This is a genomic window from Chryseobacterium sp. MMS23-Vi53 (genome assembly GCF_047651245.1).
Classification (GTDB): Bacteria; Bacteroidota; Bacteroidia; order Flavobacteriales; family Weeksellaceae; genus Chryseobacterium.
Genome location: NZ_CP180265.1, coordinates 57,672 through 114,569, shown reverse-complemented (window position 1 = coordinate 114,569; position 56,898 = coordinate 57,672). Strand labels below are relative to the sequence as shown.

Sequence of the window (56,898 nt, the reverse complement as noted above, 5' to 3'; positions counted from 1 at the left end):
TTTTCGTGAAATCACATTAATTTTTTCGTTCCATTCATTGTATAAATCTTCCAATTTATTGAACTGATCGATCTGATTTTCGGTAAGATCCGGAAAGTATTTTAGTAGTAACGTTGTAGACATGTGAAATATTATAAAAAGCAAAAATAAGTTTTTATTTCTACTTCTGAAAGGCTGGAAGTCGAGAGATGGAAGTTGGAGTTTATATATTTTGAGAATATTTTTTTGATGGTAATACTTCTTCCAGCCTCTATCTTCCATCTTCAAACCAAAACAGTTCACAGAAAAATTTTTCAAAAATTAGTTTTTATCCTATATTTGTTAAAATTGAAAAATAATTAAATTAATAATGAATAAACTTTCGGATAGAGTAAATAGACTGGGTTACTCACAGACTTTTGTAATGTCGAATAAGGCTAGAGAAATGAAAGCCAACGGAATAGATGTCATCAGCCTTACTTTGGGCGAACCAGATTTCGATGTTCCTGACAATATAAAACAGGCGGCTTTCGATGCCATTAATCAAAACTACAGTCATTACTCTCCTGTTCCGGGATTTTTAGAGCTTCGCGAAGCTATTTCTCATAAATTAAAGCGAGACAACAATTTAGAATACAAACCTTCGCAAATCTGTGTTTCCAATGGAGCTAAACAATCAATTATCAATGTTTTGGCAGCATTAATAAATGACGGAGATGAAGTTATTCTTCCCAACCCTTATTGGGTAAGTTACGATGAAATGGTAAAAATGATGGGCGGAAATTCTGTGATGCTTCCAACATCTTATGTAACTGATTTTAAAATCACTGCAGAGCAATTAGAAGAAGCCATTACAGATAAAACAAAAGCTATTTTATTCAGCTCACCGTGCAATCCTTCAGGTGGGTATTATACATATGATGAGTTGAAATCTTTAGCTAAAGTTATTGCTAAATATCCTCATGTAACGGTAATTTCAGACGAGATCTACGAATATATTAACTACGAAACAAAAACAACTTCCATCGCACAATTTCCAGAAGTTTACGAACAAACTGCCGTAATCAACGGAATGTCAAAAGCTTTTGCCATGACAGGTTGGAGAATCGGATATTCTGCATGTCCGGAATGGTTGGCAAAAGCTTGTGAAAAAGTTCAGGGACAAATGACAAGCGGTGCAAACACAGTTGCTCAAAGAGCTTCAATTGTTGCTTTGCAGACAGACCCTTCTGATTACAAATACATGATCGACGCTTTTAAAGTAAGAAGAGATTTGGTTTTTGATTTAATGAAAGAAATTCCAGGATTTAAGGTTTTGTTGCCAAAAGCAGCATTTTATTTCTTCCCGGATATTTCTCATTATATTGGAAAAACTTTGGATGGTGTTGAAATTAAAGATTCTGATGATTTCGCAATGTTCTTATTAGAAAATGCCCACGTAGGATGCGTTGGTGGTGTTTCTTTCGGAAGTCCGGAATGTATAAGATTCTCTTATGCAGCTTCGGAAGAGGATTTGAGAGAAGCAATGAGAAGAATTAAAGAATTATTGGATAAATTCAACTAGATAATATTTAATATTTTTAAACAAAAAAGAATCAAAGAAATGCACTATTTAAATACAATTAAAATGCTATTTTTTGATTCTTTTTTTAGTTAAAATAAAAATTAATAACAAATTCAAAAAAAATAACACTTCACAATGAATTTTTTTAAGAGAATTACAATTGCGACAAGTATTGCAGCAGCAAGTTTCTGTGGAAATGCTTACGGACAGGATTTCCAGTGGAAAGAGGCACAATCTAACGGATACACTTATAAATATGTAACCAACGACCCGACTTCAGCGAGATATTATACTTTGAAAAACGGACTGACAGTTATTTTAAGTCCGACAAAAAAAGATCCTAGGATCCAGACTTTTATTGCTACCAAAGCGGGAAGTAAAACCGATCCTGCAGATCATACAGGTTTAGCGCATTATCTTGAGCATATGCTTTTTAAAGGAACTGATAAGTTTGGTTCTAAAGATTGGGCAAAAGAAAAACCTCTTTTGGATCAGATTGATGCTCTTTACGAAAAATATAATTCTACAAAAGACGAAACAAAGCGAAAAGAAATTTATAAGGAAATCGATAAAGTTTCCGGTGAAGCTGCAAAATTTGCCATCGCCAACGAATACGACAAAATGATGTCGGGGATGGGCGCAGACGGAACCAACGCTTTCACTTCTTATGAGCAAACGGTTTACACAGAAGATATTCCTGCGAACGTTACGGATAAGTTTTTGGCTGTTCAGGCAGAACGCTTCAGACAGCCGATTTTAAGACTTTTCCATACGGAATTGGAAGCGGTTTATGAAGAAAAAAACAGAGGCCTTGATAATGACGGAAGGAAAGTTTACGAGGCTATGTTTGCGGCAATGTTCCCGAATAACAATTACGGAAAACAGACAACGATCGGTACAATTGAACATTTGAAAAACCCTTCATTAAAAGCGATTAGAGAATATTTCAACAATTACTATGTTCCAAACAACATGGGAATTATCATGTCGGGAGATTTTAATCCTGATGAAATGATTGCTAAAATCGACAAGGATTTTTCTTACATGAAATCTAAGCCGATTCCTACATATAATCCAGGGCAGGAAAGTCCGATCACAGCTCCGATTACGAGAGAAGTTTATGGACCGAATCCTGAAAATATTATGATCGGATTCAGATTTCCGGGAGCTACGACGAAAGACGCAAGAATGCTGAATTTCATCGGAAGTATGCTGACCAACGGACAAGCCGGATTAATCGATCTTGACCTTGTTAAAAAGCAAAAATTGTTGAGTGCATATGCTTTCCCATATGTTTTAAAGGATTATTCCGTGCTTCTATTGCAGGGAAATCCGACGGAAGGACAATCATTGGATGAAGTGAAAACGTTGTTGCTTCAGGAAATTGATAAATTGAGAAAAGGTGAATTTTCGGAAGATTTAATTCAGTCAATTGTAAATAATGAAAAGAAAAATGTAATTCAGAAATACGAAAAATATTCATCGAGAGCAGAATCTTTGATGGATGAATTTACGTCTGAAGTAGATCATAAAACGCAGTTGGAATACATCGATGAAATTTCGAAACTGACGAAAAAAGACATCATGGATTTTGTTTCAAGATATCTTAAAGACAACAATTATGTGGCGGTTTATAAGAGAAAAGGTGAGGATAAAAATATCGTAAAAGTTGACAAACCAACGATTACTCCGGTTTCTGTTAATAGAGATGACCAGTCGCCTTTCCTGAAAAAAATCACGGAAATGCCGGAAAATCCAATCTCTCCGCTTTGGCTGAATTTTGATAAAGATATTGCTAAAAGTAAAGTTGGAAACGTAGATGTTCTTTCCGTAAAAAATACAGACAACGATCTTTTCAGATTATATTATTACTTTGATTCCGGAAAATGGAATAATAAAATTCTTCCTTTGGCAGCAGAGTATTTGGAATATTTAGGAACAAAAAATAAGTCTTCAGAAGACATTAGCAAAGAGTTTTACAAGTTGGCATCGAGCTTTAATGTAAGTGCAGGAAACGAGGAAACGTATGTAACTCTTGAAGGTTTAAATGAAAATTTTGATAAAACAGCCTCTTTATTTGAAGATTTAATTAAAAATTGTGTTGCAGATCAAAAAGCATTAGATTCTTATAAAGCAAGATTGAAAAAGGCCAGAGCCAATGCAAAACAAAATAAAGGCGCAATTATGTCCGGATTAAGAAGCTATGCTCAATATGGCCCTCAAAATCCTTTTAATAATGTTTTGACAGACGCAGAACTAGATGCTTTAAAAGCAGAAGATTTGGTGAATGTACTTCACGACTTATTTAATTTTAAGCATAAAATCCTTCATTACGGACCAAAATCTGCAAACGAAGTTTCTTCTTCTTTGACGTTGATTCATAAGCTACCAAGTTCATTGAAAGATATGCCGAAATCTAAAACTTTCACGCAGGTTGCAACGGATAAAAACAAGGTTTTGTTCGCGCATTACGACATGGTACAAGCGGAGATTTTCTGGGTAAGAAACAGCGATCCGTACAATGCAAGCATTACACCGACGGTGAACTTATTCAACAACTATTTCGGAGGAGGAATGGGGTCTATCGTGTTCCAGACAATCAGAGAATCAAAGGCTCTTGCCTACTCTACTTACTCTTATTTCTCGCTTCCGGGCAAAAAAGAAGATAAGGATATGATTACAGCATACGTTGGAACTCAGGCAGACAAATTCAATGAGTCTACAACGGCGATGAACGAACTTTTAACGACACTTCCAAAGTCTGATCAATTATTTGAAACAGCAAAAAGCGGATTGAAAAAATCGATTGCTGCAGAAAGAATTACTCAAGATGGAATTATCTTTACGTATTTGAGAGCTCAAAAGCTTGGAAATAATTTGGATATCAGAAAGAATGTTTACGAACAGGCTCCGAAACTTTCTTTTGCAGATATCAACAGCTTCCACGATAAGGAAATGAAGGGTAAAAATTATACTTACTGTCTCGTTGCTTCTCAAGATAAAGTAAATGAAGCCGATATGAAGAAACTCGGTGAAGTGAAAAAATTGAACTTAACTGAGATATTTGGTTATTAAAATAAAGAAAGGCAGCTAGTTTAAGTAGCTGCTTTTTTTATTAAAATATTATTTAACAATTCCATTTAATGACAAAGGAAATATAGTATCAAATTTTGAAACATTTTTATTTGTAATTAGAAAAAACTGTTTAGCAATAGCTCCATTATCATTATACTTATTAGGATCATATTTAGTTTTTATGAAAATAGTATCGTTTTTGAAATAAAGTCCCATTTTTACTTTGCTTTCGGTACAATCGCAACCATCTCTTACTCCATATACTTTTAAAGTGTCATGTCTTGTGTTGACATATTTAAAAGTATATTCATACAATGGAGTTTTATTTTTATCCAAAGTTCCAAAATCATGTATCATTGTTTCTTTACTCCCATTAAAAACCACTTTTTCAGAAGTTTTGTAAGTTAATAAGCATAAAATTATTAGGGTTAAAAAAGCAATAATGATATATAAATACTTTTTATTCATTGCTAACTTTTCTTTTTTTATATAAACTTCTAAGCCTATCATTGCATTGGTATATAACCCATTTTTTTTAGAAAAATTGAACCCATTATTCCATTTAGTTATATCATTATCATATCTTGTATATGTCAAACGCTCAGTATAGTTTGTTAATCTTATCGAAGGTCCAACATTTAAATCGTTAAATTTATTGGGAAGCCATTTTACAGAAACTAATATTCCTTCTTTAGGAAAAGGAATATGATACTTTTCTACATCAATTTTCACATTGCCTCTTTTATTATTTTTAGGAGTATAAATTATTTGCTGAATATTTAATTTTTCTCCAGGCTTATTTGTTAATGTATCAATTTTATAAAAATTAATTTCTAAGTCAGTTAACCTATACTCTTTCTCTGTTTTATGTAAAAACAAAGTCACATTACTTACCCTTCCTTTTTGTCCTAAATTATTATTAAATCTCAGCCCAATTTCAAAGGAAGATTTGGAAGTACCTGTTTTAAGCCTAAAATTAATTTCCTTTTTCAAAGCAAAAGAATAATCTACTTTTTCATAATCTTTATCGTTAATAACAACTGTTTCTATGTTCGCAATTTTTTCTTTTACAGAGTCCTTTTTTAGCATTTGAGCTTTTGTACAAACAATAAAAAAAATAAAAACAAAGGATAATATACTATTTTTCATTGATTCTTATTTTAAAAAGGCTTTCTCAAAAAAGAAAGCCTTAATTATAATTTTTAATTTAACTTATGCAAATCCGCTTCCACAACCTAGTGGTCTTGGATCTTCTTCCCATGTAATTAATCCCCATAACATACTATGAGTAACAACATGGAAATAGCACCCTCCTGATTCATAAATATACCCTCCTTCCTTGGCTTGTACTTGAGTGTTAGTTAAAGAAGCACTTGCAAAAAGTGCAAAAGCTGACATAATCATTAGCTTTTTCATCATTTAATAAATTTTATTTTCATATCCCTACTTATTTTGTTCAAATCTTCAACAGAGAAGTTTTAAACTTTCCTTTCGGAGGTAGGTTTTCGGTTTTTCCTACCTTCATATTGCGCAATATTTCTTTACAAAGACTTTATAAAAAGTCTCTTTAATTTTATAAATATTAAAATGGCAATTCTGAAGAATAGAAGAACCATCTGTGTTTTTTAGAGATTCAAATATAAAATCATTTTTTTCATTAAACTATAAATAATTCTAAATTTTTCATTTTATTTTTTTATGTTAAATAAAAAATTTCCTAGAAAAATTCAAAAAAATCCCTAGAACAAAAATAAAGCCAACGAAAACACTGTAGAGATTAAAAAAACAAGCTCAATATTAATGCTTAAAAATTTCAGCAATTCTTAAAAATTTGTTATCAAAATAAACTAAAAGTCCTGAATTCAGGGCTTTTTTATTTGAACATATTCCAAAAACAATTATAGATTTTATTTATCAACATCAACTTGTTCGATAGACGGAATATTTCTATATTTGCATCAGAAAATTTAAATATAAAAACGAGAAAATTATGTCTTTAGTAGGAAAAAAATTCCCGAATGTAACAGTAGATGCAATGTCTGAAATGGGTGATGATCTTAGAATCAACATCTTCGAAGAAGCTACAACCAACCAACAAAAAGTTCTTTTGTTTTGGTATCCAAAAGATTTCACTTTCGTTTGCCCGACTGAGCTTCACGCTTTCCAGGAGGCTTTAGGTGAATTCGAAAAAAGAAACACAAAAGTAATCGGTGCTTCTTGCGATACAAACGAAGTACACTTCGCTTGGTTGAACGTTTCAAAAGACAACGGAGGAATCGAAGGAGTTACTTACCCACTTTTAGCGGATACTCACAGACAATTGGCTAATATCTTAGGAATTGTAGATCAGGATTTCGAATACAATGAAGAAGGTGAAGAGGTTTTCACTGGTTCAAACGTTACTTACAGAGCAACTTACCTTATCGACGAAACTGGAAAAATTTTCCACGAGTCTGTAAACGATATGCCTCTTGGTAGAAACGTAAAAGAATATTTAAGATTAATCGACGCTTATACTCACGTTCAGAAGCACGGTGAAGTTTGTCCTGCAAACTGGGAAGAAGGAAAAGATGCAATGAAAGCTGACAGAACTTCTACTGCTGAATATTTAGCGAAAAACTAACTTTTTAATCTAACAATGTATCAATCTAGCATTGTAACAATAATGTAGCAGAAAATGATATTGGTAAAACTGTTGCATTGTTATATTGGTACATTGTTAAATTTTATTCTAAAATTTAAATTATGTATACAGAATTAACAGAAGATACGCTACAAAATATTGTAAGCGAAAATGAAAAAGTGGTTGTACAATACGGTGCTACCTGGTGCGGAAACTGCAGAATTATGAAGCCTAAATTCAAGAAATTGGCATCTGAGAACGACAGTATTCCTTTCCTTTATGTAGACGCAGAAAAATTACCGGAAAGTAGAAAATTGGCTAAAGTTGACAACTTACCTACGTTCGCAATCTTTAAAAATGGAGAATTGGTAAATCAGGTTCAATCTAATCAGGCGGAAAGTTTAATTAACTTATTTAACGAATTGTAGTTATGAAGTTACCCATAATCAGGCAGTTTTATCAAAATCAAACTCCTGAAAACCTTGAAAAAACGTTAGAGGTTTTAGAAAGCTTTACCGAGTTCAGAGGAACTACAGAAGAGGATATGAATGTTGCAGGAGAATTAATTACAAATATCTGCGGAGCTCTTGAAGTTCACGCCAATGTACAAAACGGAATGAGTGAAAAGGATGCCTTGAACTTGTTTGCTCAAAAGGTTTTAGGATCGATTGATAAATAAATTTAAACACTAATTTCCACGAATATTTTTTCACTAATCTACACCAATATTTTATTTAAAAAATTGTGTCATTTGTGATAAAATTAGTGCCATTCGTGTTTAAATACCAAAAATAAAATCCCGATGAAAACATCAGGATTTTTTGGGTTTATAAAAATGAATTATAAAATCGCAATCAAACAACTCATCACTTATAATTTATAATTCATAACTCATCACTAAAATTAGCTTCTTCTGCTCATCAAAATTCTTAGGATATACCAGAACAACAACATAATAGAAGCAAATAATTGTAAAGAAGCTCCCACATATTGATCTGTTGTGTAAGAATCTTTTAGCTTGCTTGTTTGGTACAAAATCGTTGCAGAAGCCAAAATTACCATTCCTACAGAGAACCAAAGTCCAAGATCGAATCCGAAAATTGCTCCGGCAACAATCAGTCCAAGAGAAATAAATCCTCCGATGATAATGATATTTCTAAGGAATGAAAAATCTCTTTTCGAAGTAAATGCAACCGCAGAAATCCCTGCAAACATCGCGATTGTAAGCATTGCAGCTTGGTAGATTACAGCAGCTCCAGCTTGTAAAACAGCGATATAAATCAATGGTAAGAAAATAGCAGCTTCCAGCACAATATAAAACGCCAAACCAAAATACTGCGTCGATTTACTTTGGGAAAGAGACCATTTTGTAGCCAAAATTGAAGCCAGCCAAAACACTCCGATTATCAATAGCCAAGTGTATTTTTGTCCGAACATCAATCCGATTATTTCAGCAGGAACGACATTCAACAAAATCGTTTCAACACCGATAAATGCAAGAATAGATAATGCAACATGCAAATACGTTTTCTTGTAAAAACTAGCCTTCTCCACGTCTTTAGCGTGTGCGACTAAAACATCTGTCATCATAGTTATTTTTATTTAATTTAAAATAATTTATTTCGTAACCTTATAAGGTCTTATTCCTAAAATTTTTCCGTCAGTTTCAAAAACCGCCGTAATTATTACTTTTGGTTCAACAGCCTTATCATCAGAATATTTATATTGAATCATCGGAAAATGATCGCCTTCAATTGTTGGTTTGTAGGCTGTTTTGATGATTTTGAAAGTTTTATTGGTATCAATATCTTCTGACAACTTTTTATACACAACGTCGGTAACCTTTGCTTTAGCTTCTTCTGATAGCAATGCCTCCATTGCAGCGCGATCCGAAATCTTTAGAGCAGCTATAAATTTTAGGAATTTCCCATTATAAAGGTCGATTTCTTCTTTGCTTAAACTTAAAGAAGCCTTTGTATTTTCGATCGGATTATTCTTACTTTCAGCCTTTGGATTCGCCTTTTTCTGTGAAAGAAAAAATTGAACTGATAAAACCGAAAGGATTAAAAATATTTTTTTCATTATACCTTAATTATTTTGAATAAACAATAACGAAATAACTTCTCTCCTATTGTTTATTGCTCACCAAATCATTTGCTGTAATCTGGCTTTACACCTAAAATTTTTCCGTCATTTTCAAAAAGCACGGTAATAACATCTCTCGGCGGAGTTAATTTATCATCAACATATTTGTATTGAATTGCAGGATACGTTTCATTTTCAAACAACATTTGATTTCCAGATTTATAAATCTCCATTTTTCGTTCAAAACTGATTCCTCCCGAAAGAATCTGGAGCATATTATCATCGACAATATCCTTTACTTTATCCGAAATCAAGTTATCAATTGCTTGCTTATCTTTAACCTTCAAAGCCGCAACAAATTTTACAAACTGTTGGTTGTAAAAATTAATTTTATCTTTACTTAATTCGCCCGTTAATTCAATTTTCTTGCTTTCAACAATTTTTATTTTGCTTTCCTGAGAAAGTCCCAATTGAAAGACTAAAACTGAAAGTATTAGAAATAATTTTTTCATACTAATTCAATGATTGGTTGATAGCAAGATACGAAGAATTATATTACCGATAAAAATTTCATCGTGTCCACATTATCTGCGTAAGTATCTAACCCTGGGTTCTGTGCTTCTCCTAATTCGATTGAATTTAAGCCTAATTCTGTTTTTGCTACAACACATTGAATATTTTCTTCATTTCCAGCAATAAAGTTTTTCACTTCATCCAAAGAAGAATATCTGCTGAAATTGATGACAGAAAGCGGACTGAAAAGTTTATCATCTTCTTTCAGCATCACAAAATTATTATCCCAGAATTTTTCCTGATTCAAAAGATAAACCGCTCTGTTGTAATCATAATTATTCGCATATTTATTATGATTGATAATATCTTGGAAACCAATGAAACTTTCAAACAATCTGTCAATTACAAAATCCTTCGGAATCAATAATCTTGTTACATTCCTACAACCTAATCCAAAATATTGGAAAATATCTTTCGCTAAAAGCTGTAATTCTGCTTCCGTTTCATCACCTTTCAAAACAGCAATTGATGTTCTGTTTTTTCTGATGATGTTTAAACGGTCTTTAAAATAATATTCAAGATATCTTGCTGTATTATTGCTTCCTGTTGCGATTACAGCATCGAAATTCTCTAATTTTTCAACAAATTCAAACTGAACATTTCCTTCGGAAAATTCATTCCACTTTTTTAATAAAAACGGAATCATATACTTATCTTTTGAGGATAATTTAATCACCGGAATATGATTGCTCAAAACCACTGAAATTACATCATGCAGTCCAACCAAAGGTATATTTCCGGCAAGAATCAGTCCTACTCTTTTAGTGATTTTGGAGATCGAATATTCTTTCAACCAATCATTTATATTGTCTTCAGTCAACAAATCTGCCCATTGTTGCAAAGCAAATTTCTGATTTTCAATTGTAAACCACGGATTTTCAATTTCAGATTTTTTCAACAAAAATTCAAAATCAGAATCATTTTCGTTATAATCCTCATGATTTTTTGCTAAAAACGCTTTTATATATTCACTTAATTTCGTAAGTCCTAAAACTTTATTTTCAATACTCATAATTACTGTAAAATTGGGGAATATTTTGTAATTTTGTGCAAATTTAAAAAAAATTAGCGATGGCTATTAAAATAACTGATGAATGCATTAATTGCGGGGCGTGCGAACCAGAATGTCCGAATAATGCAATTTATGAAGGAGCAGTAGATTGGAAAGCTTCAGAAGGTACTGAACTTAAAGGCACCGTAACGATGCCATCTGGATTGACAATTGATGCCGATTCGCCGCAGGAGCCCGTAAGTGATGATGTCTATTTCATCGTTACAGACAAATGCACGGAATGTAAAGGTTTCCATGAAGAACCACAATGTGCCGCAGTTTGCCCTGTCGACTGCTGTGTTCCGGATGAGGATCATGTAGAATCTGAAGAAACGCTGCTTAATAAAAAAGCATTCTTACACGGAGAATAAAAACTGCCGTCTCATACATCATGAGGCGGTTTTTTATATACAAAAAGCCAGAAATTTTTAATAAGAAACTATAAATGAAGCTGTAAGAAGAAAATTTTTACAGAAAATCCAAAAAATAAATAATATGAGCAAAAAGCACAACTTTAGCGCAGGACCATGTATCTTACCTCAGGAAGTATTCGAAAAATCGGCACAGGCGATTTTGGATTTCAACGGAATCGGACTTTCCCTTTTGGAAATTTCGCACAGAAGCAAGGATTTCGTAGCGGTAATGGACGAGGCACGTGCGATTGTAAAAAGACTGATGAATCTTGGTGATGATTATGAAGTTTTGTATCTGGGAGGTGGCGCCAGTCTGCAATTTGCGATGGTACCTTACAACCTGATGAAAGTTGGCGGAAAAGCTGCTTATCTCGATACAGGAACTTGGGCTGCAGGAGCTATAAAAGAAGCTAAAAAAGTAGGAACTGTGGACGTTGTAGGTTCTTCGAAAGAAGAAAACTACTCTTTTATTCCAAAAGATTATACGGTAGGTTCAGAATACGATTATTTCCACTGTACTTCCAATAATACGATCTATGGAACTCAGATGAAGTCTTTCCCTGAAGTAGATACTTTGATGGTTTGCGACATGAGTTCTGATATTTTCTCAAGACAGCTTGATTTCTCTAAATTTGATTTAATCTACGCCGGAGCTCAGAAAAACATGGGACCTGCAGGTGTAACTTTAGTGGTTATTAAAAAAGAAATTTTAGGCAAGACAGGAAGAGAAAATATGTTCTCGATCTTGGATTATTCTCAGCATATTTCAAAAGAATCGATGTATAACACGCCACCGGTGTTCCCTGTTTACGCATCTTTACTGACTTTACAGCATCTGGAAAACAACGGAGGAATTGCTGCTGCTGAAGCTAGAAACGAGGCAAAAGCAAAACTTTTATACGATGAAATCGACAGCAACCCTTTATTTGAAACTTTTTGTGTAAAAGAAGACCGTTCATTAATGAATGTTTCTTTCAAAATTACAGACGAAAGCAAAAAAGAAGCTTTCGACAACGCATGGAAAGCTGCGGGAATCAGCGGATTAAACGGACATAGAAGCTTAGGAGGTTACAGAGCAAGTTTGTACAATGCTTTACCAATTGAAAGTGTGCAGGTTTTGGTAGATGTTATGAAATCTATTAAATAATTTAAATATTTAACATTCAAGCAATTAAAGTTTATTTAATATTAGTTTAAATTTTCTTAATTTGCGCAACTATTTAAATTTTTAAATAATTCACTCTTTAAATATTTAAATTAAATATAAAACCATGAAAGTTTTAGCTAACGACGGTATTTCAAAAGCAGGAGAACAGGCATTGAAAGATGCAGGGATTGAAGTTTTGGACAACAGGGTTGCACAAGACCACGTGATCAATTTCATCAACGACAACAACGTAGACGTTCTTTTGGTAAGAAGTGCTACAAAAGTGAGGCAGAATCTTATTGATGCTTGTCCGAATCTGAAAATCATAGGAAGAGGAGGCATCGGAATGGATAATATTGATGTTGAATACGCGATTGAAAAAGGAAAATACGTTATCAATACCCCCACTGCATCATCAAGATCGGTTGCGGAATTGGTTTTCGGACATTTCTTTTCCCTGGCAAGATTCCTTCATGAGTCCAACAGATTGATGCCGTTGGAAGGGGAAACTCATTTCAATGCGATGAAAAAATCGTTCAATAATGCATATGAGCTTTCAGGAAAAACGTTAGGAGTTATTGGTTTTGGAAGTATCGGTCAGGAAGTGGTAAAAATGGGAATTTCTCTGGGAATGAAGGTTAAAGTTTTAACAAGGAAACCTAGAACAGAAGTTCTTACATTAAGTTTTTTCGACGGACAGTCGGTGAGCTTTGAAATCACCTCAACGAATGATATGGATGCTTTCCTTAAAGATGCCGACTTTATAAGTATCAATACTCCGCAAACAAACGAATATATTATAGACGCGCCTCAGTTTGAAAAAATGAAAGACGGTGTCTATATTGTAAATACTGCAAGAGGCGGCGTGATCAATGAAGTTTCCCTAATAGACTTTATTGAATCCAAAAAAGTAGCCGGAGCCGCACTTGATGTTTTTGAAAAAGAACCAAATCCGGAAGTTCTTTTGCTGATGAATCCTGCACTATCACTTTCTCCGCATGTTGGAGGAAATACTGTAGATGCTCAGGAAAAAATCGGGATTGAGCTTGCCGAACAAATAATTAAGATAAAAGAAACCCTAAAATAAATATGCCTGTTTTTAAACCTTTCCGTGGAATAAGACCTCATAAAGACTATGAGAGCACCTTCCCTACTCACCCTTTGGATAACTTCACCCAGGAAGAGATAGCGGAGAAAGCTCAAGTTGAAAATACTTACATTAATATGATAAAACCTTATGTTGTAAGTAAATCTAAAGATATTGATAGGAATTTAAGGAAAATCCGATCGACTTTTGAAGAACTGGTGGATGAGAAAAAACTTGTTCAGGATAGTTCTGCATATTATCTTTATGAGCAAATTTACCCTAATAAACAGGTTTTCAGAGGGCTTTTGGGATTAGCAAGCATCGAAGATTTCTGGAGCGGGAAAATTAAGAGACACGAAAGTACTATTCCTCAGAAAAAAGAAAAACTGGCGCATTATCTTGAGAAGGTAAACCTTCAGGCTGAACCTGTTTTATTAACGTATCCAGCAAATTCAAAGATTGAATTATTGATGAATCATGAAGAGAAAAACGTTCCGATTTTCAATCATGTGGATACAAAAGGAATCAGACATAAAATCTGGAGAATCGATAACCGTCTGAAACTGCAGCAATTTAAAGAAGTAATCGACCAGATCGACTCTTTCTACATCGCAGACGGACACCACAGAATCGGCTCTACCGCTCTGAATGCTAAACATCACAAAGACAAAAACAAAAGACATAATGGTACGGAAGCCTACAATTTTGTCTACAGTTTTATTGTTTCAAACCAATCGATTAAAATTCACGATTACAATAGAATTGTAACTGATATTAATGATTTATCGAATGAAGAATTCTTAAAAGAACTGGAAAAATATTTCCTGATTCATGAAAAAGGTGAAACAGCATATTATCCTTCCCAGAAATTCCACATTTCGATGTATATGGATGGTAAATTCTACTCTCTTCACGTGAAGCATGATCTTCGTTCCCCACAAATGTCTTTAGACAATTTGGATCACCATCTTTTAGACAAATATATTTTTAAAGATATTTTGAAAATCGAAGATCCGGACAGCTCGGAGAAAATTTCTTATGTAAAAGGAACTTCCAACATCGAAGGAATAAATCTTTTAAAAGAAAAAGTAGACGCTGGCGAAGGAAAGGTAGGATTTGGAATTTATCCTGTAAGTTTCAATGACATGATTAAAATTTCGGATCTAAAACTAAGTATGCCCCCAAAATGTACATTCATTGAGCCAAAATTGGTTACAGCATTGCTAATGTACGACATGAAACAGTAATAAATCACCAATTTTTCCTTACTTTTAGCAACGGAAAAAGAAAGGTAAATAAAAAATGAAAAAAGTCTTCATTATAATTCCACTCTTTTTGGGTGGATTTTTATTTTCTCAAAAAAAACCTCAGAAAAAGCCCTTCAGCAGACCGGCTATTCCTGTAAAGCTTAACTATCACGACGAATTTAAAAAGATCTCCGACGAGATCATGACGAATGGTAAAGCTTATGATAATCTCGGTGAACTTACGAAAGGCATCGGATCGCGTTTCAGTGCGACTCCAGGTTATACAAAGGCTGTAGAATGGGCAGAAAAAAAGTTCAAGGAAATCGGGATTGATATGATCTGGAGACAGGAAGCCAAAGCTCCGGTTTGGGTTCGCGGACGAGAATCTCTGCAAATAAAAACAGCAAATGGAGACTGGAAAAACATCAAAATGCTTTCTTTCGGAAACTCTGAAGGAACGGGCGGAAAAGATCTTGTGGGAGAAATTGTTTTAATTAATTCCACGAATGAACTTAATGCCATGTCAATCGGTCAGTTAAAAGACAAAATAGTTTTCGTAAACGTTCCGATGGATCCGAAAATTATTAATACAAGTGATTCATATCTATTAACTGCAAAATCCAAATTAATTTCTGCTTCTGTTATTGCTAAAACAGGAGCAAAAGCATTAATTATAAGATCATTAACAACAGCTAATGACGATACTCCACACGCCAAAATGATTTACTACGAGCCGGATGACAAGGTGAAAATTCCTGCCCTATCAATTGGTGTAAGATCTGCGGATGAACTGGAAAAAACTTTAAAAAAGCAAAAAGTCACAGCAAAAATCAACATGACTGCCGAATCAAAAGGTGACACAACCAATCCTAATATTATTGCTGAAATTCAGGGTAAAAAAGATTCTAAAGTGATTGTTTTGGGCGCTCAGTTAGACTCATGGGATTTTGGTGAAGGTGCGATTGATGACGGAACTGGAGTTGTCCAATGCATCGAAGTTTTAAGAACATTGAAAGCGCTCGGTTATGAAAATAATCACACGATTCGAGTGGTTTTATATGCTAATAGTGAAAACGGCGGACAAGGTCGTGAAATGTATGCAGCTTACGTAAAAAAGAAAGAAGAAAAACACGTTTTTGCTTTAGGAACAGATGCAGGAGGATATTCTCCGAGAGGGTTTTCTCTTGATATGTCGCCCCAAAGAAGAAGGCTGGTTTATCCGTGGAAAGAATATTTTCTTCCTTATGGCCTTTATGATTTTGATCAGACAGAAGCCATTCAGGATATTTCTCCTTTGAAAAAACTGGATATTCCTTTGGCAGAGCTTGTTGTAGACACCCAAAGATATTTCGATTATCATCATTCAGAGCAAGATACTTTCGATAAGGTGAACAAAAGAGAGCTTCTTCTGGGAGCGGTTGCAATGACACAAATGATTTTCATGGTTGATAAAAATTGGTAAAATGAAAAAGATAGTAGGAACATCATTATTACTTCTAAGCATGGCTGTTTTTGGTCAGACAAAAGAAGACTCTATACAATTTGCAAAAATTTCTACGGAAATATTAAATAACGGTAAAGGTTACACCGAATTAAGAGATTTAACTAAAAACATCGGCCACCGATTAAGCGGTTCAGAATCTTACGAAAAAGCGGTAAAATGGGCGGAACAAAAACTTCGTGATGCAGGAGCAGACAAAGTCTGGTTACAGGAAGTGATGATTCCGGTTTGGGAAAGAGGAAAAGAATCTTTACAGATCCAGACTTCCAACGGAAAATGGAAAAGCCTGAAAATGCTTTCATTAGGAAATTCTGAAGGAACTGGCGGAAAAGACGTTTCAGGAGAAATCATTATGGTGAAATCGATGGAAGAATACGAAAAACTTTCGCGGGATCAGGTAAAGGGCAAAATTGTTTTCTTTAATTATCCTTTCAGTCAGTCTTATATTGAAACTTTCAGAGGATACAGTGATGCTGCAAAATACAGAACCACAGCAGCTTCATTAACAGCCAGAAAAGGCGGAAAATTTGCCATCATTCGTTCACTTTCTTCGGCTTTTGATAACGTTCCGCATACGGGAGCAATGCGTTATGAGAACGACACCAAACTTCCAGCCGTTGCCATAGGAAACACAACAGCCGATGAATTGGAAGCTCTTTTAAAATCACAAAAAGTTACTGCAAAATTAAACTCCAACTGCGGAATGAAAGGTGAAAAACTTTCACATTCTGTCATCGGAGAAATCACGGGTAAAAGAGATAAAAGCGTCATCGTTGTTGGCGGACATTTGGATTCTTGGGATGTTGGCGAAGGCGCACATGACGACGGAACCGGAATTGTACAAAGCATCGAGGTTTTAAGAACTTTCAAAAAGCTTGGAATTCAAAATAATCATACAATTCGTGTGGTTTGTTTTGCGAATGAAGAAAATGGTGTAAAAGGTGGCGTTCAATACGGAAAAGTAGCTAAAGACAACAACGAAAAGCATCTTTTTGCCATCGAAACCGATGCGGGAGGTTTTACTCCGAGAGGAATTTCTCTGGAAATGGATAACGAGAAGAGAAAGCAAATTCAAAGTTGGGCGAATCTGTTTATTCCTTACGGTGTTTATGATTTTAAAAACACGTATTCGGGGACAGATCTTTATCCGCTTCACGATATGGGTGTTCCGACTGCAGAATTGGTTCCCGATTCTCAGCGATATTTTGATATTCACCACACGGAAGAAGATACTTTTGAAAAGGTGAATCGCCGAGAATTACTGCTTGGAGCGAGTACACTTACGCAGATTATTTATATGATTGATAAGAACTGGTAAATATATAAACCGCCTTTTTAGGGGCGGTTTTTTGTTTTGTTTCTTTCTCTCCATTCTTCTAAACTAATCAAAGATTTCGTTTTAGGATTATAAAATTTAATCTCCCAATCTTTCGGATAAACAAAGAAATTATATTTTGTTTTAAACTTAAACTTTTTTTAGGAGCTTAATCCCGCTTTCCGCTATATCTTTTTCATTACGGCTTCCGCTTTGCTCCAGCCGCAACAAAAAAGGATGCCACTACAATCGGGGCTATGGATGTCGTCTAATTAAGCATTAGAAAATATTTACAGTATTTGTCATTCCGTAGGAATCTAGACTCGAATCTTTCCATTTTATTTTATAATACTTTGCTTAGATTCCTACGGAATGACAAACTTTGAAAAAATATCTGATGTATTAAAAATACTATCAATAGGCTCTAGATGATCGTTTTCAAATTTCATGGTTCGTCATTTCCTGCACTAAAGGTAAAAATTACCCATCGATATTCATGAACATTGTTCCAAAATATAGGTTTGCATCGTCTGAACATCAGAATATCTCAATCTATTCTATTTTTCCTCGTCTGAAGTTCAGAAAGTAAGAACCTCAATAATTTCTCGCCGTCTGAACTTCAGACGGGCTTCCTTTGTTTTGGTTTGTTCCGTCTGAAAGTCTGACGGGATGAAACTGTTTTTATGAAAAATAATTATTGAGATTGCTTCTTCGCTATGCTCATCGCAATGACAATATTTGTAGATTTTATCTAACTATTTAATAATTAATATAGAAAACCCATTTTTGGCATGATAATGGCTGAGTAAAAAGTCTTACAAAAACACAACAATACGATGAAAAAATTAATGTCCTTGGATTATCCGAGGTTACACCATGCTGAGTTTGGGCAATTTATTGTCCGATTCTTTGAGGATTTCAACAGCTCAACTTTAGACGCTAATACAGATCTGGATTTTAAGAGAATGTTTGATAATATTCAGGCACAAATCTCTACGTACAACGCTGCGCTCGACCAAATAAGAGCGAGTAAAGAATCTGCAAAAATTGCAGAAGCAGATGCCGTAAGAGACCGAGATCTACAGGCTTTGAGAGACGCTGTAAGACCTTACAGGAATGCAAAAACTCAGACCGAAAAAGATGCATACACAACAATAAGATTATTGCTGAACCAGTACAAAAACGTACAACATGCATCTTACGAAGAAGAAACCAACAGGCTGAATACGCTTGTCGAAAAACTGCTCTCTTCAGAATACAGCTTCCATATTTCTGCATTGGGTATCGTGAAATTTGCTAATCATTTATCTGATTCTAATGCTGAATTTAACAGCATTTTTGCAAAACGTTCTTACCAAACGTCGCAGAAACAAACCTATGATGTGAAGGGATTGAGAAAAACCCTGACTCACGATTACAGACAGATGGCGAACTACATCGTAACCTTAGCCAACGTAAAAAGTAACCCTTTTTACACCGATGTACTTGCTATTTTGAACAACGGCAGAACGTATTTTTCGAGTACGGTTTTAGCCAGACGAACTGGCAATAAAGAAAGTTTAACAATTAAAAGTAATTTATGATGAAGAATTTAATGGAAACAATGTTTAAAGGTCAAGAAGATTCTTTAAAAATGAAAGTTTGGAGTATTATTTTACTAATTGGATTTGCACTGTTTTCAGTGTTGATATTTGTATCTAAAATCAGTTTCAACAGTCTGATGATTTATCTGATCGCTTTTGTAGCTTACATGGGCTTCAGTTTATTATTCATCGGATCATTGAACGAGAAAAATAAAAGTCTATATATCAAAAAAAGATTTGACAGACACTCATAACTTTTCAATTTCAATTTTACAAGAAAAACCGTTCTCTTTTTAGGAACGGTTTTTTGTTTTTATTGAGTCTAATTTTTTATTTTCCAAAGTTACCACAAAGTTTGTCATCCCGCAGGGATCTAGGCTCGAATCGCTCCATACTATTTTCTAATACTACGCTTAGATCCTTTCAGGATGACAAACTTCGTGGATATTTCGAATATTTAAATGGATGACTTCCACCCTAGCCCCGATTGAGCGGCATGTTTGAGCTCTTTTCAGGATTCGGCTCGGCGGCTTCGCCGCCGAGCCGAATCCTGAAAAAGCGAGTAGCGAAAGCGGGATAAAGCTCCAAATAAAATTACTTCAAATATTCTTTCCTTTCCATTTTAAAATCAAGAATTTTACCGTCTCTTTTGATTTTAATATCGATGTTGGACTGATTTTTTTCAATTCTGTTGATCATATACTGACAAGCTGAATCTTTATTGAGATTTTCCAGATTGATATTGTTGATGCTGATAATTGAATCGCCAATTTTTAACGGAAAATTTTCTTCCTGAAACACAAAAGCCACAACAGGTTTCGCATCGATGAAACGATAGCTAAAACCAAAGGTCTCCAGTTTTGGAGCTATGGTTTTGATCGGCTTGAAATACACCTTATTGTTTTTCCAATCCAAAATAAAGGAAAAGTCTTTGGTGAACTCGTTTCCTATAAGGTCGGAAGCGCTGGTGGAAATCAGCTCATTCTGAAATATTGTATTGCCTAATTTCATTGAGTCTACCCGGAAAATATAGCCTTTCACGGGTTTTGCGGCACCAAATGCACCAATAGATCTTGTTCCGTAAGTTTCCACGGCACGGCTGGTTTTTTTGATGTTGAATTTTTCTTCTGTCACCTCAATTCTTCCTGAAAATCCTGTATCGAAAGTGAGATCGATCTCCTTATCAAAAAGTCTGGTTTTCACAACCGGAGTTTTTTGGGGTTTCGGGTCAAAGGGGAGAATGGTTTTGTAATCTTTGAGATCGAAAAGAGTTAGATCACGGGTTGCTTCTAATGAGTTTTCTGTATAATTTACTCTCCAGAAAAGCTTTGCCATCTGGTTGGCTCCCAAAATCCCATCAACTTTCAGACATCCCAACTCCGCGGAATTAAGATCCAGAACAATTGCGCCTACTTTCTTGAAGGTAAGGTTATCTACAAGCATTTCCGGAAGCTCTGTAAAGATCTGCTCCTGCGTTTTTTCATTGGAATCTTTTACCGATCTTTTGTATTTTTTCTTGAGTTCCAGTTCGTCATAAATGGCGTGAGAAATCACCGTCGGTGCACCGGAATCAAATAAAAAGTTATAGATTTTCCCATTAATGCTCACTTTCACAAAAGGAAGGTTGCTTTCAAACCGCAGATTGATTTTCTCAACCGGATTTTTAAGCTGCACTTCCCCATTTTCAAAGAATCTTTTCCCCTGCGCGGAAATTGAAATTGTTGAGAATAGAAGAAGCGTGTAGAGGATTTTTTTCATTGGGTTATTTTGGACTAAAATAAGGTTTTTTAATAATCAAAAAATTAATTTTAATTATTAAATCGCTTTTCTATTTCACAACCCCTTTTAAAGCCAAAGGAAATATCGTATCAAATTTTGATACACTTTTATTGGTAATTAAGAAAAACTGTTTAACAGTAATTCCATTATCATTATACTTAGTTGGATCATATTTTATTTTAACTGAAATCGTATCGTTTCTAAAATAAAGTCCCGTCTTTACTTTACTTTCTGTACAATCGCAACCGTCTCTTACGCCGTATACTTTTAAACTATCATACCTTTTATTTATATATTTAAATGTATACTCATAAACTGAAATCTTATTTTTATCCAAAGTACCAAAGTCATGAATAATCATTTCTTTACTTCCATTGAAAACTATTTTTTCAGAAGTTTTATAAGTTAAGAGACAGATAACAATTAATACTAAAAAGGCAATAATGATGTACAGGTATTTTTTATTCATTATTTTTTCTTTTTTTAATGTACACTTCTAGACCCATCATAACATTTGTATATACGCCATTCTTAGTTGAAAAATTTAAAGCATTACTCCATTTTGTTGTATCATTATCAAACCTAGTGTAAGTTAGTCTTTCCGTATAATTTGTCAATCTTATCGCAGGGCCAACAGCTTTATCATGTGCTTTTGTTGGTAGCCACTTAATAGTTACAACAACTCCTTCAATTGGAAAAGGTATACGAAAATTTTCAATATTAATTTTTACATTTCCTCTCTTTTTCGTTTTAGGAGTATATACAATTTGTTCTTTATTTAGTTTTTCTCCAGGTTTATTTGTTAATGTATCTATTTTATAGATGTTTATTTCTAAATCAGTAAGTATACCTTCAGAATCAGTCTTATGTAAAAATAATATAACATTACTTAAAATTCCTTTTTTTCCTAAATTATTATTAAACCTCAACCCCATTTCATAAGCTGAATTTGGATTAATGGATCTTAATCTGGAATTAATTTCTTTTTTTAGCGCGAAAGAATAAGCAATTTTTTCATAATCTCTATCATTGATGACAACCGTTTCGATGTCCTTAATTTGTTTATGTAAAGAATCCTTTTCTAATTTCTGTGCATAAGTAAAGACAGTTAAAAAAAATATGAAGAATTTTATTATGTTTTTCATTTGTTAAATAGAGACTGCTTTTACAAACAGTCTCTTAGGCTAATTGTTTAATTATTAATTAAAACCACTTCCACAACCTATTAAATCTTTGGTATCCCATTCAAATAATCCCCAAAGTACACTATGGTGCTCAACTACGTAATAGCAACCATCAATTAAATAGATTTGTCCACCTTTAGCTTGTACTTGTGTATTAGTTAAAGATGCACTTGCAAACAGTGCAAAAGCTGATAAAACAAAAAGTTTTTTCATCGCGTTTAATTTTTTTTCATTTTCTTACTTATTTTGTTAAAAATTTCAACAGAGAAATATTTTAACTTTCCTTTCGGCGGCAGGTTTTCAGTTTTATCCTACCTTTCTGTTGCGCAACATATTCTTATAAATAGCTTATTATGAGACAAACTATTTATTTAAATTTTTGAATATTTAACGGCTTATTCCAAAATGAAGTAGCCATTTGTGTTTTTAAAATAAAGGGCAAATATAAAATCAATTTATCAATAAACAATGCTGATTTTTAAATATTACATTAAGTATGCCATTTAAAAATACAAATAAACCATTTTTAAAGTGTAAAATTTCAATTATTATAATTTTAAAAATTAATTTTATCCTTAAGTAAGAATTGTTTAATAAAAATGTTTTTCTTTAACCAGAAAATACATCAAAATCTTTTTATTAAAAAAAAATAAAATTTAAATCTTATCAATAATTTTCTGTGGCAAAACTTTCACCAGTTGTTTTTTATATTCCTTTTCAACCATTACAAATTTCCAGTATTTTCTGTCTTTGGATATGGCACACGCTCTCATATTCGCATTAATGAGATAGATGCCTTCATTCGCTAGATATTTCACATTTTCTTTACCATATTTATTGGTTAATGCAGCGTTGATTTTCTTTTTCATGTCTTCATTCATCGAATTGACATTGCATTTCAGCTTAAAAGAATAATTGACAATAGAGAAATATTCATCGTCAATAAGCTCAGGTTTTCCGATCGATCCAAATTTTAAATCCTGCACTTCGATTTTCATGAAAGGATTGTTGTAAGTCATATTCAAAAGCTGAGTCATCTGATCTTTCGGAATGATGGTAAAAAATTTTGGATAGATGCAGTTTACTCCTTGTTCTATCTTTTTATCTTTAACACTATTCACAAAATAAGTAAGCGACTTTTTTATGTTCGATTCTTCAGGACTGACTTTGGTTTGCGCAAAAGCTACAAACGATGATAAAACGAACAGGAATAGAAGTGATTTGGTTTTCATAGTTTGATTTTAATTAAACTTCTCGATACGGTTTTTGTCAAAACCTACTCTAAGTGACGTTGTATTTCAATAGAATCTGTCGTAGGTTTGAGTAAAATCGTTACAGAGGATATATTTATTCAACAAAAAAGCCATCCTTTCGGACGGCTTTTAAGAATATTATAAGATTCAATTATTTTACTTTTACAAGCTCAACATCGAAAACCAACCATGCATTTGGTGGAATTACTCCTCCTGCACCTCTTTCTCCGTAACCCATTGCTGGCGGAATCAGTAAAGTAGCAGTTTCACCTTCTTTTAATAAAAGGATACCTTCGTCCCAACCTTTGATTACTCTACCCATTCCGATAGGAATTTCAATCGGCTCGTTTCTCTTGAATGAAGAATCGAATTCTGTTCCGTCTACCAATTTTCCTGCATAGTGTACAGAAACATTGTCACCAGATTTTGGAGCTTTTCCGTCAGTTGTTTTTGTGATTTTATAGTAAAGTCCAGATTCAGTTTTTTGCATTCCAGCCTTTAGGTTTTCAACCATTTTTTCCTGGTTTGCTTTAAATTCTTCTTCTTTTTTCTTTTTATCAGCTTCTGCTTTTTCTAGAGCGATTTTGTTATTCTCCGCAATTTTTGCTTTCCCTTCAGTGAAAGTTTTTGCCGGATCGTAGTTTTTATACTCATCACCCTTGCTGAAAACAGAAACTTTTTCCAAAACAACATCTGTTTTAGGCTTGTCTTGCGCTCCTTTTTCTACGTTTGCAATCGCATCGATTACATCTTCACCTTTTACCACTTTTCCGAAGATCGTGTGTCTTCCGTCCAACCAAGGTGTAGCAACTTCTGTGATGAAGAACTGAGAACCGTTTGTATTGGGTCCAGAATTCGCCATAGAAAGAATCCCTTTTCCTGTATGTTGAAGGTCGTTTTTCTCATCCTCAAATTTATATCCAGGATCTCCCATTCCTGTTCCCTGAGGATCTCCCCCCTGAATCATGAAATCTTTGATTACTCTGTGGAAAATCGTTCCATCATAAAAAGGAACTCCTTTAGCCTTAGCTTTGTTGTCGATTTTTCCTTCTGCAAGACCAATAAAATTAGCCACAGTTACAGGCGCTTTTTTGTCTTCAAATTTTACGATAAGGTTACCTTTGGTCGTTTGAAGATTTGCATAAAGTCCGTCATTAAGACCTTCGTAAGTTTCTTTGTCTACGTTCATTTTTTTATAAATTGGTGTACAACTCATCAGCGAAATACTTGCCGCTGCCAGAATTATATTCTTGTTAAACAATTTCATTGATTATAATGCTTTTAATTTTATGATTAATGGTATATCGTTATCAATTTTCTTCTCGTCTCCATATGTTCCGTAGGCAAGAGAAGATGGAACCAAAAGCGTAACTTCCTCACCATCATGTATAAAACGCAAAGCATCTTCTACAGCTTTTAATTCATCAAAGTGTCCGAATTTAGCCTCTCTCCTTTCAATCGGCTGGTCATAAATTTTGGTTTCATTGAAATCATAAAGATCATAAGAATAGGAAATCACTGTATTGTCCTGTCTTCTCTGTCTTTGATCAAAACCTTGGGTATTCGTCCAGTAATTAAGCTGTGTAGGGTAAAATTTCACAGGTTGATCATTAATCCATTCCTGAATATGCATTCTTTCCTGCGCGTTGAGATTTTTCATTCGCTCTCTGGAAACATTAAGATCATCTTTGCTCAAAACTCCGCCAACAGGTGGATGAGTCTGCGCATTTTTGCTGCAGCTCAGTAAACTTAATACCGATATGAAGAGAATTTTTTTCATAAACTTTTGCGAAAATACACATTTCGGGAATCAATTACAAAACTTGATGAACTTATTGAATTAAAAATTTTAACATTTTTGCTGTCATCCTGAGCGCGAAGCAGTCGAAGGATCTCAATTACGATTGTTGCAATTTTTCAAATAAACTAATTTAATATTTTTTTGAAGCTTTATCCTGCTTTCCACTATATCTTTTTCGCCGACGCTTTTTTTCAAAACCTATTCAGAAAAAGGATGTCGTTGCAATCAGGGCTATGGTTGCAGACTTTTATTTCAACAGTTGAAAAATATTCACAAAGCTTGTCATCCTGTCAAGGATCTAAGCATAGTATTAGAAAAATAATCTGGAAAAATTCAAGCTTAGATTCCTACGGAAAGACAAAGTGTATGAAAAATAAATTAGAAGAAAAACTTTAATATAGATTCTTCACTCCACTTTGCTCCGTTCAGAATGACAGACCGTAAATCCGACATTATAAAAACAAAAAAAGTCGAGAAAAATTCCCGACTTTCAATTATTTTTAAGTTTAAATTAAACTGTTTCCAATACATGGTCAACCAAAACTCTCCATCCGAAAGGATCTTCTGAAAGGTTTGTTTGTAAATCAACCAAGTCATTTTTCAAAAGAACAGCGTAGCTTTCCTCGTCTGAAAGTCTTGGTAACTCCAATTTTTCACCATTGTAACCCAAAGCCTGAAAAACAGTTGTAACAACCGCTGTTCCTACTCCCCAAACTTCTTTTAAAGTTCCGTTTTTCTGAGCTTCTACAACATCTTTTACTTTAATTGGCTCTACTTTCACTTCAATTCCTCTCTTTTTGGCTAATTGAATGAAGCTGTCTCTTGTAACACCATCCAGAATTTTCTCAGAAGTCGGCGGAGTATAAATTGTATCGTTGATTCTTACGAAAACATTCATTGTTCCACTTTCTTCGAAATATTCGTGAGTTGCGTCATCTGTCCAGATAATTTGCTCGTATCCTTCTTCGATCGCCAACTGAGTCGGGTAGAAAGAAGCAGCATAGTTTCCTGCAGCTTTAGCAGAACCTACTCCACCGCTCGCCGCTCTTGAATAATGGTCAGAGATTTTCACAGAAACAGGCTCCGTGTAATACATTTTTGCAGGTGTTGCAACGATGGCAAACATATATTTATTAGCAACTCTTGCTTTCAAAGCTTCTTCTGTAGCGAAAATCAAAGGTCTGATGTACAAAGACATCCCCTCTCCCTGAGGAATCCATTCTCTATCTATATCTACTAATGCTTTTAGTCCATCCAAAAACATTTCTTCCGTTACTTCAGGCATTGCAAGACGCTTTGCCGACTTATTGATACGTTCAAAATTCTTTTCAGGCCTGAAAAGGAAAACCTGTCCGTCTTTGTCTTTGTAAGCTTTCATACCTTCAAAACAAGCCTGTCCGTAGTTTACCCCCATCATTGCAGGCGTAAAAGCTAAAGGACCATAAGGAACTAATTTTACATCCCCCCATTTTCCATCCTCATACTCACAAATCACCATATGATCTATGAAAGTATTTCCAAATGAAAAATTATTCGGGTCGAATGTAGAAATTCTGGAGTTTTCAGTTTTTTGAATTATCATTTCTAAAATTTTTTATGATGTTCTACAAATTTAACATAATTTTCTAAATATAAAAATTTTAGAGTAAATTTGTAAAAAAATAGCTTGAAAAGAGAAATTAAGACCACAAACGACGGAAGCAAAACATTGTTTATCAATGATTTAAATGAAAACTACCATTCTCATCACGGTGCACTTCAGGAAGCAGAACATGTGTTTATCAAAAATGGACTAAATATTATAAATGATTACGAAATTAATATTTTAGAACTCGGTTTTGGAACAGGTTTGAACGTTTTAGTGACAATTAATGAATATTTAAAAACTGACAAAAGTCATGTCATCAACTATTATACACTAGAAAAATATCCCATAAATGAATCAGAAATGAACGATTTGGCATATTTTGAGCTCTTCGACAACCCGGAATTCAAAAATATTTATCAAAAAATTCATCTGGCAGAGTGGGAAAATTCAGTAGAAATTATTAGTGGTTTCAACTTAAAAAAGATAGAATGTGACTTTTTTGAATTGAAAAACATAGACTTACCTAAAATCAATCTTGTTTACTTCGATTGTTTTGGAGCGAGAGTACAACCCGATCTTTGGGAAAAACCTCTGTTTGAAATGGTTTCCGACAAAATGGCAGTTAACGGACTTTTAACAACCTATTCTTCAAAAGGCAGTGTAAGACGAATTCTTCAAGACCTAAATTTTAAAGTGGAGAAGAAAGCAGGACCTCCGGGAAAAAGAGAGATGATTAATGCGGTTAAACTATAGGATGGAAGTTTGAGGATGCTACTAACTGCTTTATTATCTACAAAAGTTTGAGCTTATACCTTATTATATATTGAGGTTTAAAAAAATTATTCTCAAAGTTTGTCATTTCGGAGGAATCTAGATCCTTGACAGGATGACAAACTTTGTACTTTATTCCATGAGATTGCATCTTCACTTTGTTCATCGAAATGACGGCGGACTGCAACCCTAGTCCCGATTGTAATGGCATCCTTTTGTTTAGCTAAGCGGAAAAAAAGATAAAGTGGAAAGTGGGAAAAAGCTTTAAAAAAATTATCATAAGGTTAATGGTTCACCTCCAGCTCACCATCTTTTTAAAACTTCCAGCTTCCGCTTCCAGCATCCAGCAAAATTTCCTACATTAGCTTTACAAATTATTAAATATGATAGATAAGATCAACATTAGAGTGTATGCCTGTGCGGTGAAGGATAAAAAAGTTTTAACATTATTTGAAGAGTACGCAGGTGAACCTTTAATGAAATTTCCGGGTGGCGGACTGGAATATGGCGAAGGATTAATAGAATGTTTACATCGAGAATTCGATGAAGAGCTGAATGTAAAAGTAGAAGTTGTAGAGCATCTTTATACGCAGGAAGATTTTTTGGTTTCGCGTTTCAGAGAGAATGAACAATTGCTTACCATCTATTATATCGTGAATATCGTAAATGAAGAAGATTTCCTGATCATGGATCCCTGCATCGAAAAAACAGAATGGATTGATATTGATACACCCCACAATCCGTTTCCTTTACCCGTAGACAAAATTGTTTTCGATAAATTAAAAGAAAAATTCCTGTAAAATTTACAGGAATTTTCTTTATCTAATTATTATTTTTATCGTGAGACTCTGAATTCACTTGCTCCCGGATAAGGTTGCAAATACCCTGAATTCCAGTTAGATTGAAGCAGGGACTCCAAAAATTCGTCGGTTCTGTTTTCGTGCGGATTGTATTTGTCTTTCAGATCAATATCTGCCATTTTTCCTTTTACATTCCACCAAAAAGCACTCCATCCACCTCTCATTTCTTTAATGATTTCGTAAACATTTTTTCCTGTTGCCCTATTCATTAACTTTGTAAACACCTGACCTTCAGTGGTTGTCAAATCACGCAATTGCTTTTCGTATTGATCCGCAAGCATATTTTGACGGTCTTTAATGTATTTTCGCTTTGCCTTACTGTCCATATTCGTCATTTCTCCCTGAATATCTCTGTATTGCTGTAAAGCTGTGAGAAACAAAGGATAAACACGATACAGTTTTTTGTTTAAGAAATAGTAATAATTTCTGTCTAATTGATTATTGAATTTCGGTTTATTAAGCAACACTAGCTCATCCATAACAACAACAGTTTCCCCGTTAATCTCATAGATCCTGGCCTTTTGCCTTTCGTCATAGAAATATTTATTTCCAAATTCATCTACCTTCAACAGCTCTGCAGGGTATTGACTTAAAGGTTTCGCAATAACGGAATCCTTCTGAGCCGAAATACTGACCCCAAAAAAGAAAAGAAAAAGACAAACAATCTTACTAAAATTCATTATTTTTACGCGTATTATAAGCAAAATTAAACGCAAAAATCATTCCTTTTTATGAAATTTGAAAAGAAATCTTTGAAATTTTTAGAAAAATACTTAAACACTTCATCACCAACAGGTTATGAACATGAAGGACAAAAAATCTGGATGGATTATATAAAGCCATATGTCGATAAAATTGAAGTGGATCATTACGGAACTTGCTATGGGATAATCAATCCAGAGGCTGAATTTAAAGTAGTGATTGAAGCTCATGCTGATGAAATTTCATGGTATGTAAACTACATTACCGATGACGGATTGATCTACGTTATCCGAAACGGAGGCTCAGATCAGACCATTGCACCTTCAAAAGTTGTGCATATTCATGGAGAGAAAGGAATTGTAAAAGGAGTTTTCGGATGGCCTGCGATCCACACAAGAGCCAACCAGAACGAACCGACTCCAAAAATCGAAAATATCTTTATTGATTGCGGAGCGACATCCAAAAAAGAAGTTGAAGAATTGGGAGTTTACGTTGGCTGTATGATCACTTACCCCGATGAATTCTTTGAATTAAATGACCGTTATTTCGTTTGTAGAGCACTAGACAACAGAATCGGAGGATTTATGATTGCTGAAGTCGCAAGGCTTTTAAAAGAAAACAAAAAGACGATTCCTTTCGGTCTATACATTACAAACTCAGTTCAGGAAGAGGTTGGATTGTACGGTGCTGATATGATTGCAGATACAATAAAACCCAACATCGCAATCGTTACCGATGTTACCCACGATACAACAACTCCAATGATCGAAAAGAAAAAAGAAGGTGACCAAAAATGTGGAGACGGACCGGTTGTTTTCTTTGCACCAAGCGTTCATCATACGATCCGTGAATTAATCATTGATACAGCTAAAAAGAAAGAAATTCCTTTCCAGAGAGCAGCGGCAAGCAGAGCAACAGGAACCGATACGGATGCCTTTGCACATTCTAACGGCGGAGTTCCGAGTGCATTAATTTCGTTACCTTTGCGTTACATGCATACAACAGTAGAAATGGTATCAAAAGAAGACGTTGGAAATGTAATTAAGCTGATCTACGAAACGATTTTGAAAATCCAGCCGGAAATGAAATTGAAGTATCATTAAAAAAAGAATTTAGAAATTAAACTCTTAGAAGTTAGTTTTATTCTAACCTTTAATTTCTAACTTCTAAGATCTAAATATTTAAGTAAAAAGTAAATGAAAACGAAGCTTATTGCTCCTTCCCTTTTATCTGCAGACTTTGGGAATCTGCAAAGAGACATCGAAATGCTGAATAATTCGCAAGCCGACTGGTTTCATGTGGACGTGATGGACGGCAGATTTGTTCCTAATATTTCGTTTGGTTTTCCGGTTATGAAAACAGTTCAGCAGCATGCAAAGAAATTTGTAGATGTACATTTGATGATTGTAGAACCGGAAAAATATGTGGAAGAATTTATAAACCACGGTGCAGACTTGGTTTCCGTTCACTATGAGGCTTGTACTCACCTTCACAGAACGATTCATCATATTCAAAATTTGGGAGCAAAAGCGGGAGTTGTTTTAAATCCTTCCACCCCTGTTTTGATGCTGGAAGATATTATTGCTGATGTAGATTTGGTATTGTTAATGAGTGTAAATCCAGGATTTGGAGGACAAAAATTCATTGAAAATACATACAAGAAAATCGCAGAAACAAAAGATTTGATTTTAAGTAATAATTCAACAGCTTTAATTGAAATTGACGGAGGTGTAAATCTCGATAACGCAGCAAAACTTTTCGAAGCCGGAGCTGATGTTTTGGTTGCAGGAAATGCAGTTTTTTCTGCAGATAGTCCTGAAAGAACCATTGAATTACTGAAGATTTAATTCTTTAAATACATACAAGAGAAAAGGCAGCTGCGTCGAGTTGCCTTTCTTCTTTGAAAATCTGAGCCTTTAATGGTTATTAGTTTTTTGAAGACTTTAATGCTAAATTTCCTTGTCTAATGCTGATGTAAATATGGTAATAAAATCTTACAAAAACATCCGTAAAAACACGGTATTTTAACATAAGTATTTCTACTTATCTCAAATTTTAATTAATATTTTCAGCTAATCAGCTTTATTCCAGATGCAGGCGCAAATGGTTAGAATTATGGAAATTACAGAAAAAACAGTTCTGATGTTATTTAAAAAGTTCCACCTGTTTTCAAATTATCGCGCATTTCTTTAATTGCTTCTGCCGTAGAATTAGCAATATCAAATTTATCCAATTGATCATTTAACGGAACATTTCCAAACATGGTAACACCGAAAACTCCGATCAGATAAGCCAAAGTTGCCATTAATAAAAGAATAAAAACAGAACTCTGACCTCGGTACAAAAATGTCGAAACCGGAAGCAGAAAAGCCGTTCCCATGAAACTTATAAAAAATACAGGATTTAAAATCTCCCGATTGATAAATTGCAGTGATTTCAGATATTCTGTATCCGATAATTTCCCTAAGCCAAGTACAACGGAGCAGGAATAGGCATAAAAAAGTCCGGCTATCAAAGCCGTCAGCGTTGCTGTAATGATGAGAATAATTGTAGTCATTTTCATATAATTTATTTTGATGATGTGATGCTGAAATTTTTATGTGTTGTTACTTCGCAAAAGCACAATTAAATTTTATCGAAGATAAAATCCTTGCGCCTTAAAACACCATTTTGAAACATATATTGCATCTATGCTAGTTTCCAACCAATCCAAGCATAAAAATAATACATTAAAACAACTATTATACTGAAAATCATTCAATAATAATTTTAAAATATTCCCGAATCAACTTACTTAACATAATCTTTGACTTTTAAACAAGGATTTTAATTCTCCTTTCCTTATTTTAGTGACCAAAACAAAAAAATGAAAGGTAAATTCATCAGCATATTATCTTTGGGATTGATTTTAATGACAGGAAAAATTCAGGCTCAGAATCAAACTTCCGATTCAAAAAAAATGGAATGGTTCCAGGATGCCAAATTGGGAATTTTTATTCATTGGGGAATTTATTCTGTAGAAGGAATTTCAGAATCGTGGGCTTTTTTCAATAATTATATCAACCACGATAATTACATGAAACAGCTAAACGGATTTTCCGCTTCACAATATAAACCTGATGAATGGGTAAAATTAATTAAAGATTCCGGAGCAAAATATGCCGTCATTACCACAAAGCATCACGATGGTGTTTCACTTTGGGATTCAAAAGCAGAAAAGGCGACTACAATTCCTAAGAATTCTTTAGCTAAAAAAGATGTTCTAACGCCTTTCATTTCTCAACTCAAAAATTCAGGTTTAAAAACTGGCATCTACTACTCTCTTCCCGACTGGAGTCATCCCTATTATGACATTAATACAAGAACAAAAAAGCGCTACGAAATAAAGAATGATCCTCAACGTTGGGCGAATTTTGTCAATTATTATCAAACTCAATTAAGCGAACTTTCCAAGCAATATCAACCAGATCTTTTGTGGTTCGATGGCGATTGGGAGCATTCTTCCGAAGAATGGCAAGCTCCAAAAACATTGGAAAATCTCAGAAAATTTAACCCAAATATTATCATTAATTCAAGATTAAATAATCATGGAGATTATGAAACGCCGGAACAGGGAATTCCAGTTGTAAGGCCACATAGTGATTATTGGGAACTGTGCTACACCATGAATGACGCTTGGGGATTTCAACCTTTTGATCAAAATTATAAAACGCCAAACATGATCGTGAGAACTTTGGCAGACGTTATCAACATGGGCGGAAATTTATTGCTAGATATAGGTCCGAAAGCAGATGGAACGATTCCTGAACAACAGGTCGAAATTCTAAAGAATTTAGCGAGATGGACTTCAAAAAATTCCGACGCGATCTATGGAACAAGAAAAGGTTTACCATTTGAAAATTATAAAGGTAAATCTGCCTTTTCGAAAGATGGAAAAAAATTATTTCTTTATCTTGAAGAAGCGAAAGATTTTACGAAAATTTATGGTTTAAATTCAATTCCTAAATCTGTCAGAATTTTAGGTGACAATACTGCCAAAATTGATGTAAAGAATGACAATAATGGAAATCTTACTTTATCTTTTTCTAATGTAAAATTTGATCAGGATGTTACTGTTATTGAATTAAGTTTTAATGATAAAATTAAATTTAACGAAAATATTAAAAAAGAAAATTCATCTTTAACTCAAATTTTAGAAAACCCAAATGCAAAATTGGCAACTTTCGAAATTGTAGAGCAAATACATTCTGGAAATAATATTTTCAATAATTCCGGCTTAACAAGTGACGGATTGGATATGAAAATTCAAAAAACACCTAAAACCAATCCAGAAATTCTTAACTGGATCAGTAAACATTCAGAAGCTCTTTATCAAACAGAAAAAGGTTTACCAGACGGACATTTCTCAGGTAATACCGCTTTATCAAAAGACAGGCAAACCCTGTATGTTTTCGTGGAAGGAACTCCAACCGGACCAATCGCTTTGAAAGGAATCAAGAATGGAATTGCGAGAATTCGCATTGTCGGAGAAGGATCTTTACTAAATCACAAGATTTACAATAAATTATACTGGAGCTCTACACCTGGCATTATTTATATTGATGTTCCGAAGGAAAGATTGGATAAAAATATGACCGTTATCGCTGTCCTTTTAGACAAGCCAATTGAATTGTATCGCGAAAAGGTAGGTGCCATTGAGAATAATTTGTAAAATATACAGCTTCGAGTGCCTCAGACACCAACTGCGTAGAATCTGTTTCATTAAAACTGGTAGTTGAGGCACTCGAAGCCACATCCTAAAAAAACAAAAATCCGAAGAATGAAATCTCCGGATTTTTTATTTTGAAATAATTTTTCTTAGAAAATTTCTCTTCCAGAAAAATGGAACTGAGCTTCGATAAGAGCGTTCTCGTCAGAATCTGAACCGTGAACAGCGTTTTCCCCGATGCTTCTTGCAAACATTTTTCTGATCGTACCTTCAGCAGCTTCTGCCGGGTTTGTAGAACCAATTAGAGTTCTGAAATCTTCAACAGCGTTATCTTTTTCAAGAACAGCAGCAACGATTGGCCCAGAGCTCATGAATTCAACCAATTCTCCATAGAATGGTCTTTCAGCATGTACTTCGTAGAATTTTTTTGCATCAGCAACAGTAAGTTGAGTCAATTTCAAAGCTTTGATTTTGAAACCACCTTCTGAGATTTTACCTAATATAGCACCGATATGTCCGTCTGCAACAGCATCAGGCTTAATCATAGTGAATGTAATGTTAGACATAAATGTATATTTTTTTAATGGCGCAAAAATACAAAAAAATTCTATTATTTTTATTTTAAAGTTTTTTTAACAAAAAAATAACTTTTATTAAGAAATTATGAATTCAACTTTGGCACAGTAATTGTTTATTCTATCACGATTCTCATGTTTAATTTGAGTTTTCATGGTTATTAGTTTTTACCCAGCTTAGGCTGGGTTTTTTATTTCCTGATATTCCCCAAATTTTAACCCTAACTTTAAGAATATTAAACAATTAAACCAGTGTTTAAAATTTAAGTACCGAAGTATTAAGTTTAATTAATATCCAAAAATGATTTTATGAAATATATTTAATGATGAAAAATAAAATGGTCTTCTAATTTTTACAGTCAATTTTTATACATGAAAACATTTTCCCAATAAATTTTATTGAGAATTTTAAAAATTAAGAAATAAATTTAATTGAAAACAGAATTATTTTTGAGTGTTTTCTTCCGCTTCATCCATTAATTTAATATAAGTAGAATATCTCGAATGTTGAATTTCTCCGGTTTCTAATCCGTCTAATACTGCGCATTTTGGCTCATTGATATGAAGACAGTTATGATATTTACATTCTTCTCTTTTTTTGAAGATTTCCGGAAAATAATGCTGTACTTCTTCTTTTTCGATGTCGATCATAGCAAATTCTCGAACTCCGGGAGTATCAATTACATTTCCGCCAAAGTCCCAAAAATGCATTTGTGCAAAGGTTGTTGTATGTTTTCCTTTTAAATGAGTATCAGAAATTTCAGAAGTTTTCAAATTTAACCCAGGTTGTAAAGCATTCACCAAAGTAGATTTTCCGCAACCGGAATGTCCGAAAAATACTGACGTTTTGTCTCTAAGAAGTTCCTGTAACTGATCTAAATTTAATCTTGAATAGGAAGAAATCTCCAAAGAATCATAACCGATTTCGTTGTAAAGAAATTCTACATCTTTTACAATTTCGATTTCTTCTTCATGCAAAACATCAATTTTGTTGAATAAAATTAATGGAGTAATGTTGTATGCTTCACAACAAGCCAAAAATCGGTCGAGAAAACCAAGTGATGTTTCGGGATGTTTTAAGGTGAAAATAAAGCAAGCCAAATCGATGTTGGATGCAATAATGTGAGCTTCTTTTGAAAGGTTTACAGATTTCCTGATCAGATAGTTTCTGCGTGGTTCGATCTTCGTTATCCAGGCAATATCGTCCTGTTCCAACTGAAATTCCACAAAATCCCCTACAGCAAGCGGATTGGTAAGTCTGGTTTTAATTAATTTAAATTTTCCTCGAATTCTGGCCTCGAAAATTTTCTCGGTTTCCAATTCCAAAACCTGATACCAACTTCCTGTAGATTTAATGATTTTTCCTTTCATATTTTAAGATGATGCAAATATAAGGAATTCGGATTAGGTTTGAGTTTTTTTAAGGTATGAGTGTTCGAGTGTCTGAGAGTTTTAGTGTTTATGGAAAGCGTTGTAAATATTACGCTTATATCTCTAAAACTCTCAAACACTAAAACTCAATTATCTATCAATCATAATGCTGTTCTGCACTTCGATAGATTCTTCGTGAATTGCTTTGAAAACTTTTTCGATAAATTCTTTCGACATTCCCGTTTCGCCAGCTTTTTGAGTTGCATATTCTGTAATCACTTTCCAACGTTCCGGCTGGAAGATTGCGATGTCATTCTCTTTTTTAAGCTTACCGATTTTTTCAGAAATTTTCATTCTTTGAGAAAGTAAATCGATTAGTTGGAAATCGATATCGGAAATTAAAGTTCTGTGTCTTCCCATATCGCCTTCAAATCCTGCTAATCCTGAGTTTCTTACTTTTAAATTACCAATTAATTCAGCCAAAACTTCCGGTGTAATTTGCTGTGAAGCATCACTCCATGCTTCATCCGGATTGCAGTGAGATTCGATGATAGCACCTTGGTAACCAACGTTTAATGCTTCCTGTGTAATATCTGCCAATCCGGTTCTGTTTCCGCAAATATGTGAAGGGTCGATCAACATTGGAATATTTGGAAACTGACTCTTGAAATCCAACGCAATCTGCCAATTTGGATTGTTTCTGTATTTTGTTTTTTGGTATGTCGAAAACCCTCTGTGAATCACACCAAGATTTTTAATTCCCTGTCCTAAAAGTCTTTCTAAAGCTCCGATCCACAAAGCCAAATCTGGGTTTACAGGGTTTTTAACCAAGACAATTTTCTCCGTTCCTCTCAAAGCCATTGCAATTTCCTGAACGGTAAAAGGATTTACTGTAGAACGCGCTCCGATCCAAAGGATGTCGACATCCGCTTCAAGAGCCGCAAAAACGTGGTGAGCATTGGCAACTTCTGTCGCAGTTTTGAAACCGTATTCCTCCTTTACTTTTTTCAGCCAGTTCAGACCGATAACTCCTACTCCTTCAAATCCGTTTGGTTTTGTACGTGGTTTCCAGATTCCTGCACGGAAAATAGGAACATTGGCGTTTGTTTCCTTGATTCTCCTCGCTGTCTCCAACATCTGAGCTTCACTTTCCGCGCTGCATGGTCCCGCAATCATCATTGGCTGTTGGAACTCATTAATCCAATCGTTTTTTAAATCTTTTAAATCCATATTGTTAATTTATTTATATTTCTAATTTTTTGGTCATATATAAACAGCAAAAAGCCATCATAAAATTACTTTATAATTTCTTTCAAAAAGGCCGTTAAAATTTTTTTAAAGGAATCAGGAAATAAGAAGAAATCTATTATCCCTGTGATTTTTTTGGAAGAAATTCAGTTTAGCAATACCAATAATAAAATCGATAATACGTTCTGAAATTTCTAAAATAAGAAAAAGAAAAACCAAAATAACCGCTAAAAAATTCAGCGGGTGCAAAAGTAGACGTGTATGGCTTTAATAAGTTTTCCACTTGTAAAATTGTCTATTTCTAGCTTTTCTTTGTTTGTTTTGTCTTTGTCAAAAAATGATTTTCTGTACAAATCTTTGACAAATATATAAAATTTATTTAAATACAAGCTTTTTGGTAAAATTAATTTTCTTTAATCTAAATCTTGATTTTTAAATATAAAATTAATTAAAATCGATCGATAAAAACTTATGTTAAATCAAATCTCATTAAATCATCAAGATCTTTCAATAAAGGATTTTTTTCTATAAACTTTTCAAAGATTTTTCTTTTGGTCATTACTTCGACCTTCAGATTTTCAAAATCTCTTTTGTAATCTACTTCAATAGAAAAATTGTGAACCTTTGTTTTAAAATGATTAAAAAATTCTCTGCTTACTTTATCAAATTCAACTTTCGCAGAATCTGAAGGATAAGAAACCGTGATCTGATTTTCACCGGATTTTATCAGTTTAAAAGCTTTAATTGCATTAAAAACAAATGTATCTTTTCTTTGAAGTTGCTTCAATAACAAATTCCATTCAACCTGCAGATCGGTATCAGTAAAATGATTTTGAGGAAGGCTTTCTGTTTTTACGGCAACTTCATCTTCTGTCTCAGTTCTTTCCTCTTTATTCAAAAAAGAATTGATGCTGAAACCGGAAGATCCACCTTGTCTCGATAAAGGTTTTGTAGTCGTTTTTTTGACCTCAACTTCCTGAGGATTGCTAAGATAGGCAGCAGGTTTTTCTTCAACCTTCTGTTCTTTTATTTCATTTGGTTTTTCGGGTAATTTGATCTCCTGTTTCTCATTAAGAAACGGAGCTAGAATTAAGAACTTTTTTTTTTAGTAACGTCTGAATTAGCCGTCAAAGAAGCCAATTGCATTAAAGCAATTTCTACCGTAAGTCGAGGATTTTTAGAATTTTTATAATTAATATCTGCGTGGTTACAGATCTCAATCGCATCTATAAGTTGTTGAGGATTCCATTTCTGAGCCTGTTCCACAAACTTAGTTTTCGTTTGCTCTCCTACCTCAATGAGATCGATCGTAGAAGCATTTTGAGCCATCATTAAATCCCTGAAATGATTTCCTAATCCGGCAATAAAAATATGAGGGTCGAAACCTTTTTTCACAATATCGTTGAATGCAAAAAGTACTTCAGGAATTTTATTTTCTTTGGCTAAATCTACAATCTTTAGGTATTGATCATAATCCAAAATATTCAAAACTTCGGCAGCTTTGGCGAGTGTAATATTCTTTTGGGAGAATGTAGAGAGTCTGTCAAAAATCGAAAGAGCATCTCTCAACGCACCATCCGCTTTCTGAGCAATAAGATATAAAGCATCATCTTCGTATTGAATATTCTCTTTTTGAGCAATATTTCTAAGATGCGCCTGAATATCTTCTATCACGATTCTTTTGAAGTCGTAGATCTGGCAACGAGACAAAATGGTCGGAATGATTTTATGTTTTTCAGTAGTCGCCAATATAAAAATGGCATGAGCCGGTGGCTCTTCAAGTGTTTTAAGGAAGGCATTAAATGCCGCAGAAGACAGCATATGAACCTCATCGATGATATACACTTTGTATTTACCAACCTGAGGTGCAAAACGCACCTGATCAATCAACTCACGAATATCATCCACCGAGTTGTTGGATGCTGCATCCAGCTCATAGATGTTGTATGCGAATCCATCTTCTGAAACAGAACCATCTTTCTCATTGATCTTTCTTGCCAAAATTCTGGCACATGTAGTTTTACCTACACCTCTGGGACCACAAAAAAGAAGAGCCTGTGCTAATTGATTTTCTTCAATAGCATGTTCTAAAGTATCTGTAATGTGCGATTGTCCAACAACAGTGTCAAACTCCTGTGGACGATACTTACGAGCAGATACAATAAAATTTTCCATTGGCCAAAAGTAAGAAATATAGTTCTAATTTGAAAATGAAAAGTTTTCAAATTATCAACAAAACTTATTTTTTGGTCAAATAGGAAAACTTTTTCTCATCATTATTTTTTTTGGTAAGCGAAATCGATCAATTCAGTGATTGCTTTTTCGATCTCTCCTCTTCCATCTTCGGTCTTTAAATCGATACCGCAGAATTTACTAGCGTTGTAACCTGTATAAAGATTTAAATAATATGCACCTGAAATAATCAAAGCCATAATTGCTCTGTATCTTGTTGCATCTTCACCAAAGTATGGATCGGCAATATGTTCGAAAAGCATACCTCCAACCTCTTCACGTTGATCTACCAACTTTTTAAGCATTAGTTTACTCTCAGAAAGTTCCCAAAGAATAATCTTCTGAAGTTCTTTATTCTTTTTAAGATTATCGAACTGATTGAGTACCATAAGCTTGGAAAGTTCTTTTCCACCGTCTGAAATATCAACCTCAACATTTTGATTTACTTTCGTCCAGTAATCCTGAGATTTGATGTATTCATCGATCAACTTCTCTGTACTACCGAAGTATTCGTATATTAATTTTTTATCAAAACCTGCAACGGCTGCAATCTTACTTACTTTAAGACCGGAATATCCTTTTACTCTTAAAATTTTTCCAACTGCAGCCAACAGTTTTTGTTTTGTTTTTTCTTTGTCCCTTATTGGGCCTTGCACAACTTTTCTAGGCATATAGTATATTTATTTTTTTGCAATATGCAATTTATTATTGATATCTTCAAATGCATTAAGCGTTTTGTCCAGATGTTCTTTCTCATGTCTTGCCGACACACTCATCCTTATACGCGCATCTTTTCTTGGTACCGCCGGATACAAAATCGGGTTTGTATAGATACCTCTATCAATTAGTAGTCTTCCAACGTCACCTGTTACATGAGGATCACCAATTTTTACAGGAATAATTGCCGAACGCGTAATTCCTGTGTCTAAACCAAGATCATCAAGTCCTTTTTTAAAGTAATTGATGTTGTCCCAAAGTTTCTGTCTCCAGATCGGTTCTTCATCAATCAGATCAATAGCCTTAATAATTCCGGCAGATGAAGGGGGAGCCGTAGCCGAAAAAATTTGTTGGCGAGATTGAAATCTTAATAAAGCTACAATTTTTTTATCAGCAATTACATATCCTCCTAAACTTCCAAAGGTTTTACTGAATGTTCCTGTAATTATATCTACTTTATCCAGCAATTTTGCTTCCTCCAAAGTTCCCCTACCTGTTTCTCCTAAAATTCCCACACCATGTACATCATCCACCATTAGGAAGGCATTGTATTTTTTTACCAAGTCGTAGATCTCATTTACTCGCGATGTATCCCCATCTTGTGAATACACTCCATCTATTACTACCAGCTTGGTACGGTATATATTTTCAGAAGTCTTCAAAATATGTTCCAAAGCTTCCAAATTATTATGAGGAAATGTTTTTTTATTGGTAAAAGCACATCCCTCGTGTACACTTGCATGTACTGCCATATCTAAAATGGCGATATCTTCTTTTTGCAACAAACACTGTAGCGAAGCACTATTCGCAGTATATCCTGTTGTAAAAATGGCTGCTTCTTCCTGTTGTCTTCCAAAAAAAGAAGCTATTTTATTTTCTAATTTGTTGTGATAGTCAAAATATCCCCCGATAAGCGGTGTTGCACCTGTTCCGGTTCCATATTTCTCAATCCCTTCTATCGCTGCCTGTTTTACTTTTGGGTGTTGTGTAAAACCGAGATAGTCGCTCGAAACGAAACTTACATATTCCCTGTTTTCGTTCCTGATATTTACATTTACTACAGAGTTTGTACCTGTGGTATTTTTCAATCTGTAGTTCATATGCCCCTGAGATTCAACGTACTCCAAAAACTCATAAAATAAATCTGCACGCTGTGCAATATTATGATTTGGAATATCTTCGAAATCCCTAACTGTGGCTGTGTTAAAGTCAATGTTCATCCTTAAAGTTGTTAGCTGTTTAATATAACAAATATAAGATTATTTCGAGTAGAATTCCGCTTATTTACTAAGAAAATTTGTTATGTGTGAAATATTTTTATTAAAAAGTCTTAAATTAGGGATATATCCACAATAGATTTTATTAATTCTGAATAAAAATTTAACTGTTAAATTCTATGCAAAGTATTAAAAATTAAATATTTAATTAACTTTTTTGAGACATTAAGGAGCCTTTGCCAAGCTATCGTTAATTGCTTTAATAGAATTTTTTACATTTAGTTTCTCTAAGATATTTTGTCGATGTCTGCTTACCGTGTTGATACTTATTGATAAAAAATGGGCAATTTCTTTGCTGGTAAAACCCTCTCCGACTAACTTCAAAATCTCTAATTCTCTTTGTGAGAGGATGTTTTTGTAATTTAATTTATCTTCTACAATCACCTCGCCTTTTGTGGAGTTAATGATTAAAAAATCCGAAGATAAAAATTGAGACTGTTCCAAAGCAATATTATAAAGACAAAGCGCAAATCGCAGTTTTCCGTTGAAAGGCGAATAAAAATAGAACATTCGATGCTGAATAAACTTGTAAACATCATCTTTATCTTTGATTTTCATTCTCGATAGAACACTGAAATCGCTGCGTTCTTCCGGCTGTAAGGAATCTAAAAATTTAAAAAACCTTAATTCATGAATATACTTTTTAAGTTTATCATCCGGATGAATTTTCTTTAAAATTTCCTCTTCCCAAATAGAATCAATTACGGTAGGATTTTCCTTAAAATTTAACCCCAATTCCAAAGCCGTTTTGGAAGTAAAAACAAAACTTTTGTTGAGCTGCATATCACTCAGCACAGCAATAGAATTTTCCATCTGCGAATAAGAAAAGGCAATATTCTTATAAACTTCAATATCTAACTGACAAGCTTTATTTTGTCCAGAATTCTTGTGAAGCAACGTCTGGTTCAGTGTTTCTACTATTTCCATAAAAAATGGTTATTTATAAGTATTGATGAAACTCTTTATTAATTTTAATTTTGCTAAAATAATAATTTAGCCCCATATCATCAATGAAGAGAATATTTTTAAGTTTTTGTGCTTTATTTATCATTAATAAAAGTATTGCACAGACATTGGATAAAATGTCGTGGTTCAATGAGCCGGAAAAATGGGAAATCAAAAACAACAGTTTATCGATGTTTGTAACACCTCAAAGCGATTATTGGAGGATTTCACACTACGGATTTACAGTAGATGATGCCCCATTTTTATATACAACTTACGGTGGAGAATTTGAAGCGAAAGTAAAGATCAAAGGCGATTACAAAGTAAGATTCGATCAAATGGGATTGATGCTGAGAATCGACAAAGAAAATTACATAAAAGCCGGAATCGAATTTGTAGACGGAAAATATAATTTAAGTACCGTTGTAACACATCACACCAGCGATTGGAGTGTGATTACTTTAGATAAAATACCATCTGAAGTTTGGATAAAGGCTGTAAGAAAGCTGGATGCCATCGAAGTTTTCTATTCTTTTGATGATAAGAATTATGTAATGATGCGAAATGCCCATCTTCAGGACAATTCTCCTGTGATGGTCGGTTTAATGGCCGCCTGTCCGGACGGAAAAGGCTTCAATGCAAGTTTTGAAAATTTCAAAGTGAAGCATTTACCCGACGAGCGCCGTCTTCAATGGCTGGAAAACCACAAATAATTTGATTGAGTTAAAAAAATTCAATAAATGAGTCAATTTTGACCTCTCAGGAATGGGAGGTCTTTTTTATTTGATTACTATAAAATCAACATTTTCGAAAACTTTTCAATAAAATAATTTCGGAAACTTTTTCATCAGTAAAAGTAAGCGAGAGAATAATTTTTTTACCAATCCATGTTTTACCAATTTCGTAAGTCCATGTTTTGCTTTTAAAATAGTTGAAATTATTAAATGAATCTCCTACTTCTCTCATAATTTCACGACGGGTTTTACCCATCAGATGATTATAATTTTCTTTTGTCATATTGTGCGTTTCGCATTTATTAACAAAAATGAGACCAAAAGTGGAAATTATTTATCTAACAGCCAACATAAATTGATTATTTAGAGGAATTTAAAATTGTATTTGAAAAATTTTATTAAATCTAAATTAAAATCAATTTGACCTAATATTATCATTAACCCTAATTGAAACGGCATCCTTTTGAGTTGCGAAGCGGAGCAAAAGATATAGTGGAAAGCAACAAAAAGCTCCTAAAAAAGAACGATAAAAAGATAGAAATTAAACTTAATTTTTTGAAGTCGTGCAATCAATAACAAGCAATTTTAAAAATGTTATTTATGAAATAATACCAACCAGATACCACAAAAATATCAACAATAAATCTTATTTAGAGATAAATATTACATTTTAAAAGCATTTTATTACAAATTTTCGTTTTTTTAAAACTTATGTATATATTTGGTTAGATTTTTGAAGTTAAAATTTTAAAGAGAAAATAACTCAACAAATTATTTTTTACACCACACACATAAATATTAATATCATGGAACCTGTAACCTATACTTCAGTACGAAAATTGATCTTCTTGTTGAAGAAGTCTTTTTCAATTCCCGTCCGTTGATTCTTCCTAATCATTTATAGTGTTTAAAACCATTTCTACGAACCTTAAAATTTACCGTCATGATTTTTGAAGATGAGCATTCTGTAATGCAGGACAATCACAACTTGTCGTTTGTGAAAAATATAATTAATTTCCATGGAGATAAATCTTTCATTCTTAACTCTTTACAAAAAATAAAGAATAATACTTTATGTAAAATAAAGAGAAAAGCAATCAATAAACTAATCAAAGATTACACACTTCATTTGAATTATATCGAAAATGAGGATATTAATTCGAAGCCGGAAAACTATGAACTTTCTCCTGTTTACGCGAGACAATCGTACAATAAGGTGGTAAAAGAAGACGAATATCTGCAAAAATTGCTGTCTTTTTTAATGAACCAATAAAATTCTTTCTTCCTCCAGATCAATCTTCATGAGGTGTTTTCTGATAAGATCTTCATCGAAATGCTGGTTTTTATCATGATTCTGCTCGATAAGCCAAGCTCTCTGATGATTCAGCAGATCCAGATAAGCCTTTTTGATCTCGGGGGAAAGTTTTATATCTGACTCTTCGTTTATTTTTCCTTTCCATTTTTCATGAATTTGATGTAAAAACGGACTTTTTTCAAGCATTTCACTGTAATTTTTAGAAAGATGTTCCAAAGTCAGCTTTGCCATTTCCCTACGAATCAGATCTTCGGCTTCGTCATCCGGTAAATGATCGTTATAAGAAGGCATATGCATTTTTTTGATTAAATAAGGTAATGTCATTCCCTGAATTACTAAAGTCGTTAAAATCACAATAAATGTTATAAATAAAACTAAATTTCTTTGAGGGAAATCAGGACCGCCTTCATACATTTTTACCGGAATTGATAAAGCTGCAGCCAAAGAAACTACGCCTCTCATCCCCGTCCATCCCAATAAAACAGGTGCTTTCCAGCCCGGACTTCTCTTATCTGCAACGGGAATATAGTTTCGTGCAATTAATGTTACAATCACTGCTCCGTAAGCGGAAATTATTCGCACAATGACTAAAACAGCTGTAATTAATAAACCGTAGCCTATCGCTGCAAAAATACTCACACCTTCCAAATCGGAAGTAATTTCAGGAAGATCGAGACCTATTAAGATAAAAACCAATCCGTTGAGTACAAAAGCCAGACTTTCCCAAACATTAATTCCTCTCAACCGTGAGGAAGTACTTAAAAAATTGTGCCTATTATTCGATAACAACAAACCGCCACTTACCACCGCCAAAACCCCAGAGCTGTGGACTTCTTCTGCAGCGATGTACATTACGTAAGGCGCAACAATCGTTAAAATCGTGTCCATATTCGCATCTGTCGGTAAAATTTTTTGCCCTTTCATGAAAAGCCAACCGACTAAAACGCCTACACCTACTCCACCGATTACCATCCACGAAAAGCTTAAAACTGCTTCATGCCAAATAAATTGCCCCGTCGCCACAGCAATCATTGCAAAACGGAAAATTATTAATGAAGATGCGTCATTCAGTAAACTTTCTCCTTCCAAAATCGACGACATTCTTTTGGGAACCTTTACAAATTTCAGAATAGCTCCAGCACTCACTGCATCGGGCGGAGATACGATTCCTCCCAACAAAAATCCAAGCGCCAAAGAAAATCCGGGAATGAAATGATTGGCTACAAAAGCCACAGTTGTTGCTGTGAGAAAGACAACTACAAATGCAAAACTTCCTATGATTCTTCGCCATTTCCACAATTCTTTCCATGAAATTGACCAGGCTGCTTCATATAATAAAGGTGGAAGAAAAATGATAAAAATAAGTTCGGGATCAATCCTTATCATTGGAATATTGGGAATAAAACTGATCAGAAGTCCCGCAATAACAAGCAAAACAGGATAGGCGACTTTAATTTTGTTTGCCACCATAATCAGTAAAACGATTGCAACAATCAATGATAAGTAAAATGGAAAATCTTCGATCATTTGTAAGGGGATTTACGGTTACAATTTAATAAAATTTTTGAATAATCATTTTCGGTGAAAAATGTATTTTTGCTTGATTATCTATTCAGAAAAACTTGTTAAGGCTTAAGATAAAAATCAATCTAAAGTTATATTTTTCATCATCGGTTTTAGCGATCAACATTATCAAAATAAAGCGTTTTACGGATTTAAAAAATTTCAGGAACTTTGCATTATCAAAAAATTTAGTGAAAAAATCTTCTGAATTTTTAAAATCATGGATACAGGCGAAAAAGCAGACAGACAAAGTAAACGTTTTCAATTGATTAAAATTTGTATTTTCCTTTCCGGACTTTCTGTTTTTGCGCAGCTTTATCTTTTTCAGCCTTTGCTTCCAATGATTGCAGAGCATTTTAAAACAATGGTCGGTGACAGTTCGCTTTTGGTTTCATCGGCAACAATCGGGATGGCTTGCGGATTATTCTTTTTCGCTTTTAAGGCAGATAGTTTTTCAAGGAAAAATTTAATGGTATTTTCACTGATTTCGTCGGCAATACTAACGATTGTTTCAACTTGGATTCCGAGTTTGACACTCCTTATTGCAATCGGTGTTTTGAAAGGATTTGTAATTTCAGGCGTTTCTGCGGTGGCTTTAGCATATCTTACCGAAGAAGTTCAGCTTTCGGTTGTTGCGTTGGCAATCAGTATGTATCTAAGCGGAAATACGATTGGCGGGATGAGCGGAAGAATTTTGGCGACCATATTGGCTGGTGAATTTGGATGGCGAAATGCTGTTCTGATTATCGGAATTGAAAGTTTATTATTAGGTTTAATTTTCTGGAAACTCTTCCCAAGGTCAAAATTTTTCAATCCACAAAAAACTGATTATCATCTGAAAATGAAGCAAATGAAAAGATTTTTAACCGATTCTTATATGCTTCGTTTATATTTTATTGCTTCATTAATCATTGGAGCTTTTGTAAGCGTTTATAATTACCTGACTTTCAGATTAGAATATGAACCATTTTCATTAAGTCATTTTTTTATTGCCTTTATATTTTTAATGTACACTTTCGGAGTTTTCGGAACGATGATAACGAGTCGATTGTCTGTAAGATTTGAGAAAAAACACATTCTTAAAGGTTCAATTATATTAATGTTGATCGGGACTTTATTATTAATTTCTGAAAATATTTACATCGTCATTTTCGGTCTTGGAGTATTTACGCTTTCATTTTTTGCGGCACATACGATGGCAAGTCAGATGACAGCGCTTCGTGCAAAGGAGGGAAAATCTTCTGCGACTTCTATTTATTGGCTTTTTTACTATTTTGGATCAAGTATTTTGGGAAGCGGGACAGGATATATTCTTCATGCCACTTCATGGAATGTTTTTATATTAATTTTAATTTTAGCTATTTTAATTTCTTATATACTAACTATCGACAGAAAATCCTTAACTGCAAAATAATTGTCTCTTAAAAATATTTCAGATACCACAAAAATACCACATTTTTAACCTTTTAAAATTTCGTTTAAAATCTGTTTAAATTCATTTTCAGTGAACTATAAAGGGTTTACGTGAAAAACTTTAACCAGAATTAACAATAGTTTAAAATATAATTCACCGCATAAGGCATAGTATTTGCAACCTTTCTATTACCAAATAAAACTCACTTTACTTAATAATAACCTTAACACAAAGTATTATGAACGTTGCAGATCTAAAAATTAAAAATTTAGTGGAATATAAAAATCAGATTTATAATATTACTGAAATATTCCAAAATGATGAAAAAGATTATTTTGTAAAAATTGAGAATGATGTTCATGGGTTTTCAGTTCCCGCAAAATCAATAAAACCTATCCAAATCACAGAAGAATGGTTAGAAAAATTCGGATTTTCAAGAACTTACAGCTCTGAACAGCGTATACGATACGAAAGACCGGAATCATTCATCAAATATGATTTTGACTTAGATTCAAAGAAAATTCTGGAAGGATTAAAAATTTATGGAAATACCATTAAATGTAAATATATCCACGAATTTCAGAATATTTTTTCTTGTTTGTTCGGCAAAGAACCGGCATCTTTAAATTATAGTTTAGTGAACACCGAATCTTAATTATAGTATATTTTTTCAAAAAAAGCCACAATTTATCGATTGTGGCTTTTTCTTATTTCAAATTTTAGATTGTACTTTATTCAATATCATGATATTTCCAAATTCCGGAAATAGTAAGCAAAGTTAATCCCGGTTGCTTTTCTCCATAACTAAAAACACAAATATATTTTGAATGACAAGATGTGCAATCTGTTCCGAAATACAAAGTGGGTAAATTATTTACCGTCAATTCTCCAAAATGAAGTAAATTTTCCGAAGTTTTAGAAACGATTTTATTTCTTAATAACTCATTTTTACATAAAAATTTTTCTTCATTATATAATTGAAAAATTGGGAAACCAGATTCATAAGGTGTAATTTGAACGCTATTTTCATGATCACAATTACAACATTTGAATTTTACTTCTGCTGATGGTTCGACCTCATCATTGCTGAAAATATTTTTTTCAACAGAAGCCTGATTGTCAATGTTTATTTTTCTTGAAATTGAATACATCTAAATTATTTATTGTTGAATAACCACACCAACTGCTCCAGGATAATTTCCACTTGGATTCTTTTTGATGGTTACTTTAATATACCCTTCCTGAGCCAGTTTGTTCCATGTTTTTTGATAACCCGTTGCAGGATCGATCGGGATTTTCCACATTGTTTGTTTTCCACGACCAACTTGACCAAACCAAGGAATAATATCCGCAGTTTGTCCTTTGAAAGTTAATAAATTATTTAAAACTTCAATTTCATAATAAAAATCATAAGAATTTTCTGGTTGATTCAATGCTCTTTGCCCGAAAGTGTAAACGTATCCGTTAATGATCGGGCTTGTAAAACTTCCGCCCAGAGTTGGCGCTCCCGTCCCGCTGTAAGTTCCGATTGCACCGCTGTATCGGTCGTATTTTTGCCCCATCGTAATTGGCGTATCATCTACAATATTAAATCCTCCATTTGCAGGCGGCCATTTTCCATTTAAATTATTGCTTACAAATAAAGTTTCCAGTTCACTCCATTTTCCTTTTTTATAAAGGTCATAAATCTGATCTCTCATTGTCTGACTTACACTGTTTGAAGGATCGTAAGTCGCAGCCAATTCTGTTGCATTTTTGTAGAATACGGTCGTTACTTCACTCGGTTGTTCATCGATAAATTCATCCCTATCTGAGCTACAAGCTACAGAAAATAAGGCAATGTTTACCAATAGAATGTACTTGAATAAATTTTTCATAGTTATTATTTTAGTTTATTAAAAAATTATGATTTAAAATTGAATCATGACGAGATATCTTGCCATGAAAAATCTGTAGCGAATCTGATATCCGCTTCCGATAAACAGTACAATTGAAGAGAATTCTTCGGAGGATAAAATTAAATTAAAATTTTCAATTATTTGTGAATTTTTTAATATTGAATTATTAAAAAAAATTTTTGTCTAATATAAATTATCAAGAAAAAAATAAACCCTTCAGAAAATCTGAAGAGCTTAAAATAATCAATTTAATTGCTATAAACTTTCCAATCGGTTTATCCGTGAGAGCCTAAGCCGTAATGAAGATCGCGATTAGGAGGAGTAAGTTCCCAATTATTCTGCAAACGTTCAACTAAATCCGGATTTGAGATAAACGGTTCTCCAAAACCTGCAATATCAATAGTACCTGCATTGATAAGATCTTCAGATTTATCTTTATTCATGCTTCCTGCAAGAATAATCACACCATCATACCAAGTACGAAAACGTTCTAAAAATCCTTCGGGTAAAGCATGACTTCCTTTCGATTGTTGATCCATCAAATGGATATAAGCGATGTTTCTTTTTCCGATTTCTTTGGCTAAATATTGATAAGTTTCTTCGATTTCGTCATAATGCGGAAGTTCATTCAGTCCACCATAAGGAGTTAATCTTACTCCAACTTTTTCATTTCCAACTACAGCGATCACAGCATCTAGTGTTTCAAGTAAAAATCTTGAGCGATTTTCGATGCTTCCGCCGTATTCGTCGGTACGATTATTTACGAAAGGATTTAGAAATTGTTCGATCAAATATCCATTTGCTCCATGAAGCTCTACCCCATCGAAACCAGCATCCATAGCGTTTTTTGCAGCATTTACAAAGTCATTTACAACACCTTTCACTTCATCTGTTGAAAGCGCTCTTGGCTTTGAAGAAATTACAAATCCTTCTTTTCCATTTTCGTCGTATCCCCAAGCGTAAGAATTGGCCGCTTGAATATCCGATGGTCCGACAGGTGCAATTCCGTTGGGCTGAATTGAAGTATGAGAAACTCTTCCCACGTGCCATAACTGTGTGAAAATGAGACTACCATTTTCTTTTACGGTTTTTGTTACTTTTTTCCAGCCTTCCACTTGCTCTTTTGTGTACAAACCGGGAATGTGTAAAACGCCTTTTGCCGTTTCGGAAATTGCTGTTCCCTCAGTAATAATCAGTCCTGCACCAGAACGTTGTGAGTAATATAAAGCGTTTTGTTCGTTGGGAATTCCGTCAGCATTTCTCGCTCTTGTCATAGGAGCCATTGAAATTCTGTTTTTTAATTTTAAAAATCCAATTTCTGCTTTTTCAAAAATATTAGTTGTCATAATTTTTTTATTTTTAATTGTTATTTTTCTTTTTGTTGAGACAAAGTTAGTTCAGCGTAAAGCCTTAGGAGAAGGATTAAAATCACTAAAAAAGTGTGATTGAAATCACTTTGATTTTATTTAAACTTTTTGCCTAAATCCATTACTTTTTTTATCCAGTTTTGTCTTTGCTTATCGGTAGATTTTCTCATGAAACCAAATGTTGAAAATTTTATCGGATCAAATCCAACATATCCGAAGACTATTTTCTTTAGAATTTGATAAAGAGATGCTCTATAAATAAGGTAAAACCACCATTTTGGAGTATCCATTGTTACTAAAAGGCGAAGACTTTTTCCCTTTAATAATTTTTCTGGGAAAATCTTTCCTGAATGATGTTTAAATGCAAAATCGGGAAGAAAAATCCTGTCGATAAACCCTTTTGTAATTGCAGGCATAGATCCCCACCAATTCGGAAAAGCGATTACAACATGATCTGCCCATTTGATGAGTTTTTGAGATTTAATTAAATCATCCTCAAGAGTCATGGTTTCGCCGTTTTTGTAACCGTCTGAAAGATTTACGTCAAAATCAAGGTCTGAGATGTAAATTGTTTTTACCGTTGCCCCTTCACTTTCTGCTCCTTTTCTATAGGCATCAAGCAAAGCATTATTGAACGAATTTTTTGAAGGATGCCCAAGAATTAATAATATATTTTTCATTGTAATACGTTTTTTAAATTTTGTACTACAAAGTTGCGTCGGAAAGAAAAGGGATGCGTGACACAAATGTGTCAAAATGTTTTTGATAAAAGAAAAATTAAAATCTAATCTGTTGCCCACTTCACCGACTCATTTTGCCCATTCATCGAAAACTCATCTCAAAAAGCCTTATTCTTCCTGAACTTTATATCAGAAAACAACACAATTATTAATTTAAATAAGAAACATCATGAAAGCAAAAATTGGTATTACAGAAAAAAACACCGATGCGGTGGCAGAAGAATTAGCAAAATTATTGGCAGACGAATTTGTTTTATATGTAAAAACAAGAAACGCACACTGGAACGTCACAGGCGACAATTTTCATGCAATGCACATCTTTTTCGAAAATCAATACAATCAGCTAGATGAGATGATCGACAGCGTTGCAGAACGTATGAGAAAAATCGGACACTACGCTCCTGCAACCCTAAAATCTTATCTTGAATTGACGCATCTTACCGAATACAGCGACAGAACAAACGACGGATTAGGCTACATGAAAGATCTGTTGAGCGACCACGAAAGCATCATCGAATTTCTTCGCGGAAACATCACTCCTTTTGCCGAAAAATATAAAGATTTCGGAACGAGTGATTTTATTACAGGCTTGATGGAAACCCATGAAGAAATGGCATGGATGATCCGTTCATACTTCAGATAACTCAAATTTCAAAGCAAAAAAATAAGAAAGTAATAAGTATATTTGTATAAAATCATAAATATACCCCCATGAAAGCCCTAATCGTTGATGACAATGATATCGCAAGAACCACCCTTGCGCATCTCGCAAAGCAAATTCCGGGACTTACCATTGTCAGCGAATTTTGTAATGCTATCGATGCCTACAATCATTTGCAAAACAATCCGGTAGACCTCATTTTTCTGGATATCGAAATGCCTGAAATGACAGGAATTGAATTAACGAAAAACCTTTCTGGTAAAGACACCATCATTATTTTCACCTCTTCCAAAAAAGAATATGCTTTGGAAGCCTTTGAACTGAATATCGCAGATTATTTGCTTAAGCCTTTTACTCCTGCGAGATTTTTGCAGGCGATGAGCAAAGCGCAGACAATTTTCGATAGCAAAAAGGAAAATATACAGATCAGTAAAGATGAATTTCTCTTCGTGCGAGATTCCAATATCACGCGACGTTTGAAGCTGGATGACATTTTTTATGCCGAAGCAATGGGAGATTACGTAAAGTTTTACACCAAAGAAAAAACATTTGTGATTCACGGAACGATGAAGGCTGCGGAAGAACGTCTTCCAAAGGAAAATTTCATCAGAGTTCATCGTTCGTATATCATTTCGATAGGGAAAATCGACACGTTGCAGGATGGCGGAATTATGATTAACGGAAAATTTATTCCCGTTGCAGATGCCTACAGAAAGGCACTTAACATAAGAATGAATGTTTTTTAATATTGCCTGATTTATTATTTGGGCAGCTTTATCCGTCTTCCGTTCCCGCTTTTTTATCTTCCCTTTCAGTCCAGATAAAAAGAGCTCCACTCAAGCCGGACTGCAGATTCAGTGCAAAAGAAACATCTACATAAAAACAATGCTTTGTAATTCCGTAGGAATCCAAACTTATTTTTTTAGATATTCCATCTTAAATCATTGCTTAGATTCCTATCGAATGATAAATTTTATGTTATAAAAGTACATATTCAATTATGAAAAAAATAACCTCAATAATGGGAAACAAACGATTCAGTTATTTCATAGTCCTCACATTCATTGCAGGTACGATATTATTGATTGCTGTACAGATTAATTCAGCTAAAAATACAAAAGAACTCATCCAAAATAACAATACTCTTCTCAACGAACTGCGATCCAGCAATCATTTACGAGAGATAGACCGCGATATTTTGGGTGTTGAAAGTAGGATCCGAGCTTCCATCGCAACCAATGATACGACACATTTGGAAGGTATCGATCAGAAAATCAATCAGATTGAAAACTTTCTAGATTCTCTTTCCAAAGACAATGCAGATGCCGAAGAAGAACGCCTGATTCATAGACTCAGCGTTTTGGCTATGGAAAAGAAAACAACTAAGGAAAAATTGCTTCATCGCTATCTTTCTTTGGGGAATATGGATGATAATACTTCCATTGCCAATCCTCGTGCAAGACAGATTTCCAATGAAATTACAACCATTACAGCAAAAATTTACGAAAGTCGAAGATTACACATGGTCGATCTCAGTAAACAAAGCGAGGAAATGGGAAGAAAAGCCAGAATTTATGACATGTCTCTGTTGATTTTATTGATTTTGAGTGGTGCAGTTGTTGGCTATCATATTTTAAGACAATTCAGAAGACAACAATTATTGATTGAAGAATTGAACGTTGCAGAGAAAAAAGCATCAGTTGCAGCGCAGACAAAAGAAAATTTTCTCGCCAACATGAGCCACGAAATTCGAACTCCTTTGAGTGGAATTTTAGGCTTCACCAATTTATTACAAAAGAGAACTTTGGATGCAACTTCAACGGAATATGTTTCCTCAATTCAGCGCTCGGGAGAGAATTTAATGACGATTATTAATGATATTTTAGATCTGTCAAAAATTGAAGCCGGGATGATGAGAATCACTCCTGGAATATTCAGTATCAATGGATTAATTAATTCTGTGGAAACTCTTTTTCTGGAAAGAGCGAAGGAGAAAAGACTTACTATTTCCAGCAAAGTTGATTCTACAATTCCCGATACTTTGAATGGTGATGCAACACGATTGACACAAATTTTGGTCAACCTCATCGGAAATGCCATTAAATTTACCCATCAGGGAAGCATTATTATTGAAGTTTACAATAAAAAACAAACTGAAAATGATGTAACTATTGGTTTTAAAGTTTCAGACACCGGAATTGGAATTAATAAGGAAAAACTAGATGAAGTTTTTGAAAGATTTAATCAGGGTGAAGATTCCATTACCCGAAATTATGGAGGAACCGGTTTGGGATTATCGATTGTGAAAAAATTGATTCTTCTTCAAAACGGTGATATCGAGGTAACGAGCGAACAAGGAAAAGGAACTACGTTTCATTTCTACATTCCTTACATTATTTCAAAAGAACAATTAACGACGATTTCTACCGTAGATACTTATTATTTTAAAGATAAGTCTAATGCGCCTTTACGAGTTCTTGTGGTCGATGATAATGCAATTAATCAAAGTTTGATGAAGCATTTACTCCTTCAATGGAATATCGATTTTGATATAGTTTCAAACGGTTTGGAAGCGGTTGATTATCTTAAAAATAACAATTCGGATTTGGTTTTAATGGATATTCAGATGCCGCAAATGGATGGTTATGCAGCGACTCAGCAAATTCGTGAGGTTCTGCAACTTGATATTCCGATTATTGCGATGACAGCTCATGCTTTAGCAGGAGAAAGAGAAAAATGCCTGAGTCGCGGTATGAATGAATATATTTCGAAACCGATTAAAGAAGAAGAACTTTTTAAACTAATTTCGAATTTTGGATTAAAAAAATCCGATGAATTAACGACAAAAATTACAGAAGAAGAACCTATTTATCAAATCATTGATCTTTCTTACATGCAGTCGATAAGCGGTGGCGACAAAAGTTTTGAACAGATTGTTACCCAACAGTTTATCGATAATATCCCTCAACATATCGAACAGCTAACATCAGCATATGAGAAACAGGATTTCACAATTGTAAAATTAAGAGCGCACGACTTGAAATCTAGTGTTGCAATCATGGGATTATTGCCATTATTACAGGAAAAATTAGATATTCTTGAATTAACTAAAGATGAAAATCTAATATCAAAAGAGACTTTAGAACAACTCAATGAAGTTATTTTAAAAGCAGTTTCTGAAGCTAAATTATTTTTAAAATCTATCATTAATTAATCAAAAACAAATATCATTATGGAAAATCAAGGTGCATCTGTAGTGATTACCCATCACATTTTGGATGGAAAACAGCAGAAATACGAAAAATGGCTCGATGAAATTGTTCCCACCACAAAACAATCCAAAGGCTTTATCGATTGGCAAATTATAAGACCTATTCAAGATTTAACCTTTGTTTATACAGTTATTATAAGATTTGACACGATTGAAAATCTTAAAAACTGGATGGAATCCGACGACAGAAAAAAACTGATCGAAAAAGCCAATCCTTTGTTCAGAAAAAATGACAATTATAAAATAAAATCCGGTCTGGATTTTCTATTTGAAAACGAAAATGAAACAAAAGTTCCCGTTCGATGGAAACAGTTTTTGGTAACTTGGTCGGCAATTTATCCTTTATCGTTATTGATTCCTCTATTAATTTTGCCTCTTTTAAGATTGTTAAAAATACCTGTCAATCATTATTTTGACGGACTTCTAATCTCCTGCTGTATTGTTTTCCTAATGGTTTTTGTGGTAATGCCAAATTATACTAAACTTATTAGAAAATGGCTTTTTAAATAATTTAATCTTTACAAGAATCTTAGAGCCTGTTTAAGTTTTATTTCCGAATGAAATTTAAACAGGCTCTACTAATTAACGCACAAGAAGCCAAATTCCTACACCAATACTCGCATAAGCAACAACAGTTATAATATCTGCGATTGGTTGTGAGAAGCGTTTTTCAGCAATTTTCTCAGCATTGATCTGGTTTTTATGGAATTTCAAAGTTATTTTGGAATTACGAACCGGGTGAGCAACCAGGCTATCACCTTCCCAACGGTCAACGATTACTTTGTAAGACTTACCATCAACATCAATTTTAACATTTTTATTCGCCGCAAGCTTTTCCTGAACATTAATCGGAGCAGGTACTTGTTGCGGATTCATGTTTTTGGGATCAGCCTTTATATCTCTTGCCTGCATAGGATTATTATTGGCAAGAGCCGGACTATTTTTGCCTCCTTGTTTATTATCAATTGTAGGATCTACAGGTTTTTTAACCTGATATGTGTAGCAACTCACAAGAGTAAATGATATGATGATGAGATAAAGATTCTTTCGCATTAGCCAAATTTAAGAATTAAACGGAATATTCTGCATTTTCTTTTGAAAGATCTTGTTTTTAATTTGATTTTTTTGGAGCTATTTCCCGCTTTTCATTACAATCTTTTTTTGCAAAAAAGGATTTTCATTGCAATCGGGGCTAGGTGGCAGCCGGTCATAAGAAATCCAGAAAATATTTACAAAGTTTGTTATTCTTTCAAAATCATACAAATTTTATGGCTCAAAGCTTCGAGGTTTTTGAAATTTTGAAGCATTATTTTTTACTCCCAATGATTTTTTCTTTTATCCAACGATACTTTCTGCCTGTTCATCGAATATCAAATGATTTTGAAACGGGTTGATTGTAGCTTTACATCATTAAATAATACAAACAGCTTAAATCAAAAAACATTATGGAAATCCTACAAACTTCAGAAAATGCATTATCTCATTCAAGTGTAACTGCGATTATCAATGCACCAATCGAAAAAGTAAATATTGCCGATTGGTTGCTTAATCTTCCCGATGCAGAATATCAGCGTTGCTCTACTCAGCACATCGGAGCGGCGATTTCTACCACTTTCGATGGTGAGCCGGTTTCATTAAATGTAGAAACAATCGGCGATGCTTTAATGGTACAACACTATAT

Annotated in this window: 60 protein-coding genes (2 of these 60 running past the window's edge); 27 read left to right on the top strand and 33 right to left on the bottom strand. The window is 33.9% G+C overall.

Going from position 1 to position 56,898, the window contains the following annotated elements; translation table 11 throughout:
- Positions 1-123, bottom strand: the beginning of a protein-coding gene (gene rsmG / locus ACKX2A_RS00555) for a 16S rRNA (guanine(527)-N(7))-methyltransferase RsmG (protein ID WP_415327073.1). The gene continues 513 nt to the left of window position 1, outside the view; the window shows 123 of its 636 coding nt (coding positions 1-123); its start codon is at positions 121-123; the stop codon falls past the left edge of the window.
- A 226-nt stretch (positions 124-349) separates the two neighbouring features.
- Between rsmG and ACKX2A_RS00550 the strand changes: the two genes are divergently transcribed.
- Positions 350-1,543, top strand: coding sequence for a pyridoxal phosphate-dependent aminotransferase (locus ACKX2A_RS00550; protein ID WP_415327072.1), 1,194 nt, complete (start codon positions 350-352; stop codon positions 1,541-1,543).
- 135 nt (positions 1,544-1,678) lie between these two features.
- The gene (locus ACKX2A_RS00545) at positions 1,679-4,618 is read left to right on the top strand and encodes a M16 family metallopeptidase (protein WP_415327071.1); all 2,940 of its coding nucleotides are present in this window, start codon (positions 1,679-1,681) and stop codon (positions 4,616-4,618) included.
- A gap of 48 nt (positions 4,619-4,666) precedes the next feature.
- Here the strand turns inward: ACKX2A_RS00545 and ACKX2A_RS00540 are convergent, their stop codons facing one another.
- Positions 4,667-5,767, bottom strand: coding sequence for a DUF1573 domain-containing protein (locus ACKX2A_RS00540; RefSeq protein WP_415327070.1), 1,101 nt, complete (start codon positions 5,765-5,767; stop codon positions 4,667-4,669).
- 63 nt (positions 5,768-5,830) lie between these two features.
- Entirely contained in the window at positions 5,831-6,037 is a 207-nt protein-coding gene (locus ACKX2A_RS00535; protein ID WP_415327069.1) for a hypothetical protein, read from the bottom strand.
- A 571-nt stretch (positions 6,038-6,608) separates the two neighbouring features.
- Between ACKX2A_RS00535 and ACKX2A_RS00530 the strand changes: the two genes are divergently transcribed.
- From ACKX2A_RS00530 to ACKX2A_RS00520, 3 genes are all read left to right on the top strand, one after another.
- Positions 6,609-7,241 (top strand): peroxiredoxin, encoded by a 633-nt coding sequence (locus ACKX2A_RS00530; RefSeq protein ID WP_415327068.1) that lies wholly within the window; start codon positions 6,609-6,611, stop codon positions 7,239-7,241.
- Between the two features lie 122 nt (positions 7,242-7,363).
- Positions 7,364-7,669, top strand: a complete 306-nt coding sequence (locus ACKX2A_RS00525; protein WP_307459104.1) for a thioredoxin family protein — start codon at positions 7,364-7,366, stop codon at positions 7,667-7,669.
- A gap of 2 nt (positions 7,670-7,671) precedes the next feature.
- The gene (locus tag ACKX2A_RS00520) at positions 7,672-7,920 is read left to right on the top strand and encodes a DUF6952 family protein (RefSeq protein WP_415327067.1); all 249 of its coding nucleotides are present in this window, start codon (positions 7,672-7,674) and stop codon (positions 7,918-7,920) included.
- 224 nt (positions 7,921-8,144) lie between these two features.
- Here ACKX2A_RS00520 and ACKX2A_RS00515 read toward each other — a convergent pair whose 3' ends face one another.
- From ACKX2A_RS00515 to ACKX2A_RS00500, 4 genes are all read right to left on the bottom strand, one after another.
- Positions 8,145-8,831: a Bax inhibitor-1 family protein gene (locus ACKX2A_RS00515; protein WP_415327066.1), complete on the bottom strand. Its 687-nt coding sequence runs from the start codon at positions 8,829-8,831 to the stop codon at positions 8,145-8,147.
- Between the two features lie 27 nt (positions 8,832-8,858).
- Positions 8,859-9,323 carry a peptidylprolyl isomerase gene (locus ACKX2A_RS00510; RefSeq protein ID WP_415327065.1) on the bottom strand — a complete coding sequence of 155 codons (465 nt, stop codon included), beginning with the start codon at positions 9,321-9,323 and terminating at the stop codon, positions 8,859-8,861.
- A gap of 68 nt (positions 9,324-9,391) precedes the next feature.
- Positions 9,392-9,838, bottom strand: coding sequence for a peptidylprolyl isomerase (locus ACKX2A_RS00505; protein WP_415327064.1), 447 nt, complete (start codon positions 9,836-9,838; stop codon positions 9,392-9,394).
- A gap of 38 nt (positions 9,839-9,876) precedes the next feature.
- Positions 9,877-10,911: an acyl-CoA reductase gene (locus ACKX2A_RS00500; protein ID WP_415327063.1), complete on the bottom strand. Its 1,035-nt coding sequence runs from the start codon at positions 10,909-10,911 to the stop codon at positions 9,877-9,879.
- Positions 10,912-10,970: 59 nt separating this feature from the next.
- Here ACKX2A_RS00500 and ACKX2A_RS00495 point away from each other — a divergent pair, with 59 nt between their 5' ends.
- The 8 genes from ACKX2A_RS00495 to ACKX2A_RS00460 all read left to right on the top strand — a co-directional run bounded on the left by ACKX2A_RS00495 (position 10,971) and on the right by ACKX2A_RS00460 (position 19,497).
- Positions 10,971-11,321 carry a 4Fe-4S binding protein gene (locus ACKX2A_RS00495; RefSeq protein ID WP_415327062.1) on the top strand — a complete coding sequence of 117 codons (351 nt, stop codon included), beginning with the start codon at positions 10,971-10,973 and terminating at the stop codon, positions 11,319-11,321.
- 124 nt (positions 11,322-11,445) lie between these two features.
- A complete protein-coding gene (serC, locus tag ACKX2A_RS00490; RefSeq protein WP_415327061.1) occupies positions 11,446-12,510 on the top strand; it encodes a 3-phosphoserine/phosphohydroxythreonine transaminase in 1,065 nt (354 codons plus the stop codon).
- A 124-nt stretch (positions 12,511-12,634) separates the two neighbouring features.
- Positions 12,635-13,597: a D-2-hydroxyacid dehydrogenase gene (locus ACKX2A_RS00485; RefSeq protein ID WP_415327060.1), complete on the top strand. Its 963-nt coding sequence runs from the start codon at positions 12,635-12,637 to the stop codon at positions 13,595-13,597.
- A 2-nt stretch (positions 13,598-13,599) separates the two neighbouring features.
- Positions 13,600-14,844 (top strand): DUF1015 domain-containing protein, encoded by a 1,245-nt coding sequence (locus tag ACKX2A_RS00480; protein ID WP_415327059.1) that lies wholly within the window; start codon positions 13,600-13,602, stop codon positions 14,842-14,844.
- Positions 14,845-14,899: 55 nt separating this feature from the next.
- Positions 14,900-16,306, top strand: a complete 1,407-nt coding sequence (locus tag ACKX2A_RS00475; protein ID WP_415327058.1) for a M28 family peptidase — start codon at positions 14,900-14,902, stop codon at positions 16,304-16,306.
- A gap of 1 nt (position 16,307) precedes the next feature.
- The gene (locus tag ACKX2A_RS00470; RefSeq protein ID WP_415327057.1) at positions 16,308-17,663 is read left to right on the top strand and encodes a M20/M25/M40 family metallo-hydrolase; all 1,356 of its coding nucleotides are present in this window, start codon (positions 16,308-16,310) and stop codon (positions 17,661-17,663) included.
- 833 nt (positions 17,664-18,496) lie between these two features.
- Positions 18,497-19,243 (top strand): DUF6261 family protein, encoded by a 747-nt coding sequence (locus ACKX2A_RS00465; protein ID WP_415327056.1) that lies wholly within the window; start codon positions 18,497-18,499, stop codon positions 19,241-19,243.
- The gene (locus ACKX2A_RS00460) at positions 19,240-19,497 is read left to right on the top strand and encodes a hypothetical protein (protein ID WP_415327055.1); all 258 of its coding nucleotides are present in this window, start codon (positions 19,240-19,242) and stop codon (positions 19,495-19,497) included. Before ACKX2A_RS00465 ends, ACKX2A_RS00460 begins: the two co-directional genes overlap by 4 nt.
- Positions 19,498-19,837: 340 nt before the next feature.
- On the opposite strand, the gene ACKX2A_RS00455 is transcribed toward ACKX2A_RS00460, so the two are convergent.
- The 8 genes from ACKX2A_RS00455 to ACKX2A_RS00420 all read right to left on the bottom strand — a co-directional run bounded on the left by ACKX2A_RS00455 (position 19,838) and on the right by ACKX2A_RS00420 (position 26,842).
- Positions 19,838-21,001 carry a retropepsin-like aspartic protease gene (locus tag ACKX2A_RS00455; protein ID WP_415327054.1) on the bottom strand — a complete coding sequence of 388 codons (1,164 nt, stop codon included), beginning with the start codon at positions 20,999-21,001 and terminating at the stop codon, positions 19,838-19,840.
- A 70-nt stretch (positions 21,002-21,071) separates the two neighbouring features.
- The gene (locus ACKX2A_RS00450) at positions 21,072-21,491 is read right to left on the bottom strand and encodes a DUF1573 domain-containing protein (RefSeq protein WP_415327053.1); all 420 of its coding nucleotides are present in this window, start codon (positions 21,489-21,491) and stop codon (positions 21,072-21,074) included.
- Positions 21,484-22,167, bottom strand: coding sequence for a hypothetical protein (locus ACKX2A_RS00445; RefSeq protein WP_415327052.1), 684 nt, complete (start codon positions 22,165-22,167; stop codon positions 21,484-21,486). Before ACKX2A_RS00445 ends, ACKX2A_RS00450 begins: the two co-directional genes overlap by 8 nt.
- Positions 22,168-22,221: 54 nt before the next feature.
- The gene (locus ACKX2A_RS00440; protein WP_415327051.1) at positions 22,222-22,419 is read right to left on the bottom strand and encodes a hypothetical protein; all 198 of its coding nucleotides are present in this window, start codon (positions 22,417-22,419) and stop codon (positions 22,222-22,224) included.
- A 443-nt stretch (positions 22,420-22,862) separates the two neighbouring features.
- Positions 22,863-23,438: a hypothetical protein gene (locus tag ACKX2A_RS00435; protein ID WP_415327050.1), complete on the bottom strand. Its 576-nt coding sequence runs from the start codon at positions 23,436-23,438 to the stop codon at positions 22,863-22,865.
- A 172-nt stretch (positions 23,439-23,610) separates the two neighbouring features.
- A complete protein-coding gene (locus ACKX2A_RS00430; RefSeq protein WP_415329515.1) occupies positions 23,611-24,675 on the bottom strand; it encodes a peptidylprolyl isomerase in 1,065 nt (354 codons plus the stop codon).
- 54 nt (positions 24,676-24,729) lie between these two features.
- Complete coding sequence (locus ACKX2A_RS00425) at positions 24,730-25,239, bottom strand: FKBP-type peptidyl-prolyl cis-trans isomerase (protein ID WP_415327049.1); 510 nt, start codon at positions 25,237-25,239, stop codon at positions 24,730-24,732.
- A gap of 532 nt (positions 25,240-25,771) precedes the next feature.
- The gene (locus ACKX2A_RS00420; protein ID WP_415327048.1) at positions 25,772-26,842 is read right to left on the bottom strand and encodes a branched-chain amino acid aminotransferase; all 1,071 of its coding nucleotides are present in this window, start codon (positions 26,840-26,842) and stop codon (positions 25,772-25,774) included.
- A gap of 84 nt (positions 26,843-26,926) precedes the next feature.
- Here ACKX2A_RS00420 and mnmD point away from each other — a divergent pair, with 84 nt between their 5' ends.
- Positions 26,927-27,601, top strand: a complete 675-nt coding sequence (gene mnmD, locus ACKX2A_RS00415; protein WP_415327047.1) for a tRNA (5-methylaminomethyl-2-thiouridine)(34)-methyltransferase MnmD — start codon at positions 26,927-26,929, stop codon at positions 27,599-27,601.
- Positions 27,602-28,002: 401 nt separating this feature from the next.
- Positions 28,003-28,419 (top strand): NUDIX domain-containing protein, encoded by a 417-nt coding sequence (locus ACKX2A_RS00410; RefSeq protein ID WP_415327046.1) that lies wholly within the window; start codon positions 28,003-28,005, stop codon positions 28,417-28,419.
- Positions 28,420-28,454: 35 nt separating this feature from the next.
- Here the strand turns inward: ACKX2A_RS00410 and ACKX2A_RS00405 are convergent, their stop codons facing one another.
- Positions 28,455-29,159 (bottom strand): DUF4294 domain-containing protein, encoded by a 705-nt coding sequence (locus tag ACKX2A_RS00405; RefSeq protein ID WP_415327045.1) that lies wholly within the window; start codon positions 29,157-29,159, stop codon positions 28,455-28,457.
- Between the two features lie 51 nt (positions 29,160-29,210).
- Here ACKX2A_RS00405 and ACKX2A_RS00400 point away from each other — a divergent pair, with 51 nt between their 5' ends.
- Both ACKX2A_RS00400 and rpe read left to right on the top strand, forming a co-directional pair.
- On the top strand, positions 29,211-30,284 hold the full coding sequence (locus ACKX2A_RS00400) for a M42 family peptidase (protein ID WP_415327044.1): 1,074 nt from the start codon (positions 29,211-29,213) through the stop codon (positions 30,282-30,284).
- Between the two features lie 93 nt (positions 30,285-30,377).
- Entirely contained in the window at positions 30,378-31,028 is a 651-nt protein-coding gene (gene rpe / locus ACKX2A_RS00395; protein WP_415327043.1) for a ribulose-phosphate 3-epimerase, read from the top strand.
- A gap of 302 nt (positions 31,029-31,330) precedes the next feature.
- Here rpe and ACKX2A_RS00390 read toward each other — a convergent pair whose 3' ends face one another.
- Complete coding sequence (locus ACKX2A_RS00390; RefSeq protein WP_415327042.1) at positions 31,331-31,744, bottom strand: DUF1772 domain-containing protein; 414 nt, start codon at positions 31,742-31,744, stop codon at positions 31,331-31,333.
- 303 nt (positions 31,745-32,047) lie between these two features.
- Between ACKX2A_RS00390 and ACKX2A_RS00385 the strand changes: the two genes are divergently transcribed.
- Positions 32,048-33,892, top strand: coding sequence for an alpha-L-fucosidase (locus ACKX2A_RS00385; protein ID WP_415327041.1), 1,845 nt, complete (start codon positions 32,048-32,050; stop codon positions 33,890-33,892).
- Positions 33,893-34,038: 146 nt separating this feature from the next.
- On the opposite strand, the gene ACKX2A_RS00380 is transcribed toward ACKX2A_RS00385, so the two are convergent.
- From ACKX2A_RS00380 to ACKX2A_RS00345, 8 genes are all read right to left on the bottom strand, one after another.
- Positions 34,039-34,455, bottom strand: coding sequence for a nucleoside-diphosphate kinase (locus ACKX2A_RS00380; RefSeq protein ID WP_072959412.1), 417 nt, complete (start codon positions 34,453-34,455; stop codon positions 34,039-34,041).
- A gap of 453 nt (positions 34,456-34,908) precedes the next feature.
- Positions 34,909-35,835 carry a ribosome small subunit-dependent GTPase A gene (gene rsgA / locus ACKX2A_RS00375; RefSeq protein WP_415327040.1) on the bottom strand — a complete coding sequence of 309 codons (927 nt, stop codon included), beginning with the start codon at positions 35,833-35,835 and terminating at the stop codon, positions 34,909-34,911.
- A gap of 150 nt (positions 35,836-35,985) precedes the next feature.
- Complete coding sequence (locus ACKX2A_RS00370) at positions 35,986-37,065, bottom strand: chorismate mutase (RefSeq protein ID WP_415327039.1); 1,080 nt, start codon at positions 37,063-37,065, stop codon at positions 35,986-35,988.
- A 487-nt stretch (positions 37,066-37,552) separates the two neighbouring features.
- Complete coding sequence (locus tag ACKX2A_RS00365; protein ID WP_415327038.1) at positions 37,553-37,981, bottom strand: hypothetical protein; 429 nt, start codon at positions 37,979-37,981, stop codon at positions 37,553-37,555.
- A gap of 191 nt (positions 37,982-38,172) precedes the next feature.
- Positions 38,173-39,258: a DNA polymerase III subunit gamma/tau gene (dnaX, locus tag ACKX2A_RS00360; RefSeq protein WP_415327037.1), complete on the bottom strand. Its 1,086-nt coding sequence runs from the start codon at positions 39,256-39,258 to the stop codon at positions 38,173-38,175.
- A gap of 101 nt (positions 39,259-39,359) precedes the next feature.
- Positions 39,360-39,986, bottom strand: coding sequence for a TetR/AcrR family transcriptional regulator (locus ACKX2A_RS00355; RefSeq protein WP_415327036.1), 627 nt, complete (start codon positions 39,984-39,986; stop codon positions 39,360-39,362).
- A gap of 9 nt (positions 39,987-39,995) precedes the next feature.
- Positions 39,996-41,252: an aminotransferase class I/II-fold pyridoxal phosphate-dependent enzyme gene (locus ACKX2A_RS00350; protein ID WP_415327035.1), complete on the bottom strand. Its 1,257-nt coding sequence runs from the start codon at positions 41,250-41,252 to the stop codon at positions 39,996-39,998.
- Between the two features lie 222 nt (positions 41,253-41,474).
- Positions 41,475-42,236, bottom strand: coding sequence for a response regulator transcription factor (locus ACKX2A_RS00345; protein ID WP_415327034.1), 762 nt, complete (start codon positions 42,234-42,236; stop codon positions 41,475-41,477).
- A gap of 83 nt (positions 42,237-42,319) precedes the next feature.
- Here ACKX2A_RS00345 and ACKX2A_RS00340 point away from each other — a divergent pair, with 83 nt between their 5' ends.
- Positions 42,320-42,967: a DUF1349 domain-containing protein gene (locus ACKX2A_RS00340; protein WP_415327033.1), complete on the top strand. Its 648-nt coding sequence runs from the start codon at positions 42,320-42,322 to the stop codon at positions 42,965-42,967.
- A gap of 85 nt (positions 42,968-43,052) precedes the next feature.
- Here ACKX2A_RS00340 and ACKX2A_RS00335 read toward each other — a convergent pair whose 3' ends face one another.
- Positions 43,053-43,271 (bottom strand): hypothetical protein, encoded by a 219-nt coding sequence (locus tag ACKX2A_RS00335; protein ID WP_415327032.1) that lies wholly within the window; start codon positions 43,269-43,271, stop codon positions 43,053-43,055.
- 660 nt (positions 43,272-43,931) lie between these two features.
- Here ACKX2A_RS00335 and ACKX2A_RS00330 point away from each other — a divergent pair.
- Positions 43,932-44,261: a hypothetical protein gene (locus ACKX2A_RS00330; RefSeq protein WP_415327031.1), complete on the top strand. Its 330-nt coding sequence runs from the start codon at positions 43,932-43,934 to the stop codon at positions 44,259-44,261.
- Here the strand turns inward: ACKX2A_RS00330 and ACKX2A_RS00325 are convergent.
- Positions 44,247-45,830, bottom strand: coding sequence for a Na+/H+ antiporter (locus tag ACKX2A_RS00325; protein WP_415327030.1), 1,584 nt, complete (start codon positions 45,828-45,830; stop codon positions 44,247-44,249). The two genes, ACKX2A_RS00330 and ACKX2A_RS00325, sit on opposite strands and share 15 nt — an antisense overlap.
- Positions 45,831-46,086: 256 nt before the next feature.
- Between ACKX2A_RS00325 and ACKX2A_RS00320 the strand changes: the two genes are divergently transcribed.
- Both ACKX2A_RS00320 and ACKX2A_RS00315 read left to right on the top strand, forming a co-directional pair.
- Positions 46,087-47,280 carry an MFS transporter gene (locus tag ACKX2A_RS00320; RefSeq protein WP_415327029.1) on the top strand — a complete coding sequence of 398 codons (1,194 nt, stop codon included), beginning with the start codon at positions 46,087-46,089 and terminating at the stop codon, positions 47,278-47,280.
- 238 nt (positions 47,281-47,518) lie between these two features.
- Positions 47,519-47,935 (top strand): hypothetical protein, encoded by a 417-nt coding sequence (locus ACKX2A_RS00315; protein ID WP_415327028.1) that lies wholly within the window; start codon positions 47,519-47,521, stop codon positions 47,933-47,935.
- Between the two features lie 76 nt (positions 47,936-48,011).
- Here ACKX2A_RS00315 and ACKX2A_RS00310 read toward each other — a convergent pair whose 3' ends face one another.
- The 4 genes from ACKX2A_RS00310 to ACKX2A_RS00295 form a co-directional block, all read right to left on the bottom strand.
- On the bottom strand, positions 48,012-48,431 hold the full coding sequence (locus ACKX2A_RS00310; RefSeq protein WP_415327027.1) for a hypothetical protein: 420 nt from the start codon (positions 48,429-48,431) through the stop codon (positions 48,012-48,014).
- Positions 48,432-48,440: 9 nt separating this feature from the next.
- Positions 48,441-49,157, bottom strand: a complete 717-nt coding sequence (locus ACKX2A_RS00305; RefSeq protein ID WP_415327026.1) for a hypothetical protein — start codon at positions 49,155-49,157, stop codon at positions 48,441-48,443.
- A 296-nt stretch (positions 49,158-49,453) separates the two neighbouring features.
- Entirely contained in the window at positions 49,454-50,524 is a 1,071-nt protein-coding gene (locus ACKX2A_RS00300; protein WP_415327025.1) for an alkene reductase, read from the bottom strand.
- Positions 50,525-50,640: 116 nt separating this feature from the next.
- A complete protein-coding gene (locus ACKX2A_RS00295) occupies positions 50,641-51,225 on the bottom strand; it encodes an NAD(P)H-dependent oxidoreductase (protein ID WP_415327024.1) in 585 nt (194 codons plus the stop codon).
- A gap of 229 nt (positions 51,226-51,454) precedes the next feature.
- On the opposite strand from ACKX2A_RS00295, the gene ACKX2A_RS00290 reads away from it, so the two are divergent.
- Together ACKX2A_RS00290 and ACKX2A_RS00285 are read left to right on the top strand one after the other, a co-directional pair.
- Complete coding sequence (locus tag ACKX2A_RS00290; protein WP_415327023.1) at positions 51,455-51,928, top strand: Dps family protein; 474 nt, start codon at positions 51,455-51,457, stop codon at positions 51,926-51,928.
- A 68-nt stretch (positions 51,929-51,996) separates the two neighbouring features.
- Positions 51,997-52,692: a LytR/AlgR family response regulator transcription factor gene (locus tag ACKX2A_RS00285; RefSeq protein WP_415327022.1), complete on the top strand. Its 696-nt coding sequence runs from the start codon at positions 51,997-51,999 to the stop codon at positions 52,690-52,692.
- A 28-nt stretch (positions 52,693-52,720) separates the two neighbouring features.
- Here the strand turns inward: ACKX2A_RS00285 and ACKX2A_RS00280 are convergent, their stop codons facing one another.
- Positions 52,721-52,858 (bottom strand): hypothetical protein, encoded by a 138-nt coding sequence (locus tag ACKX2A_RS00280; protein ID WP_415327021.1) that lies wholly within the window; start codon positions 52,856-52,858, stop codon positions 52,721-52,723.
- Between the two features lie 109 nt (positions 52,859-52,967).
- On the opposite strand from ACKX2A_RS00280, the gene ACKX2A_RS00275 reads away from it, so the two are divergent.
- Positions 52,968-55,160: an ATP-binding protein gene (locus ACKX2A_RS00275; protein ID WP_415327020.1), complete on the top strand. Its 2,193-nt coding sequence runs from the start codon at positions 52,968-52,970 to the stop codon at positions 55,158-55,160.
- 18 nt (positions 55,161-55,178) lie between these two features.
- A complete protein-coding gene (locus ACKX2A_RS00270) occupies positions 55,179-55,727 on the top strand; it encodes an antibiotic biosynthesis monooxygenase (protein WP_415327019.1) in 549 nt (182 codons plus the stop codon).
- Positions 55,728-55,799: 72 nt separating this feature from the next.
- Here ACKX2A_RS00270 and ACKX2A_RS00265 read toward each other — a convergent pair whose 3' ends face one another.
- Positions 55,800-56,270, bottom strand: coding sequence for a hypothetical protein (locus ACKX2A_RS00265; RefSeq protein WP_415327018.1), 471 nt, complete (start codon positions 56,268-56,270; stop codon positions 55,800-55,802).
- A 392-nt stretch (positions 56,271-56,662) separates the two neighbouring features.
- On the opposite strand from ACKX2A_RS00265, the gene ACKX2A_RS00260 reads away from it, so the two are divergent.
- Positions 56,663-56,898, top strand: the 5' portion of a protein-coding gene (locus ACKX2A_RS00260; protein ID WP_415327017.1) for a hypothetical protein. The gene runs 322 nt beyond the window's last position; only the first 236 of its 558 coding nucleotides appear in the window; it begins with the start codon at positions 56,663-56,665; its stop codon lies off the right edge, out of view.

Excerpts from the sequence above, each read along its gene's own strand:
- ACKX2A_RS00485 (WP_415327060.1), top strand. The coding sequence starts at position 12,635 with ATGAAAGTTTTAGCTAACGACGGTATTTCAAAAGCAGGAGAACAGGCA.
- ACKX2A_RS00455 (WP_415327054.1), bottom strand. The coding sequence starts at position 21,001 with ATGAAAAAAATCCTCTACACGCTTCTTCTATTCTCAACAATTTCAATT.
- ACKX2A_RS00525 (WP_307459104.1), top strand. The coding sequence starts at position 7,364 with ATGTATACAGAATTAACAGAAGATACGCTACAAAATATTGTAAGCGAA.
- ACKX2A_RS00545 (WP_415327071.1), top strand. The coding sequence starts at position 1,679 with ATGAATTTTTTTAAGAGAATTACAATTGCGACAAGTATTGCAGCAGCA.
- ACKX2A_RS00270 (WP_415327019.1), top strand. The coding sequence starts at position 55,179 with ATGGAAAATCAAGGTGCATCTGTAGTGATTACCCATCACATTTTGGAT.
- ACKX2A_RS00510 (WP_415327065.1), bottom strand. The coding sequence starts at position 9,323 with ATGAAAAAAATATTTTTAATCCTTTCGGTTTTATCAGTTCAATTTTTT.
- ACKX2A_RS00380 (WP_072959412.1), bottom strand. The coding sequence starts at position 34,455 with ATGTCTAACATTACATTCACTATGATTAAGCCTGATGCTGTTGCAGAC.
- ACKX2A_RS00460 (WP_415327055.1), top strand. The coding sequence starts at position 19,240 with ATGATGAAGAATTTAATGGAAACAATGTTTAAAGGTCAAGAAGATTCT.
- ACKX2A_RS00440 (WP_415327051.1), bottom strand. The coding sequence starts at position 22,419 with ATGAAAAAACTTTTTGTTTTATCAGCTTTTGCACTGTTTGCAAGTGCA.
- ACKX2A_RS00275 (WP_415327020.1), top strand. The coding sequence starts at position 52,968 with ATGGGAAACAAACGATTCAGTTATTTCATAGTCCTCACATTCATTGCA.
- ACKX2A_RS00325 (WP_415327030.1), bottom strand. The coding sequence starts at position 45,830 with ATGATCGAAGATTTTCCATTTTACTTATCATTGATTGTTGCAATCGTT.
- ACKX2A_RS00500 (WP_415327063.1), bottom strand. The coding sequence starts at position 10,911 with ATGAGTATTGAAAATAAAGTTTTAGGACTTACGAAATTAAGTGAATAT.
- ACKX2A_RS00285 (WP_415327022.1), top strand. The coding sequence starts at position 51,997 with ATGAAAGCCCTAATCGTTGATGACAATGATATCGCAAGAACCACCCTT.
- ACKX2A_RS00475 (WP_415327058.1), top strand. The coding sequence starts at position 14,900 with ATGAAAAAAGTCTTCATTATAATTCCACTCTTTTTGGGTGGATTTTTA.
- ACKX2A_RS00345 (WP_415327034.1), bottom strand. The coding sequence starts at position 42,236 with ATGGAAATAGTAGAAACACTGAACCAGACGTTGCTTCACAAGAATTCT.
- ACKX2A_RS00430 (WP_415329515.1), bottom strand. The coding sequence starts at position 24,675 with ATGAGTTGTACACCAATTTATAAAAAAATGAACGTAGACAAAGAAACT.
- ACKX2A_RS00470 (WP_415327057.1), top strand. The coding sequence starts at position 16,308 with ATGAAAAAGATAGTAGGAACATCATTATTACTTCTAAGCATGGCTGTT.
- ACKX2A_RS00305 (WP_415327026.1), bottom strand. The coding sequence starts at position 49,157 with ATGAAAAATTTATTCAAGTACATTCTATTGGTAAACATTGCCTTATTT.
- ACKX2A_RS00290 (WP_415327023.1), top strand. The coding sequence starts at position 51,455 with ATGAAAGCAAAAATTGGTATTACAGAAAAAAACACCGATGCGGTGGCA.
- ACKX2A_RS00385 (WP_415327041.1), top strand. The coding sequence starts at position 32,048 with ATGAAAGGTAAATTCATCAGCATATTATCTTTGGGATTGATTTTAATG.
- ACKX2A_RS00515 (WP_415327066.1), bottom strand. The coding sequence starts at position 8,831 with ATGATGACAGATGTTTTAGTCGCACACGCTAAAGACGTGGAGAAGGCT.
- ACKX2A_RS00400 (WP_415327044.1), top strand. The coding sequence starts at position 29,211 with ATGAAATTTGAAAAGAAATCTTTGAAATTTTTAGAAAAATACTTAAAC.
- rsgA (WP_415327040.1), bottom strand. The coding sequence starts at position 35,835 with ATGAAAGGAAAAATCATTAAATCTACAGGAAGTTGGTATCAGGTTTTG.
- ACKX2A_RS00300 (WP_415327025.1), bottom strand. The coding sequence starts at position 50,524 with ATGACAACTAATATTTTTGAAAAAGCAGAAATTGGATTTTTAAAATTA.
- ACKX2A_RS00480 (WP_415327059.1), top strand. The coding sequence starts at position 13,600 with ATGCCTGTTTTTAAACCTTTCCGTGGAATAAGACCTCATAAAGACTAT.
- ACKX2A_RS00445 (WP_415327052.1), bottom strand. The coding sequence starts at position 22,167 with ATGAAAAACATAATAAAATTCTTCATATTTTTTTTAACTGTCTTTACT.
- ACKX2A_RS00550 (WP_415327072.1), top strand. The coding sequence starts at position 350 with ATGAATAAACTTTCGGATAGAGTAAATAGACTGGGTTACTCACAGACT.
- ACKX2A_RS00330 (WP_415327031.1), top strand. The coding sequence starts at position 43,932 with ATGATTTTTGAAGATGAGCATTCTGTAATGCAGGACAATCACAACTTG.
- ACKX2A_RS00410 (WP_415327046.1), top strand. The coding sequence starts at position 28,003 with ATGATAGATAAGATCAACATTAGAGTGTATGCCTGTGCGGTGAAGGAT.
- ACKX2A_RS00265 (WP_415327018.1), bottom strand. The coding sequence starts at position 56,270 with ATGCGAAAGAATCTTTATCTCATCATCATATCATTTACTCTTGTGAGT.
- ACKX2A_RS00505 (WP_415327064.1), bottom strand. The coding sequence starts at position 9,838 with ATGAAAAAATTATTTCTAATACTTTCAGTTTTAGTCTTTCAATTGGGA.
- dnaX (WP_415327037.1), bottom strand. The coding sequence starts at position 39,258 with ATGGAAAATTTTATTGTATCTGCTCGTAAGTATCGTCCACAGGAGTTT.
- ACKX2A_RS00335 (WP_415327032.1), bottom strand. The coding sequence starts at position 43,271 with ATGACAAAAGAAAATTATAATCATCTGATGGGTAAAACCCGTCGTGAA.
- rpe (WP_415327043.1), top strand. The coding sequence starts at position 30,378 with ATGAAAACGAAGCTTATTGCTCCTTCCCTTTTATCTGCAGACTTTGGG.
- ACKX2A_RS00295 (WP_415327024.1), bottom strand. The coding sequence starts at position 51,225 with ATGAAAAATATATTATTAATTCTTGGGCATCCTTCAAAAAATTCGTTC.
- ACKX2A_RS00405 (WP_415327045.1), bottom strand. The coding sequence starts at position 29,159 with ATGAATTTTAGTAAGATTGTTTGTCTTTTTCTTTTCTTTTTTGGGGTC.
- ACKX2A_RS00540 (WP_415327070.1), bottom strand. The coding sequence starts at position 5,767 with ATGAAAAATAGTATATTATCCTTTGTTTTTATTTTTTTTATTGTTTGT.
- ACKX2A_RS00530 (WP_415327068.1), top strand. The coding sequence starts at position 6,609 with ATGTCTTTAGTAGGAAAAAAATTCCCGAATGTAACAGTAGATGCAATG.
- ACKX2A_RS00450 (WP_415327053.1), bottom strand. The coding sequence starts at position 21,491 with ATGAATAAAAAATACCTGTACATCATTATTGCCTTTTTAGTATTAATT.
- ACKX2A_RS00355 (WP_415327036.1), bottom strand. The coding sequence starts at position 39,986 with ATGCCTAGAAAAGTTGTGCAAGGCCCAATAAGGGACAAAGAAAAAACA.
- ACKX2A_RS00495 (WP_415327062.1), top strand. The coding sequence starts at position 10,971 with ATGGCTATTAAAATAACTGATGAATGCATTAATTGCGGGGCGTGCGAA.
- ACKX2A_RS00390 (WP_415327042.1), bottom strand. The coding sequence starts at position 31,744 with ATGAAAATGACTACAATTATTCTCATCATTACAGCAACGCTGACGGCT.
- ACKX2A_RS00420 (WP_415327048.1), bottom strand. The coding sequence starts at position 26,842 with ATGATAATTCAAAAAACTGAAAACTCCAGAATTTCTACATTCGACCCG.
- ACKX2A_RS00320 (WP_415327029.1), top strand. The coding sequence starts at position 46,087 with ATGGATACAGGCGAAAAAGCAGACAGACAAAGTAAACGTTTTCAATTG.
- ACKX2A_RS00520 (WP_415327067.1), top strand. The coding sequence starts at position 7,672 with ATGAAGTTACCCATAATCAGGCAGTTTTATCAAAATCAAACTCCTGAA.
- ACKX2A_RS00350 (WP_415327035.1), bottom strand. The coding sequence starts at position 41,252 with ATGAACATTGACTTTAACACAGCCACAGTTAGGGATTTCGAAGATATT.
- ACKX2A_RS00435 (WP_415327050.1), bottom strand. The coding sequence starts at position 23,438 with ATGAAAACCAAATCACTTCTATTCCTGTTCGTTTTATCATCGTTTGTA.
- ACKX2A_RS00315 (WP_415327028.1), top strand. The coding sequence starts at position 47,519 with ATGAACGTTGCAGATCTAAAAATTAAAAATTTAGTGGAATATAAAAAT.
- ACKX2A_RS00535 (WP_415327069.1), bottom strand. The coding sequence starts at position 6,037 with ATGATGAAAAAGCTAATGATTATGTCAGCTTTTGCACTTTTTGCAAGT.
- ACKX2A_RS00370 (WP_415327039.1), bottom strand. The coding sequence starts at position 37,065 with ATGGATTTAAAAGATTTAAAAAACGATTGGATTAATGAGTTCCAACAG.
- ACKX2A_RS00340 (WP_415327033.1), top strand. The coding sequence starts at position 42,320 with ATGAAGAGAATATTTTTAAGTTTTTGTGCTTTATTTATCATTAATAAA.
- ACKX2A_RS00310 (WP_415327027.1), bottom strand. The coding sequence starts at position 48,431 with ATGTATTCAATTTCAAGAAAAATAAACATTGACAATCAGGCTTCTGTT.
- ACKX2A_RS00465 (WP_415327056.1), top strand. The coding sequence starts at position 18,497 with ATGAAAAAATTAATGTCCTTGGATTATCCGAGGTTACACCATGCTGAG.
- ACKX2A_RS00425 (WP_415327049.1), bottom strand. The coding sequence starts at position 25,239 with ATGAAAAAAATTCTCTTCATATCGGTATTAAGTTTACTGAGCTGCAGC.
- serC (WP_415327061.1), top strand. The coding sequence starts at position 11,446 with ATGAGCAAAAAGCACAACTTTAGCGCAGGACCATGTATCTTACCTCAG.